This is a genomic window from Lactobacillus hominis DSM 23910 = CRBIP 24.179 (assembly GCF_000296835.1).
Classification (GTDB): Bacteria; Bacillota; Bacilli; order Lactobacillales; family Lactobacillaceae; genus Lactobacillus; species Lactobacillus hominis.
Genome location: NZ_CAKE01000015.1, coordinates 1 through 57671, shown reverse-complemented (window position 1 = coordinate 57671; position 57671 = coordinate 1). Strand labels below are relative to the sequence as shown.

The 57671-nt window shown below is 35.7% G+C and carries 54 protein-coding genes and 4 tRNA genes (1 of these 58 running past the window's edge); 10 read left to right on the top strand and 48 right to left on the bottom strand.

Annotated features, from left to right (window positions below; genetic code table 11):
• The 3 genes from BN55_RS06305 to BN55_RS06295 form a co-directional block, all read right to left on the bottom strand.
• Window positions 1-333: the 5' portion of a PTS sugar transporter subunit IIB gene (locus BN55_RS06305; RefSeq protein WP_008471142.1), read on the bottom strand. Its footprint begins 162 nt before the window's first position; only the first 333 of its 495 coding nucleotides appear in the window; the start codon lies at window positions 331-333; its stop codon lies off the left edge, out of view.
• Between the two features lie 27 nt (window positions 334-360).
• Window positions 361-774, bottom strand: a complete 414-nt coding sequence (locus tag BN55_RS06300; RefSeq protein ID WP_008471141.1) for a PTS sugar transporter subunit IIA — start codon at window positions 772-774, stop codon at window positions 361-363.
• Between the two features lie 161 nt (window positions 775-935).
• A complete protein-coding gene (locus BN55_RS06295) occupies window positions 936-3509 on the bottom strand; it encodes a sigma 54-interacting transcriptional regulator (protein ID WP_008471139.1) in 2574 nt (857 codons plus the stop codon).
• A gap of 166 nt (window positions 3510-3675) precedes the next feature.
• Between BN55_RS06295 and BN55_RS06290 the strand changes: the two genes are divergently transcribed.
• Window positions 3676-4392 carry a Bax inhibitor-1/YccA family protein gene (locus BN55_RS06290; RefSeq protein ID WP_008471137.1) on the top strand — a complete coding sequence of 239 codons (717 nt, stop codon included), beginning with the start codon at window positions 3676-3678 and terminating at the stop codon, window positions 4390-4392.
• A gap of 129 nt (window positions 4393-4521) precedes the next feature.
• Complete coding sequence (locus BN55_RS06285) at window positions 4522-5238, top strand: Bax inhibitor-1/YccA family protein (RefSeq protein WP_008471136.1); 717 nt, start codon at window positions 4522-4524, stop codon at window positions 5236-5238.
• A gap of 59 nt (window positions 5239-5297) precedes the next feature.
• On the opposite strand, the gene BN55_RS06280 is transcribed toward BN55_RS06285, so the two are convergent.
• The 20 genes from BN55_RS06280 to BN55_RS06185 all read right to left on the bottom strand — a co-directional run bounded on the left by BN55_RS06280 (window position 5298) and on the right by BN55_RS06185 (window position 29317).
• Window positions 5298-6206, bottom strand: coding sequence for a diacylglycerol kinase (locus BN55_RS06280; RefSeq protein WP_008471135.1), 909 nt, complete (start codon window positions 6204-6206; stop codon window positions 5298-5300).
• 19 nt (window positions 6207-6225) lie between these two features.
• The gene (gatB, locus tag BN55_RS06275; protein WP_008471134.1) at window positions 6226-7656 is read right to left on the bottom strand and encodes an Asp-tRNA(Asn)/Glu-tRNA(Gln) amidotransferase subunit GatB; all 1431 of its coding nucleotides are present in this window, start codon (window positions 7654-7656) and stop codon (window positions 6226-6228) included.
• A 3-nt stretch (window positions 7657-7659) separates the two neighbouring features.
• Window positions 7660-9102 carry an Asp-tRNA(Asn)/Glu-tRNA(Gln) amidotransferase subunit GatA gene (gatA, locus tag BN55_RS06270; protein ID WP_008471132.1) on the bottom strand — a complete coding sequence of 481 codons (1443 nt, stop codon included), beginning with the start codon at window positions 9100-9102 and terminating at the stop codon, window positions 7660-7662.
• Window positions 9102-9404, bottom strand: coding sequence for an Asp-tRNA(Asn)/Glu-tRNA(Gln) amidotransferase subunit GatC (gatC, locus tag BN55_RS06265; protein WP_008471131.1), 303 nt, complete (start codon window positions 9402-9404; stop codon window positions 9102-9104). Before gatC ends, gatA begins: the two co-directional genes overlap by 1 nt.
• 11 nt (window positions 9405-9415) lie before the next feature.
• Complete coding sequence (locus tag BN55_RS06260) at window positions 9416-10555, bottom strand: CamS family sex pheromone protein (protein WP_008471130.1); 1140 nt, start codon at window positions 10553-10555, stop codon at window positions 9416-9418.
• Between the two features lie 14 nt (window positions 10556-10569).
• Window positions 10570-12576 (bottom strand): NAD-dependent DNA ligase LigA, encoded by a 2007-nt coding sequence (gene ligA, locus BN55_RS06255; RefSeq protein ID WP_008471129.1) that lies wholly within the window; start codon window positions 12574-12576, stop codon window positions 10570-10572.
• A gap of 35 nt (window positions 12577-12611) precedes the next feature.
• Window positions 12612-14858 carry a DNA helicase PcrA gene (gene pcrA, locus BN55_RS06250; RefSeq protein ID WP_008471128.1) on the bottom strand — a complete coding sequence of 749 codons (2247 nt, stop codon included), beginning with the start codon at window positions 14856-14858 and terminating at the stop codon, window positions 12612-12614.
• Between the two features lie 86 nt (window positions 14859-14944).
• Complete coding sequence (locus BN55_RS06245) at window positions 14945-15568, bottom strand: glycoside hydrolase family 73 protein (protein ID WP_008471127.1); 624 nt, start codon at window positions 15566-15568, stop codon at window positions 14945-14947.
• Between the two features lie 3 nt (window positions 15569-15571).
• Window positions 15572-16189 (bottom strand): ECF transporter S component, encoded by a 618-nt coding sequence (locus BN55_RS06240; RefSeq protein WP_008471126.1) that lies wholly within the window; start codon window positions 16187-16189, stop codon window positions 15572-15574.
• A gap of 74 nt (window positions 16190-16263) precedes the next feature.
• Window positions 16264-16349: transfer RNA gene (locus BN55_RS06235), tRNA-Leu, on the bottom strand.
• Between the two features lie 48 nt (window positions 16350-16397).
• Window positions 16398-16862: a SprT family protein gene (locus BN55_RS06230; protein ID WP_008471123.1), complete on the bottom strand. Its 465-nt coding sequence runs from the start codon at window positions 16860-16862 to the stop codon at window positions 16398-16400.
• Between the two features lie 69 nt (window positions 16863-16931).
• The gene (locus BN55_RS06225; protein ID WP_008471122.1) at window positions 16932-19601 is read right to left on the bottom strand and encodes a calcium-translocating P-type ATPase, PMCA-type; all 2670 of its coding nucleotides are present in this window, start codon (window positions 19599-19601) and stop codon (window positions 16932-16934) included.
• Between the two features lie 171 nt (window positions 19602-19772).
• Window positions 19773-20606: an ammonia-dependent NAD(+) synthetase gene (gene nadE / locus BN55_RS06220; RefSeq protein ID WP_008471121.1), complete on the bottom strand. Its 834-nt coding sequence runs from the start codon at window positions 20604-20606 to the stop codon at window positions 19773-19775.
• Between the two features lie 3 nt (window positions 20607-20609).
• Complete coding sequence (locus BN55_RS06215) at window positions 20610-22082, bottom strand: nicotinate phosphoribosyltransferase (protein ID WP_008471120.1); 1473 nt, start codon at window positions 22080-22082, stop codon at window positions 20610-20612.
• Window positions 22083-22193: 111 nt separating this feature from the next.
• The gene (locus BN55_RS06210; protein WP_008471118.1) at window positions 22194-22892 is read right to left on the bottom strand and encodes a glycosyltransferase family 32 protein; all 699 of its coding nucleotides are present in this window, start codon (window positions 22890-22892) and stop codon (window positions 22194-22196) included.
• The gene (locus tag BN55_RS06205) at window positions 22889-24868 is read right to left on the bottom strand and encodes a glycosyltransferase family 2 protein (protein WP_008471117.1); all 1980 of its coding nucleotides are present in this window, start codon (window positions 24866-24868) and stop codon (window positions 22889-22891) included. Before BN55_RS06205 ends, BN55_RS06210 begins: the two co-directional genes overlap by 4 nt.
• Window position 24869: 1 nt before the next feature.
• Window positions 24870-25970, bottom strand: a complete 1101-nt coding sequence (locus BN55_RS06200; protein WP_008471116.1) for a glycosyltransferase — start codon at window positions 25968-25970, stop codon at window positions 24870-24872.
• Between the two features lie 28 nt (window positions 25971-25998).
• A complete protein-coding gene (locus BN55_RS06195) occupies window positions 25999-26727 on the bottom strand; it encodes a WecB/TagA/CpsF family glycosyltransferase (RefSeq protein WP_008471115.1) in 729 nt (242 codons plus the stop codon).
• A 9-nt stretch (window positions 26728-26736) separates the two neighbouring features.
• Window positions 26737-28167: an oligosaccharide flippase family protein gene (locus BN55_RS06190; RefSeq protein ID WP_008471113.1), complete on the bottom strand. Its 1431-nt coding sequence runs from the start codon at window positions 28165-28167 to the stop codon at window positions 26737-26739.
• Between the two features lie 10 nt (window positions 28168-28177).
• On the bottom strand, window positions 28178-29317 hold the full coding sequence (locus tag BN55_RS06185; protein WP_008471112.1) for a CDP-glycerol--glycerophosphate glycerophosphotransferase: 1140 nt from the start codon (window positions 29315-29317) through the stop codon (window positions 28178-28180).
• 121 nt (window positions 29318-29438) lie between these two features.
• Here BN55_RS06185 and tagD point away from each other — a divergent pair, with 121 nt between their 5' ends.
• Window positions 29439-29825 (top strand): glycerol-3-phosphate cytidylyltransferase, encoded by a 387-nt coding sequence (gene tagD, locus BN55_RS06180; protein WP_008471111.1) that lies wholly within the window; start codon window positions 29439-29441, stop codon window positions 29823-29825.
• A 53-nt stretch (window positions 29826-29878) separates the two neighbouring features.
• On the opposite strand, the gene BN55_RS06175 is transcribed toward tagD, so the two are convergent.
• A complete protein-coding gene (locus tag BN55_RS06175) occupies window positions 29879-30580 on the bottom strand; it encodes a GntR family transcriptional regulator (RefSeq protein WP_008471110.1) in 702 nt (233 codons plus the stop codon).
• A gap of 74 nt (window positions 30581-30654) precedes the next feature.
• Window positions 30655-31776 carry a hypothetical protein gene (locus BN55_RS06170; RefSeq protein WP_008471109.1) on the bottom strand — a complete coding sequence of 374 codons (1122 nt, stop codon included), beginning with the start codon at window positions 31774-31776 and terminating at the stop codon, window positions 30655-30657.
• Between the two features lie 86 nt (window positions 31777-31862).
• On the opposite strand from BN55_RS06170, the gene BN55_RS06165 reads away from it, so the two are divergent.
• Window positions 31863-32165, top strand: a complete 303-nt coding sequence (locus BN55_RS06165) for a rhodanese-like domain-containing protein (RefSeq protein WP_008471108.1) — start codon at window positions 31863-31865, stop codon at window positions 32163-32165.
• A gap of 70 nt (window positions 32166-32235) precedes the next feature.
• On the opposite strand, the gene BN55_RS06160 is transcribed toward BN55_RS06165, so the two are convergent.
• From BN55_RS06160 to BN55_RS06140, 5 genes are all read right to left on the bottom strand, one after another.
• Window positions 32236-32307 (bottom strand) — tRNA-Gln (locus BN55_RS06160).
• A 54-nt stretch (window positions 32308-32361) separates the two neighbouring features.
• Window positions 32362-32443, bottom strand: a tRNA-Tyr gene (locus tag BN55_RS06155).
• Window positions 32444-32497: 54 nt separating this feature from the next.
• Window positions 32498-33259 carry a mucin-binding protein gene (locus BN55_RS06150; RefSeq protein ID WP_008471106.1) on the bottom strand — a complete coding sequence of 254 codons (762 nt, stop codon included), beginning with the start codon at window positions 33257-33259 and terminating at the stop codon, window positions 32498-32500.
• Between the two features lie 95 nt (window positions 33260-33354).
• Complete coding sequence (locus tag BN55_RS06145; RefSeq protein WP_008471104.1) at window positions 33355-34263, bottom strand: L-lactate dehydrogenase; 909 nt, start codon at window positions 34261-34263, stop codon at window positions 33355-33357.
• 113 nt (window positions 34264-34376) lie between these two features.
• Window positions 34377-34448 (bottom strand) — tRNA-Gln (locus BN55_RS06140).
• 187 nt (window positions 34449-34635) lie between these two features.
• On the opposite strand from BN55_RS06140, the gene BN55_RS06135 reads away from it, so the two are divergent.
• A complete protein-coding gene (locus tag BN55_RS06135) occupies window positions 34636-35430 on the top strand; it encodes a Cof-type HAD-IIB family hydrolase (protein WP_008471102.1) in 795 nt (264 codons plus the stop codon).
• Window positions 35431-35674: 244 nt separating this feature from the next.
• Window positions 35675-36286 carry an aggregation-promoting factor C-terminal-like domain-containing protein gene (locus tag BN55_RS06130; RefSeq protein ID WP_040469417.1) on the top strand — a complete coding sequence of 204 codons (612 nt, stop codon included), beginning with the start codon at window positions 35675-35677 and terminating at the stop codon, window positions 36284-36286.
• Window positions 36287-36417: 131 nt separating this feature from the next.
• Here BN55_RS06130 and BN55_RS06125 read toward each other — a convergent pair whose 3' ends face one another.
• The 3 genes from BN55_RS06125 to BN55_RS06115 all read right to left on the bottom strand — a co-directional run bounded on the left by BN55_RS06125 (window position 36418) and on the right by BN55_RS06115 (window position 40418).
• Window positions 36418-38448 carry a glycoside hydrolase family 3 protein gene (locus BN55_RS06125; protein ID WP_008471100.1) on the bottom strand — a complete coding sequence of 677 codons (2031 nt, stop codon included), beginning with the start codon at window positions 38446-38448 and terminating at the stop codon, window positions 36418-36420.
• Between the two features lie 275 nt (window positions 38449-38723).
• Window positions 38724-39299, bottom strand: coding sequence for a histidine phosphatase family protein (locus BN55_RS06120; RefSeq protein WP_008471099.1), 576 nt, complete (start codon window positions 39297-39299; stop codon window positions 38724-38726).
• Window positions 39300-39422: 123 nt separating this feature from the next.
• Entirely contained in the window at window positions 39423-40418 is a 996-nt protein-coding gene (locus BN55_RS06115; protein WP_008471098.1) for a tagatose 1,6-diphosphate aldolase, read from the bottom strand.
• 209 nt (window positions 40419-40627) lie between these two features.
• On the opposite strand from BN55_RS06115, the gene BN55_RS06110 reads away from it, so the two are divergent.
• Window positions 40628-42646: a hypothetical protein gene (locus BN55_RS06110; RefSeq protein WP_008471097.1), complete on the top strand. Its 2019-nt coding sequence runs from the start codon at window positions 40628-40630 to the stop codon at window positions 42644-42646.
• A gap of 133 nt (window positions 42647-42779) precedes the next feature.
• Here the strand turns inward: BN55_RS06110 and BN55_RS06105 are convergent, their stop codons facing one another.
• From BN55_RS06105 to BN55_RS06065, 9 genes are all read right to left on the bottom strand, one after another.
• Window positions 42780-43181 (bottom strand): PTS sugar transporter subunit IIA, encoded by a 402-nt coding sequence (locus BN55_RS06105; RefSeq protein ID WP_008471096.1) that lies wholly within the window; start codon window positions 43179-43181, stop codon window positions 42780-42782.
• A gap of 19 nt (window positions 43182-43200) precedes the next feature.
• On the bottom strand, window positions 43201-44019 hold the full coding sequence (locus BN55_RS06100; protein WP_040469415.1) for a PTS system mannose/fructose/sorbose family transporter subunit IID: 819 nt from the start codon (window positions 44017-44019) through the stop codon (window positions 43201-43203).
• Complete coding sequence (locus BN55_RS06095) at window positions 44006-44917, bottom strand: PTS mannose/fructose/sorbose/N-acetylgalactosamine transporter subunit IIC (RefSeq protein ID WP_008471093.1); 912 nt, start codon at window positions 44915-44917, stop codon at window positions 44006-44008. Before BN55_RS06095 ends, BN55_RS06100 begins: the two co-directional genes overlap by 14 nt.
• A gap of 10 nt (window positions 44918-44927) precedes the next feature.
• Window positions 44928-45416, bottom strand: a complete 489-nt coding sequence (locus tag BN55_RS06090; RefSeq protein WP_008471092.1) for a PTS sugar transporter subunit IIB — start codon at window positions 45414-45416, stop codon at window positions 44928-44930.
• A 120-nt stretch (window positions 45417-45536) separates the two neighbouring features.
• Window positions 45537-46691: an N-acetylglucosamine-6-phosphate deacetylase gene (gene nagA / locus BN55_RS06085; protein ID WP_008471091.1), complete on the bottom strand. Its 1155-nt coding sequence runs from the start codon at window positions 46689-46691 to the stop codon at window positions 45537-45539.
• 14 nt (window positions 46692-46705) lie between these two features.
• Window positions 46706-47875 carry an SIS domain-containing protein gene (locus BN55_RS06080; RefSeq protein WP_008471090.1) on the bottom strand — a complete coding sequence of 390 codons (1170 nt, stop codon included), beginning with the start codon at window positions 47873-47875 and terminating at the stop codon, window positions 46706-46708.
• A gap of 25 nt (window positions 47876-47900) precedes the next feature.
• Window positions 47901-48620 carry a GntR family transcriptional regulator gene (locus BN55_RS06075; protein ID WP_008471089.1) on the bottom strand — a complete coding sequence of 240 codons (720 nt, stop codon included), beginning with the start codon at window positions 48618-48620 and terminating at the stop codon, window positions 47901-47903.
• A gap of 217 nt (window positions 48621-48837) precedes the next feature.
• Window positions 48838-49593, bottom strand: coding sequence for an aggregation-promoting factor (gene apf, locus BN55_RS06070; protein WP_008471088.1), 756 nt, complete (start codon window positions 49591-49593; stop codon window positions 48838-48840).
• A 238-nt stretch (window positions 49594-49831) separates the two neighbouring features.
• Window positions 49832-50401, bottom strand: coding sequence for a histidine phosphatase family protein (locus tag BN55_RS06065; RefSeq protein WP_008471087.1), 570 nt, complete (start codon window positions 50399-50401; stop codon window positions 49832-49834).
• 470 nt (window positions 50402-50871) lie between these two features.
• Between BN55_RS06065 and psiE the strand changes: the two genes are divergently transcribed.
• Window positions 50872-51279: a phosphate-starvation-inducible protein PsiE gene (gene psiE, locus BN55_RS06060; RefSeq protein WP_008471083.1), complete on the top strand. Its 408-nt coding sequence runs from the start codon at window positions 50872-50874 to the stop codon at window positions 51277-51279.
• 33 nt (window positions 51280-51312) lie between these two features.
• Here the strand turns inward: psiE and BN55_RS06055 are convergent, their stop codons facing one another.
• Complete coding sequence (locus BN55_RS06055; protein WP_008471082.1) at window positions 51313-52065, bottom strand: putative ABC transporter permease; 753 nt, start codon at window positions 52063-52065, stop codon at window positions 51313-51315.
• A gap of 205 nt (window positions 52066-52270) precedes the next feature.
• Between BN55_RS06055 and BN55_RS06050 the strand changes: the two genes are divergently transcribed.
• On the top strand, window positions 52271-52591 hold the full coding sequence (locus BN55_RS06050) for a type II toxin-antitoxin system Phd/YefM family antitoxin (RefSeq protein ID WP_008471081.1): 321 nt from the start codon (window positions 52271-52273) through the stop codon (window positions 52589-52591).
• A gap of 3 nt (window positions 52592-52594) precedes the next feature.
• Window positions 52595-52903, top strand: coding sequence for a hypothetical protein (locus tag BN55_RS06045; RefSeq protein WP_008471080.1), 309 nt, complete (start codon window positions 52595-52597; stop codon window positions 52901-52903).
• Between the two features lie 63 nt (window positions 52904-52966).
• Here BN55_RS06045 and BN55_RS06040 read toward each other — a convergent pair whose 3' ends face one another.
• The 5 genes from BN55_RS06040 to BN55_RS06020 all read right to left on the bottom strand — a co-directional run bounded on the left by BN55_RS06040 (window position 52967) and on the right by BN55_RS06020 (window position 57564).
• The gene (locus BN55_RS06040) at window positions 52967-53488 is read right to left on the bottom strand and encodes a GNAT family N-acetyltransferase (RefSeq protein WP_008471079.1); all 522 of its coding nucleotides are present in this window, start codon (window positions 53486-53488) and stop codon (window positions 52967-52969) included.
• A gap of 165 nt (window positions 53489-53653) precedes the next feature.
• Window positions 53654-54733, bottom strand: a complete 1080-nt coding sequence (locus tag BN55_RS06035) for a C39 family peptidase (protein ID WP_008471078.1) — start codon at window positions 54731-54733, stop codon at window positions 53654-53656.
• An 18-nt stretch (window positions 54734-54751) separates the two neighbouring features.
• Complete coding sequence (locus tag BN55_RS06030) at window positions 54752-56053, bottom strand: C40 family peptidase (protein ID WP_008471077.1); 1302 nt, start codon at window positions 56051-56053, stop codon at window positions 54752-54754.
• 130 nt (window positions 56054-56183) lie between these two features.
• Window positions 56184-56711 (bottom strand): hypothetical protein, encoded by a 528-nt coding sequence (locus BN55_RS06025; protein WP_008471076.1) that lies wholly within the window; start codon window positions 56709-56711, stop codon window positions 56184-56186.
• Between the two features lie 28 nt (window positions 56712-56739).
• Complete coding sequence (locus BN55_RS06020; protein ID WP_008471075.1) at window positions 56740-57564, bottom strand: hypothetical protein; 825 nt, start codon at window positions 57562-57564, stop codon at window positions 56740-56742.
• Between the last annotated feature and the right edge of the window lie 107 nt (window positions 57565-57671).

Below are 57671 nucleotides of genomic sequence, written 5' to 3'. Positions count from 1 at the left end.
TTTAGTAAAACGTCCAACATTTGCGACGTTAATTCCTTCAATATCTTTAACGTTTTCAGCAATCTTTAGCGCATCTTGAACATTATTAGTTAAGGCAAAAATCCTCATATTTGCGCCTTTAGGATTGTTAAAGACCTTAATTGCATCGTCAACGTTTCTAATTAATAGTTTCTTTCCAGTTGGCGTTGCCATTTTCAATGTCATTTGAACCATTTCATTATTTGCTGCATTATCATTTGCAACTACGATTCCCGGCGTATTTAATTCCTTGGTCCAAACTAATGCCACTTGTCCATGTATTAAACGATCATCTACTCGTAATTGTGCAATCATATTTCTTTCTCCTTTAAATTTGATTATTTATCCAAAGAAATCATCTACGGTTTCTTTTTCTTGTTTTGCTTCAGGCATTTCAAGCAATTCCACCTGACTTTGCTTAATTAATTCTTCTAAGTGCTCACGCGTTAATGGCTCGCTATCCAAAAGAACTGACATAATTATTGCCAGATTCATTTGTGTAACAATAAAGATGCTTTTTTCGTTAGCAACTTTTAAAGTTACTTTTTGGTTTACGCTACCTCCTTTTAAGTCAGTAAAAATTACTGCTGGTCTTTTAGCGCTTTTTATAAATTCTTCAATCTGGGGAGTGTAGTCAGTATCATCAACATAAGCATCAATGACTTTCACTTGTTTTCCCATTCCAGTTAGAATTTCGATAGAGCTTTGAAGGCCACTAGCAAAATGTCCATGACTTGCAATTAAAATATCTGTCATAGTTTTTATCTCCTCTCCTTTTTATCTTTTACACTTATTTATTAGCAAAAAACGTGCCAAGTGTGTTAAGTGCTATCATAACGGCAAAAAAAATAAAGTGTTTAAACTTTAAACACTTTATTTGTATATCATTAAACACTAATTGCTCAATGATTTATTACTTATAGTTTTGCTTCAATAAACTGTCTAAATAGCTCATATAACAAAGAAATCTCATAGTTTGAGATTTTGATATTATATTTCATTTCAACTGGCTGAAAAATACTATGCGAAATATTAAAGAAATCTTTTTCTTGTTCAGTTTTCGGTTCAACTTTAATTTCGGCAGTTTTTTGCACCATAAGTCGTTCAATCATTAAAGCAATATGCATATAAAGATTTAGTTTTACTTTTCCATCTAAATTCAGGCCATAGTAACTCTCATATTTACTGTTAATTTCTTCAACCTGGCGAATAACAACATCCGGATTAAGAAATGATAGTCTTTCTGAAATTCCCTCTTTAGAAAAGAAACGTAGAATTTGCTGACTAAAAGTTTCAATTTCTTGACTCGTCATATAAGGTGCTAACCACTTCTTAAGGTTATTTTCACCACTTGTATCAAGCAGACTATAAAGATTCATATGCTTAAAGCCTACTGGCTCTAAAATATCTAGCGTTGTTAGCACAAACAAGGTTCGATCAAAGTACGACCAATCTTGGCTCTTAATTTTTTCTTTTAAAGACGCATAATCACCCGGAATTACCTTAATTTGACTTGGTAAAAATGGCTGAATAATCTTACTGACAGTTTCCGCAATTCCCAAACCTGAAATACAAGAAATCAAGATATTCGGTGATTGCGAAAAACCTTCATAATATTGCACTTCAATACCATATTCAGATTCCGCATTTTGGGCAATTTGCTTAAATGGCTGATTTTGCTGCATTTTTAAAGCTAAATCTAGTGCCGTCAAAGTCGTTAAATTATTAACTACTAATAAATCACCATCTAAATGCGAACTGATTTCTGAATATAGCTGACTTAATGACCCCATATCAACCATTAAGATAAATCCATTAGTTGTATTAAATGAAGAAATCAATTTTTTAGTTTCTTCAATAATTGGTTCGACACCTGTATCAACTGGCATATCAATTGCATCAAATATATAAGTGCCACATAGTGAATTGACCACTGTCTGAATGCTGGTAGCCGTACTATGGCCGTGCGCCACCATCAGGCCACGCAGCTGAATATTTTCATCCACATGATCGCTCAAAAGCAATGCCAAAATTAAGATCAAAGATTGATCGCTTTTTTCAGTTAATTGCGGCAATTTTTTATAGAAAGTTCGCGCAACATGCAAAGCACGTGGAATAAGGTTCGAAAACTTCTCATTTAATAATTGGATGATTTTTTCATCAATCTCAAAATGATAACTATAAAGCAAGTATAGTACTGGTTCTAAATAACCTGTCTGACCTAAGCCAAACTGCTTTTGCACGACTTTGTTAAATAAACCTTGGTGCTGCAAGTGCAGACCTGATTTTAATACCCATTCTGGAACAAATTGTTTCAGACCTTGAATAGCTAACTTACACTTAATTGCTGCATCATGAGAATAATTTTCTTGTAAGCCTTCTAATTGATTTTCTATATCTTTTAAACTACGCTGTATCAGACTAGATTGATGACGCTCAAGTGGTTTTTGCGGATCCACAAAAATGCTTGAGTAATCTTCAAATCTTGGCAAGTCCGTTAACATCAGATTCGACATTTCTAAGCGAATGACATCACTCATAGCTTGTTCATTATAAGCAGCAGCACACGACACTTGAATTACATTTTTTAAATACCCGATATTACCGGTATGTTTAATTTGTAAAAGTGCTGAAACCACATACTTATCAACTTCAATCTTTTTATTTATCGTTTGCGCTTCTTGATAAAACAAATAGCGTAGCAACTCTAAACGTTCATCAATCGGTCGTTTAATGAAATCTGGCAAGTTAACATGGACGGGAATTCTTCTTAAAAAAGTCGTCAATAACACTTTTTCAGGATCTTCTGTTGTGGCCAAAATTAAGCGCACTTTTGACTTAATTGGCTTAACATTGTCTCCCATGGCATAAAATTCACCCGAATCAATGAAGGAAAACAACTTTTCTTGATTTTCGCTACTTAAGCGGTGAACTTCATCTAAAAATAAATAGCCACCGTTAGCCTGCTTGAGTAGTCCATCTTTACTTTCATCAGCCCCAGTATATGCACCTTTGACATAGCCAAATAACATACTAGAAACAAGCTCTGGGTTATTGGCATAATCAGCGCAGTTAAGAACAATATAAGGTGCATCAGCTTTGATTACTTTTTTATCTTTTGCAAGCTTGGCAATTTTACTGGCTAAATAACTTTTACCCACGCCAGAATGACCAGTAATTAAAATATTCAAGCCATCGGGTGGATATAAAACAGCTGCCGAAATTTGACTAATTACATGACGCATCGAACCACGATAGCCAATGAAGTTTTTAAAAGTATTTCGATTAAGTATAGTAGTTGAATTGCGTTGCCATCTTACTGGGCGTCCAGCAATTTTTTGAACCTCTCCATCGCTAGCTAAATCATTTAAGTAATGGCTAATTACTGAGCGAGAAAGGTTCAAGTCAGATGCAAGTTGACTTGTAGTTAAAGGCTGATCATTTTTTAATTGATTAATATAAGCTAAAACTTGATCACGTGCTTTATCCATAGCCACCTCCGTATAAAAATTAATATTACTATTATATCAAATTTTTGTAACCGTTTTCATCTAAAATAGATAATATATCTATAAATTATGTGATTCATCTTGCTTTTATAAAGAAAGTAAAATACTATATAAATAACAATCTTTATTTTGAAAAGAGGATTATATAATGAATAACTTCTCACAAGAACCTCAACGTACAAGCGTTAATGCCACCACAGGTTTGAACAGTTTTTTGACTAAAATGTATGGCTTCATGACGCTGGCTGTTTTAATTTCAGCATTTGTTGCCTTTATTGCGCCATACACTTACTTAGTGCCAATGCTTCGCTTAGTATCTCAAAATCAAATTATGCTTTATGTATTATTCTTAGGTGTGCCAATTGTCTTAACCTTATTAATCGGCTCTAAGTCAATGCGTTCACCTGGATTAAGTTTATTTTTATTAATGTTGATGGCTGCTGTATATGGCGCTGAATTTTCAATTTTAGCGTTAGTCTTTTCTGGTCAAAATATCACCTATGCCTTTGTGTCAGCTGCAGCAGTATTCATTACCATGGCTTTTTTAGGTACAACTACTAAAAAAGATTTATCTAATTTAGGCTCATACGCATTTGCTGCTTTAATCGGTTTAGTTGTAGCAACTTTAATCAATATGTTTTTAAAGAACCCAATGGTTACCTACGTCTTTTCTTACATTGGCGTAATCATCTTCACTATCTTAACTGCTTGGGACGCACAAAAAATGAAGAACATGTACCTTCAAACTGAAGGCCAAGTTTCTACAACGGGCTTAGCAGTTGTGGGAGCTTTGAATCTCTACCTCGACTTCATCAATATTTTCATTTACTTCATTCAAATTTTTGCTGGAAGTGACAGAGATTAACAATTAAATAATTACATTCTTAATCAAAGAAAGAATCGCAAAAATCGCGGTTCTTTCTTTTTTATTTTGAATTATATTCGTGTTAAGGTAAAGGTGAATAATATACCAACTAATTAGGAGGGCTTTCATATGGACAATTTTTCACCTGAAAACGGTAGACGCTCCATTATTGACGTCTCTGCTCTAAATTCATTTTTAAGTAAAATGTATGGTTACATGGCCTTAGCCGTTTTTGTTTCAGCACTAACTGCTTATCTTACAATGACAGTTTTCGCTAAACCAATGGCGAGCTTTATGATGCAGCACCGCTGGGCAATGTGGCTCTTATTGCTTTTGCCAATCGTTTTAACTTTTGCAATCAGCTTCAATGCTACGCGAAGTCCAGTAACTAGTTTCATCTTGCTCATGATCACAGCAATAATTTATGGCGTTACCTTTGCCTTTATTGCTGGAGCTTATACTGGGCAAGATATTGCCTGTGCATTCTTTGCATCAGCTGCTGTATTTGTAACAATGGCAATTATTGGGACTGTAACCAAGAAAAATCTCAACCGAATAGGATCATATGCTTCGGCTGCTTTAATTGGTTTAATAGTAGCAATGCTAATTAACCTATTTTTGAAAAATCCGATGGTTGACTACATCTTTTCATTTATTGCAGTCATTATCTTTACGATTTTAACTGCCTGGGATGCACAAAGAATGAAAAATATTTTCTTACAATTCGGATCTGAAGTTTCTCCTAACGGCTTGGCCGTGCTTGGTGCATTGCAGCTTTACTTAGACTTTGTTAACTTATTCTTACAGTTTTTAGAAATATTTGGCTTTAGCAATAACGACAACTAAATTTTTAGTGCAAACAAAAAAACGCTTCTTGCATCGTTTGATACAAGAAGCGTTTTATTTCATCCAACATAAAATTCAATATGCTGTTTTAGATTTTCAAAGTCAATTGGAAGATAGCCCCCAACTTCACCATCTAAGTTAACTGGAATCTTATCTCCATCTTTAGTGTCACCTAAAACTTCAACGTTTAAGGTTTTAGTCTTAGTGTAGATAACTTGTGGATCATTGATATGCTTTCCATTTAAAGCCATCGCCATTAAACGAAGCATATCAATTGGATTAGCAGTCTTAACCACAATTAACTGGAATAAACCATCAGATAATTGGGCATCTGGCATGATGCGTTCAAAACCACCAATCGAATTGGTCATCCCTAATAAAAACATTGAGATGTCGCCTTCATAAACTCCATCATCATAAGTTAAACGCATCTTATTACTCGAAATATGCGGAAGCATCTCTGCACCTTTCAAAAGATATGCGCTATAACCTAAGACAGATTTTAATTCTGAAGGCACTCCATAAGTTAATTCAGTTAAAGAGCCACTAGCGGCAATGTTCATAAAGAACTTGTCGCCAGCACGACCAATGTCCATCTTTTGTGTTTTACCTTTTAAGATGACTTTGGCACTATCAACTAAATTGTCACGCGGGATTTTTAATGCCCGAGCAAAGTCATTAGTCGTTCCAGCCGGAATAACTGCCAATTTAGGTCTTTTTTCTAAAGGCGCAATACCATTAACAATTTCACTAATTGTTCCATCGCCACCGGCACCCACGATTAAATCAAAACCTTCTAAACTAGCACGTTTAGCCTCGTTTTGGGCAGACAATGGTTCTGGCGTGGTTCGATAAGCACTGGCTTCAAAGCCAGCTTGCTCTAACACATTTAAAATGTCCGCCACATTCGAGATCATTTGCTCATGGCCAGAAACAGGATTATAAATCAATCTTGCCTTTTTTACCATTGTCTTCACCTTTCAAATATTAACGACTTTGTAATTCTTTGTTCAATAACTCGTTGACTACCTTAGGGTTAGCTTTACCACGAGTTTGCTTCATGATTTGACCAACTAAGAAACCAATTGCACGATCTTTACCATTCTTAAAGTCTTCAACAGATTGTGGGTTGTCATCAACAACCTTAGTAACCATAGGCCCAAGAACAGAAACATCAGATAATTGAACCATACCCTTATCTTCAACGTATTTCTTAGGATCAGTACCATTTTCAATAGATTCTTGGAAGACCTTCTTAGCGATCTTAGTTGAAATGGTACCATCTTTGATCATCTTGATCATTTCTGCTAAATGTTCTGGAGTAAGCTTGATATCTTTAATACCTACTTGTTTTTCATTCAAGTAACCATTAATTTGAGTGTTCAACCAGTTAGCAGCTAATGTTGGATCCGCACCAGCTTGAACTGCTGCATCGTAGTAGTCAGAACTTTCCTTAGTTTGCAAAATAACGTCGGCATCATATTCCTTAATGCCATATTCTTCAACGTAGCGCTTGCGACGCTCAAATGGTGATTCTGGAAGACTTTCTTTAATTTCATCAATCCAGCTTTGTTTAATGTGATATGGTGCAATATCTGGTTCTGGGAAGTAGCGGTAATCTGCGTCGCCTTCCTTAACACGCTCTAACACAGTCTTACCAGTAGCTTCATCGAAACGACGAGTAGAAAGTTGAACTTTACCACCAGAAAGCAAAACTTGTTGTTGACGTTGTTCTTCGTAGGCAAGAGAACGTCTTACGTGGTCAAATGAGTTCAAGTTCTTCATTTCGACCTTGGTACCAAGTTCTTTTTGACCTGCTGGACGTATAGAAATGTTGGTATCAACACGCATTGAACCTTCTTCCATCTTAACGTCAGATGCACCAGTAAATTGAACGATTTGACGTAATTTAGTTAAGTATGCGTAAGCTTCTTCTGGATCTTCCATATCAGGTTCAGAAACAACTTCAAGCAATGGCACGCCTTGACGGTTTAAGTCAACATAAGAATAACCGTTAGCGCCGTGAGTGTTCTTACCAGCATCTTCTTCGATGTGCATTTCGTGAATGCCGATGCGCTTTTTCTTACCACGAACTTCTACTTCAATATATCCATCACGAGCAAGTGGTTGGAAGAATTGAGTGATCTGATAAGCCTTTGGGTTATCAGGGTAATAGTAGTTCTTACGGTCAAAGTGAGTAGTTGGCAAAATATGTGCGTGAGTTGCCAAAGCAACCATAATACCTAAACGGTAAACGTCCTTATTTAACTTAGGTAAAACACCAGGCATAGCCCAGTCAATTACGTTAGTTGCGGTGTTAACTTCTGCCCCATAAGTTACTGGTGATGGAGAGAAAATCTTACTCTTAGTCTTTAATTCGAAGTGGACTTCTAGTCCGATTGTCGATTTAAAATTCATTAATTAATCCTCCATTCCGGCTGGTGTTTTTTCATAAAACTTGTTACTACGTTCAATAAAGTCTGCAGTCTTAAAGATACTGCCTTCGTCAAAGCGCTTAGCCATAATTTGCAAACCAACAGGCATTCCATCAACTAAACCAGCAGGAACACTAGCAGCAGGAATACCAGCTAAGTTAGCAGAAATAGTTAAAATATCGTTGTTGTACATCTTGATTGGGTCAGAAATTTCTTCGCCAATACCAAATGCAGGCGTAGTAGTTGTTGGTCCAACGATAACGTCATTATCTTTGAAGATCTTGTCAAAGTCATCGCAAATCAAGGTTCTAACTTTAGCAGCTTGTCTAAAGAAGCGGTCATATGCACCAGCTGATAAAGCAAATGAACCAAGCATAATACGACGTTTAACTTCTTCGCCAAAGCCTTCGCTTCTAGATTTTACATAAACATCTAATAAGTTCTTAGTGTCTTTTGCACGATAGCCATAACGAATACCATCATATCTTTGTAAGTTAGAAGATGCTTCACTAGAAGCAATGATGTAGTAATCTGGCACAACATATTTAGTATGTGGTAAAGATACTTCGTTAATGATAGCTCCAGCTTGCTTTAAGACTTCGATTTGGTCTTGAACTGCTTGACGGACGCCCTCATCAACAGCATCGCTCATGTATTCTTTTGGAACAGCTACACGAAGGCCTTTAATATCTTGACCAATAAAACTAGTAAAGTCTGGGACTTCTTTTTCAGAAACAGTTGAGTCATGTTCATCTGGACCAGAAATAACGTTTAAAACTTCAGCTGAATCTTTTACGCGTTTGCTCATTACACCAATTTGGTCTAATGAAGAACCAAATGCGATTAATCCCCAACGAGAAACTCTGCCGTAAGTAGGCTTAATACCAAAAATCCCGTTAAATGCGGCTGGTTGTCTAATTGAACCACCAGTATCAGAACCAAGTGCCGCTACAATTTGACCACTAGCAACAGCAGCTGCTGAACCACCAGATGATCCACCAGGAACTTTATCCAAATTCCAAGGGTTATGAGTTGGGCCGTAGTATGAGTGTTCAGTAGATGAACCCATTGCGAATTCATCCATGTTAGTCTTACCAACTAAAGTAGCTTGAGCTCTCTTTAACTTGCTAATAACAGTTGCGTCATACATTGGCATGTAATTGTAAAGCATGTGACTTGCTGCAGTAGTCTTGATGCCGTTAGTAATAATATTATCCTTAATGGCAATTGGAATACCGGCTAATTTATTAGCTTCAAAATCAAGATTTTCAGCAGGTTTTGCATCATCTTTTACAGTAATCCAAGCATTTAACTTTTCATCAGTCTTTTTGATGTTTTCAATTGTATCTTTAGTTAAAGCTTCAGCTGAAACTTCACCGTCTTTTAATTTCTTATTTAAAGAGTCAATGTTTTCATTTAAGTAATTCATTACTCGTTATCATCCTTATCAATAATCACTGGTACCTTAATGAATCCGTCAGCCTTTTCAGGAACATTTTCCATTAATTCAGCTCTGCTTTCCCAATGTTCTGGCTTATCTTCTCTGAAGACAGTGTCACGATCAACCACTTGCACTGTTTCTTCAACACCTTCAGTGTCAACTTCAGCTAATTGATCTGCCATATTGATAATGTCACCCATTTGTTTTGTAAATGAATCTATTACATCATCACTAAATTCAAGTCGCGATAATTTTGCAACGTGGTTTATATTTTCTTTTGTAATCTTCAACGTTTGCCCTCCTATTCACCGCCAAAGACGTGGACATAGTAACTGTCATCTGCGGAATTCTTTGCAACTAAAGCTTGAATATCATTTACCGAATTAATCTTTATTTCAACTGGTGCATGCGATGGCAAATACTTTTTAGCAGATGAAGCCACTAATCTTGAAAAACTCTGTATTTGAGCATATCCGAAAAATTGCGTGGTAATGTTAATATTCATCTGCGTTAATTCTTTACCTTGGTAGCGCACAGTTGCTGTTACCCCACTAATATTAGGAAAGTAACCTTGCACGGCTGCTTTAAAATTACTAAAGGCAGCTGCATCAGTAGAATTAATTGCTTTTTCATTTCCAACAGTTGGCAATACTTGACTGCGATAATTGACTGTTTTCCATTCATTTATTTTACTACTATTTGCGCTTGCAATTCCATATGCAAAGTAATTCCCTCCAACAAGAGAATCTTTATCAGTTTTTCTAAATAAACCGATCATTATAGGAATATTCTTAGTAGCCTTGTGTTTTCTTAAACGATGCACGATATCGTTAGCTGCTTTTTTACCAAATTCATTTTGACGAGCATCAGAAATATCTACGTGTTTTTCAACGCCCTTTTTGCCTTCAGTATAATAATCGACTGAATTTAGCGCTAAACCTAAACTCATACCGCCTAATTTATAGCTTGATCCAGATTTAGACAAATAATCTTGTTCTAAAATCTGATCCAAAATAATTGGAGCATAGGCTTTTTTGCCAGTGCTTTTAACTGGATTCAGTCCTTCTTTATTATCTTTAGATTTTCGATCAAGCCAATCTGTTACAGTTCCTGTAGAAAGCTCTTGTCCTTCTTGAAAGACGTAACGACTAGTTGAAAATTGGTTTTTAGATAAATTAATAAGTCCTGATTCCAAAGCTCTAGTATCAACCGAATTATCGCTAGTATTAGCAGTCATCCCTTCGATCGGGCTAGTTAAATACTTACCATCTTTTAACAAGACATTGTAGCCATTATTGTTAGTACTAGTTGTCTGATAGCTTTTTTGCTTGTTAGTAGAGGTGGTAGGGTTATTGGCTAAATCAGAATTTTTTAAATTACCACAGGCACTTAATGATACAAGCGCTCCTAAAATAGCAGTTATCTTTAAAAATTTTTCCAATTTTTTAAATCCTTCTATTTATTAATTTGGGCAATTGCTTCTTGTTCTGTCAAAGTTGGAACATTTAATTGTTGAGCCTTAGTAAATTTAGACCCAGCATCTTCACCATAAATTACATAATCTGTCTTTTTAGAAACAGACCCAGTCACTTTAGCGCCAAGAGTTTGCAATTTTTTGGTAAATTCGCTTCTTGTAAAATCAGCTAGCTTTCCAGTTAAAACAACTGTCTTATCTTTGAAGAAATTATCACTAACTTCGCTGTCTACTGGCCCTAAATAATCCATATTTACGCCAGCATCTTGCAATTCTTGAACTAACTTTTGAGCTTGTGGCTGTTTAAAGTATTCGACTATCGAATCAGCAATCGTCTCTCCTATTGTATCGATTGTTGTCAATTCTGGCACGGTCAATTCCATAATCTTTCCTAAGTTTTTATATTTTTCAGAAATTAAACGTGCAGCTTTTGCTCCAACGTGATCGATTCCTAGACCAAACAAAAGCAATTCTACCGAATTTTGCTTACTATTATTAATCGAAGTTAATAAATTATTAATTGCCTTATCTTTAAAATGCTCTAACTGACTTAATTGATCGCTAGTTAAATGATATAAATCAGCTACATCTTTTACAAAACCTTTTTCAATAAGCTGCTTAACGATTTTAGGTCCTAATCCCATGATGTTCATCGCTGGACGCGAGGCAAAGTGCGTAATTCTTTCTTCTACTTGCGCCGGACACATTGGGTTAACGCATCTTAAAGCAACTTCGCCTTCAAGATGGACTAATTTTTCACCACAAGACGGACAATTTGTAGGAATTTCATAAGGCTTACTATCTTTAGGTCTTTTAGATAAGACTACCTGCGAAATTTCGGGAATGATATCGCCAGCCTTATGTAACAATACTGTATCGCCAATTCTGACATCTTTTTCTTTAAGTAAATCAGGATTGTGAAGCACGGCACGCGAAACAGTTGTACCAGCCAGTTGAACTGGATCCATGACAGCCGTCGGCGTAACTACTCCAGTACGTCCAACTGTCCAAACAATATCACGGACAATTGTTTCTTGTTCTTCAGGTGGAAACTTATAAGCGATTTCCCAACGTGGCACTTTGACAGTATTGCCCAAATCATGCTGAAGCGATAAATCGTCGACTTTTAAAACAATACCATCAATACCATAAGCTAAGCTATTTCTTTTTTGAGTATATTCATCGATAAATTTAAAAACTTCGTCCAGGTTTTCTAATTTTTGACCAGTAGGATTAGTGTGAAAGCCTAATTTTGCCATCTCATTAATTGCCTGGTGCTGACTCGTAATGTCTTGCGGTGGATTAACCCAAGTATAAATAAAAGTGCTGAGATCGCGTTTTTTGGTGATCTTGGCATCCAATTGACGCAAAGATCCTGCAGCTGCATTACGCGGATTTGCAAAAATTTGCGCACCTTCCGCATCTCTTTGCGCATTTAAACGAGCAAATTCTTCTTTACCCATAAAACATTCGCCACGAACTTCAGTCGTGATTTTTTCAGGTAAAGTTTGTGGAATATCTTTAATAAAACGCGCATTGGCGGTCACATCCTCACCTACTCGTCCATTTCCACGCGTAGATGCTCTGACTAAATTTCCATCTTGATATTCCAAAGAAAGCGAAAGTCCATCGATTTTTAATTCAACATTATAAGCAACAGGGTGTCCGATAGCTTTTTGAATTCTTTTATCGAATTCTTTTAGTTCTTCCTTAGAAAAGACATCCCCCATCGACAGCATCGGAATTGGGTGCTCAACTTTAGAAAAATCGCTTTTGATTTCACCACCTACTCTTTGCGTAATTGAGTCCGCACTCTTTAATTCAGGAAAATCATTTTCCAATTGAACTAGTTCGTTGTAGCTCTTATCATAAACATTATCTTCAACAACTGGCGCATCTTTTGCATAATATGCATCAGCCCATTTATTCAATTGTTTTCTTAATTCTGAAACTCTTTCTTGCGCTTGTTGCAATGATATCTTTGCCATAATTTTTATCCTTTGTAAAAAACAGTTCTTCTTAATTATAGCTTTTTAATTGGTGCAAAGGCAGCTAAAAGGCGTTTTATTCCTTTACCAGAAAAGGCAATATCAAGTTCCATATCTTCGCCTGTACCATTAACTTTGACAACAACGCCCTTACCCCATGCCTTATGTTCAACTTGATCACCAACATTCCAAGACTTTTTGTCAGCGCCAACCGCACCTGATGCTTTTTTAGCAGTATAAACTTGAGCGTGAGCTCTTTCGCTTCGTTTAGCAAAAGGTATGGTTTGCTTAGTGAAGGCATGTGATGAAACGTCAATAATGCTATTATTTGGCGAAATATCTTCGATATCCTTATCATCAATTTCACCTATAAAACGTGAAGCTGGATTATTTTGTGGACGTCCATAAAGCATTCTTGAAAAGGCATTTGTGACATATAATTCTTTTTCAGCACGCGTAATTCCCACGTAAGCTAAACGACGCTCTTCTTCAAGTTCGCTATCGCTTTGAGCCGAGCGAGCTAATGGGAATAAGCCTTCTTCCATCCCTACTAAAAAGACAACTGGGAATTCTAGTCCTTTAGCTGCATGCAAAGTCATTAAAGCTACTTGGTTTTCTTGATCTTCTAAATCATCTTGATCGCTTAATAAAGTAACTTCTGATAGAAAATCGCCCAAAGGAGTTGAATCTTCATCTTCTGGCTCATAATTATCATCAAAACGCTTAGTAACAGTTAAGAATTCATCCAAGTTTTCTAAACGCGTATCAGCTTCAATGGTGTGCTCGCTTCGCAAGGCATCGCTATAGCCAAAATCTTCTAAAATCTTTTCCGTAATACCTGTTACGCTGTGATCTTTCGCATACTTAATTGTATCTTCTAAATTAGCACCAAATTCAGCAAAAGTCTTACCAGCTTTTCCAGTAATTGGAGCTAAAGCCAAATTTTGGAAACCTTCTAAAACAGAAAAATCATTTTCGTTTAAAAAGCTATTGAATTTAGCCATACTCGTTGGACCAATCCCACGTTTTGGCACATTGATAATCCGATTCAAACTCATAGAATCAGCAGGGTTAGCAACGATCTTTAAGTAACTCAAAATATCTTTAATTTCTTTACGGTCGTAGAACTTATGACCACCCACGATTTTATATGGGACGTTAGATTTAACAAAAGCTTCTTCGACGTTACGAGATTGAGCGTTAGTACGATAAAGCACGGCGAAATCTTTATATTTGCGATCACCTTTTTTCATTTCTTCTTGAATTTTAGAAACAATAAAGTGCGCTTCATCATTGCCGCTTTGGGCACGATAGTAATTTACCTTCTGACCTTCGCCACGGTCAGTCCAAAGCTTTTTAGGTTTACGATAAGCATTGTGCTTAATCACAGAGTTAGCCGCATCTAAAATGTGGCCTGTTGAACGATAATTTTGCTCTAGTTTAATAGTGTGAACTTCATCATTATCATAATCTTTTTCAAAGTTCAAAATATTATTCATATTAGCGCCGCGCCAGCCATAAATTGACTGATCGGCATCCCCAACCACGCAAATATTTTTATATTGCGCAGCTAACATATGACAGAGCTCATATTGGGCTTGGTTAGTATCCTGATATTCGTCAACTAAGATATAGCGGAATTTATTTTGATAATAATGCAAAGTTGTCTTATCTTTTTTAAATAAAACTAAAGTCTGCATAATTAAGTCATCAAAATCCATTATTTGATCGCGCTTTAAACGACGTTGATATTCGCGATAAACTTTAGCAGTTACTTTCTCAAATGGGCTTTTAGCTTGCATTTCAAATGCATCTGGATCCATTAAGTCATTTTTAGCATTAGAAATAGTTGCCAAAATTGCCTTTGGATCATACATCTTAGGGTTAATGTTAAATTCTTTTTGGATTCGCTTAACCAAAGTCAATTGTTCAGCTGAATCGGCAATTGAAAAGTTCTTAGAATATTCAATCTTATCTGCATCGCGACGTAAAATACGCACGCATAGTGCGTGAAAAGTCGACATCCAGATACTTTCAGCAACTGGACCTAATAATTTTTGGACACGTTCGCGCATTTCAGTAGCTGCTTTATTGGTAAAAGTAATCGCCAAAATATTCCAAGGAGCTACATTTTTTTCTTCAATAAGATATGCGACTCTTCTAGTTAAAACTGAAGTTTTACCACTTCCAGCTCCTGCTACTACAAGCAGCGGACCCTCAGTACATTGAACAGCTTGCTTTTGCTGCTTATTTAAGCCTTGTAAAATTGATTCTTCACTCATTTTGCTCCCCATCTACTTAAACAAAAAACAGTAAAAATTGACTTATCCATTATATCAAAAAAGTAGCCTATCTTTTAGACAAGCTACTAATTATCGTATTGCGTTAAATTATATTGTTCAATTATCGAAACTACTTTATTAGCATAACCAGGGTCTGTGGCGTAGCCATCTATTTCTAAAGCTTTTGCTTGCGAGCGATAATCTTTGGCTGCTAATACGTGCTGATACTGTTTAGAATTCCAACTCGTCCCATTAACAAATAACATGGTATGAGCATGGATACTCGCTTGATAAGAATCATAGATTTGAAAGCGACCATGAATTGTCTCCCAGTGGCCATTAACAAACTCTTGCGTCGTCATCACTTGGCTAGTATTAGGATCTGTGCCTTTAACGCCAAACAAATTATTATACTTTTTAGCCAGATCGCTTTGCCCATAATTACTTTCTAAACATGCCTGCGCAATTGTAACGCTAGGCAAAATTCCATATGGCTTGTCTTCAGCTTGAGCAATTGGTGCGATTACCTTAACAAAATTTTGCCGACTTTGCATAGCACGCTGTTTTAGTAATTCTTGCTGCTGAATTTGCTGGACATTTATTTGGTGACGGTAATATAAGCCAGCCATCAGCACCACAAAGACTATTGCAAATGCGAAAACCTTCAGTAATAATAAATTTGCCTTATTTTGTCTTGACCTTTTAGGCATACTCTATCGCATCTTCTTACTTAAAAAACGCTTTAATGGAATAACAATAATTGGCGTTACGACAGCTGTAAAAATCGCTTCAACAATTCCATTCATCCCTAAAGCTACTAGTAAAATCCAAATTAACGGAGCTTGAGAACTAGCTTGACCCAAATTATGAAGCAAAGCACTTGGATCATGGGCAAAAAATAAACTGGTTAACCCAATTACTAAAAGTGTATTAATTAAAGAAACTGCTAAACCACTAGCTCCAAAAACAAAAGTTTTTTGCATTTTACTATCGTCTTTAGCTGCTTGGGCAATCATTGCTCCAGCAAAACCAGCAGCTACTCTAGGAACTACAGCAATAAATGGATTTTGAAACAGCATCAAAGATACCATATCGCCAGGTTGCGTATATGCCAAAATTAAGCTCAACAATCCCCATACAAGTCCCATGGTCGTGCCAAAACTCACGCCCAACAAACAGCCCGCAATCGCAATCGTCAGCGGAATAATTGTAATCGATGGTAAGGCAGGCAAAATTCTAATATAACCTAAGTATGGAATAAAGGATTGAATAATTAAAATAGCAACAAAAATAGCTCCGATAGTTATCTTTTGTACTTTCTTACTTGTCATCTCCAGCAAGCTCCTTAACTTCATTTATTTCTCTAGCAAAAAAGGAAGCCGCATTTACGACTTCCTCCAATAAGTGCGGGCGAGAAGACTCGAACTTCCACGATCTAAAAGCGATCACAAGATCCTTAGTCTTGCGCGTCTGCCATTCCGCCACGCCCGCGTACTCAAATAATATACCAGAATTTTGCGAAATAAGCAAACATCTTTTTTATTTTTCCTTATTATTAATAATCATTTTTAATTTACCACCGCACTTACCGCATCTCATACGAGCTGTATTAACTCTTTTAACGCGCGGATATCTTAAATGACATTGGATGCATTCATAAACATAATTGATTTTTCTTTTATTTCTTAAGCCAATATCGGGGGCGTAACGCGATCCACCTACTTTAGCTAATAAAATTTTAAAATCACGATTTTGATGTTTATAGCCTAAGCCTAGTAAGTGCAAGTGATAATGAGTCAATTCATGTTTAATAATACCTATTAAATCATCATAATATTGTGGCAGTAGAAAGTGTCCATTGATATCAATGTGATGATCAGTTAAAAAATATCTTCCACCAGTTGTTCGCATACGGTTATTAATTTTTACACAGTGAACAAATGGCCGATTAAAATATTTTAAAGAAATATTTTCCACTAATTTTTGTAATTCATTTTCATTCATATCAGCATTTTAAACCAAATAAAAAAAGATCCCAAGCAAAATTTTGCTTAGGATCAATATTAAAATTTATTATCTCTTACCCATTGAACGTTGAACTAACTTGACTAATTCAACAATCAAAATCATCAATACGCCAGCGCACAAAACAACTAACCATTGAATTGGATCTAATTCAGTTACATCAAATAACTTAGTCATAAATGGCAATTCAACAAAGGCCATAATTACTGCAGCAATTAAAATTGCACCGTTAAACCACTTGTTTGAAAAGGTGTGCTTTCTAAAGATTGATTGGTGGATATATTTGGAGTTAAAGGCATGGAATAACTGGATCAAACCTAAAGTTAAGAAGGCCATTGTCAAAGCATCCCCGTGTTGCAATTGTGGATTATTAATATGCGGTCCAACATGCAAGCCAAATTGGTAAGCTCCTAATACTAAAACGCCTTCCAAAATTCCTTGATAAATAATCGAACTTGCTACACCGCCACTAAAGAAGTTAGACTTCTTGCCACGTGGCTTACGATCCATAATTCCATCTTCCACAGGTTCTACACCTAAGGCAATAGCTGGCAGAGTATCAGTTACTAAGTTAATCCACAACAATTGCACAGGCTCTAAAATATCCCAGCCTAGCATCGTCATCATAAATACCGTTAAAACTTCACCAACGTTACAACTCATTAAGTATAAGATGGCTTTTTGAATATTGCTAAATACCTTACGACCTTGCTTAACGGCTTCAACGATAGTAGCAAAGTTATCGTCCGCCAAAACCATATCGCTAGCGCCTTTAGAAACTTCAGTACCAGTAATACCCATTCCGATACCAATATCAGCTTGCTTTAAACTTGGAGCGTCGTTAACACCATCACCAGTCATGGCAACAATCTTGTCATTTGCTTGCCATGCTTTAACAATTCTAACTTTATTTTCTGGAGAAACGCGGGCATAAACGCTATAGTCAGAAACGTGTTTAATAAAGTAATCATCTGATAATTTATCTAATTCAGCACCAGTAATGACAGCCTTATTTTTATCAGGACTTTCTTGTAAAATGCCTAAACGACTCGCAATTGCAGCAGCGGTAATTTGGTGGTCCCCAGTAATCATAACTGTTCTAATACCCGCTCTTTTAGCTTCTGCCACAGCAGCTTTTGCTTCTGGTCTTTCTGGATCGATCATCCCTACCAAACCAGCAAAAATTAGATCTTGTTCAACATTATCAGTTGTTGGATCGTCATATGGCTTATTCACGTATTTATAAGCAAGTCCTAACACACGTAAAGCATTTTGTGCCATATCCTTGTTGGCAGCTAAAATATCTTGTTTTTGCTCATCGGTAATCGGACTTACTTGACCATTGATTTCTACTGAAGTAACACGCTTTAATAACTCATCTGGAGCACCTTTAACGGCAACATAATACTTATCTCCAAACTTATTAACAGTCGACATTAACTTACGTACTGAATCAAACGGTACTTCTTGAATACGCTTATCTTTTTGAAGAAGTTCTTGCACATCAATATTTTCATCAAAGGCATATTGAATTAATGCAGTTTCAGTTGGATCTCCTAAAAGACGGCCACCTTCTTCAATTTGCGTATCGTTGGCCAAAATCATTGAAAGCAAAGCCGGATTATCTTCGCTTATTTCTTGATCTTCACTGTGGACAACGCCATTGTAGTAAACTTTTTCCACAGTCATTTGATTTTGCGTTAAAGTACCAGTTTTATCAGAACAAATAATATCTGTTGCACCCAACGTTTCAACTGCAGGTAGCTTTCTGACAATAGCCTTATGCTTAGCCATTGTCTGCGTACCCAAAGCTAAAATAATCGTTACAATTGCTGGCAATCCTTCAGGAATTGCAGCTACCGCTAATGAAACCGCCACTAAAAACATGTTAATCATCAAAGTCGAGTTTCGTTCAGCTGGGTTAGCCTTTAATACTCCGACAATAAAGACAATGGCACAAATTGCCAAAATCATAATTGTCAAGGTCTTACCAAGTTGGTTTAAATTACGCTTTAAAGGAGTATCGGTTTCGTCGGCATTATTAAGCATCGTGGCAATCTTACCAACTTCAGTATTCATTCCAGTTGCTGTGACAATACCTTCGCCACGTCCGTAAGTGACGCTGGTATTGGCATAAGCCATGTTAATCCGATCGCCTAAAGCCACTTCACTGTCAGGCAAGGTTTCACTGCTTTTATCCACAGGAACTGATTCACCAGTCAAGGCTGATTCTTCAATCTTCAAACTTTTAGCAACAGTTAAACGCATATCAGCTGGAATTACATCGCCAGCTTCAAGTAAAACAACATCACCCGGAACAATTTCCGTACTTGGAATTTCTAAGATGACATTATTTCTTCTAACATGCGCACTTGGCGTTGACATTTCCTTCAACGCATCAATAGCTGCTTCAGATTTCGCTTCTTGGAAAGTTCCAAGCAAAGCATTGATCAAAACAACGATCATGATAATTGCAGCATCAGTCCATTCTTGAGCTACAATACCTGAAACAATCGCTGCAATAATCAAAACAATAATCATAAAATCTTTGAATTGATCAAAGAAGCGCGCAACCATGCTACGTTTTTTCTTAGAAGCTAAAGCATTTTCGCCATATTTTTCAAGACGTTTTTTAGCCTCTTCATTACTTAACCCTGTTTTTAAAGATGTCTCAAGATCCTTTTCCACATCAGGGATATTTTCATCGTAATACTTCACAACTTTCCTCCTTACGAAAAAAGACTTATGCCCATCTCTGGTGCATAAGTCTCACTCATTAAGACAAGTCCAGAGAGCTGGAGCTCTCGGTTGTTGGGCTTGCCGCAATCGCTTGCCGTTACTCCCTTATTACGTATACTATTATAGTAAAAAGTATGGATTTTTAGCAAGTTAGTTGTGCTTGTAAAAGTCATCAAAAATTGTTACTGGCAAGTGGCGCTTGTGTTCACTCTTTTTCCACAATTTTTCAATTTGCTCAGCTGCCTTATCGCTAACTTGTCTACCTTCAAGATAGTCGTCGACTTCATTGTAAGTTACGCCAAGTGCTTCTTCATCCGGTAAATCTGGCTTTTCTTCCTCTAAGTCTGCAGTTGGAGCTTTCATGTATAAATGTTCAGGACAGCCCAATTCTTTAAGCATTTGCTTACCTTGCCGCTTATCTAAACGAAACAGTGGCGTAATATCTGCAGCACCATCGCCGTATTTGGTGTAAAAACCGGAAAAGTTTTCCGCCGCATGATCAGTCCCAATTACAGCGCCTGAATTAGCTCCAGCAATGGCATATTGAACAACCATTCTTTGACGCGCTTTAATATTGCCTTTATTAAAATCAGTAATCTTTTGACCTGTTGCTTCAATCACCTTAACAAGCGCATCAACTGGTTCTTTAATATTAACGATTAAATCTTGATCTGGCTTTTGAAATGCAACAGCGTCAGCTGCGTCGTCTGCATCATTTTGCTTGCCATAAGGAAGACGCACTGCGATAAATTGATAAGATGAATCGCCAGTTTCTTGACGCATTTCGTTAATTGCCATTTGAGCCAATTTTCCAGCTAAAGTTGAATCTTGACCACCAGAAATTCCCAAGACATAGGTCTTTAAGAAAGGATTTTCTTTTAAATAATTTTTTAAAAAATCAATTGACTTTCTAATTTCTTCTTTTGGATCAATTTCTGGTTTTACATGTTCATAAGCTACGATTTTTTCTTGTAAAGGTCTCATTTACTAATAGCCTCGCTTCATAATTTTGCTTCTAATATCATTGATCAAGTTCATCTTATGATCATAAAGTCTTTGAGACAAGTCCACTGGATAATCTTGTGGATTTAAGCTACGTTTATACTCATCCCACAAACCATCTAAGTTCTTAGCCGCAAACTCTTTAACTTCTTGAAGGCTTGGTTCGTGGTAAACTTGCTCGCCTTCTAAAAAGATAGTTTGAAGTAGCGGACGCGCAGTAAAATCAGTTACCACTTTATTAATATAAGTATATTGTGGGTGGAACATAAATAATGCTTCAAAGTCGCGTGGATCTTCATCATATTCAGAAACCCAGTCGCCTTCATTTTTCTTTTCAGAATTTGCTTGAATGCGCCATACTTGTTTTTTACCTGGAGTAGACACTTTTTCAGCATTAGAAGAAATCTTTAAAGTGTCGCGCATATTGCCATTTTCATCTTCAATGGCCACTAACTTATAAACTCCACCTAATGCAGGTTGATCAAAAGCTGTAATTAACTTAGTACCAATTCCCCAAACGTCAATCTTTGCATCTTGCATCTTAAGGTTTTGGATAGTCTTTTCATCCAAGTCATTAGAAGCAAAAATCTTAGCATCCCTAAAACCAGCATCATCAAGTTGCTTTCTAACTTTCTTAGAAATATAAGCCATATCACCAGAGTCGATTCTGACGCCTAAGAAATTAATCTTATCACCCATTTCTTTAGCAACCTTGATAGCAGTTGGCACACCGCTTCGTAAAGTATCGTAAGTATCTACTAAAAATACGCAATCTTTATGAGTTTCAGCGTAAGCTTTGAAAGCTTCATATTCGCTATCAAAGGATTCAACTAAAGAGTGAGCATGAGTTCCAGAAATTGGAATACCGAATAATTTTCCTGCTCTGACATTACTTGTGGCATCGAACCCGCCAATGTAGGCTGCACGCGTACCCCAGATAGCAGCATCTGTTTCTTGAGCACGACGCGTACCAAATTCCATTAAGCCGTCATCGCCGACAGCGACCTTAATTCGAGCAGCCTTGGTGGCAATTAAAGTTTGGAAGTTAATAATATTCAAAATTGCGGTTTCTACAAGCTGACATTGAGCTAATGGTCCTTCAATTTGCATAATTGGTTCATGAGCAAAAACTAATTCACCTTCAAGAGCAGAACGCACTGTTAATTGCAATTTCATATTACGAAGATAATCAATAAAATCATCATCGTAATTTTCTTGTTCTTTAAGATATTGCAAATCACTCTCTGAAAAATGGAAATTATTTAAGTACTCAATTACATGACTCAAACCAGCGTTTAATGCATAGCCATTGCCAAATGGTTCTTTTCTAAAGAAAACTTCAAATACAGCATTACGTTCACTTATTCCTTTTTTGAAATAAGTGTACATCATGTTAATTTCATATAAATCCGTATGCAAGATCAAAGAATCATCTTGATCAATATTTGTGTTTAACATTTTCCCTCACTAAATATCTTTCTATATGTTTATGTTTATGTTTGTCTATAATTATAATCAATCAGGCTCAGATAGCAAAAAAGCATTGCTAAAATTAGCAATGCAAATTTTTTATCGAAATACTTTTGCATATAAGCCAGCTTCAAATGGAGTCTTAATTTGAAGCTTTAAGTTAGTAACGATTTTACGCTTTAATGGCTTTGCACCTTCCATCCAAGTACCAGTAAAGACGTGAATTGTCTTAGAATTAGCAGATGGATTGCATAAAACACCATCTGGATAAACGTGGATGCCGTATGGAAGCCATTGTTCTTTATTGTTAGGCTTAGCTCCATATTTTTCTTTTAAAATATCAGATACTGAAACAGTGTTTACACCAGCCATTTGATCTTGAGTATCAAACGCAAAATCACGATCGTTGTAATAATCAAGCATATCTTTGATTAAACGGTGATGTGGTTCTGCACCAAAAACTGCAGTGAATGGATTATCTTTATTTTCAAAACCAACAAAAGCGCGATTTTTCAACAATTCGTGCAAATCGTCCAATACCAAAACATCAGTATCTAAATAGATTCCACCATATTCATAAATTGCTTTAGCTCTAATATAATCAGACACAAAGGCCCATTTTTTGGCTTTATAAGCTTGTTCAACATATTTATTTTCATGGATATCGAAGTTACTTTCGTTCCATTCAATAATTTTGTAATCGCCTAGATGCTTTTTCCAGGTTTTCATACATTTTTGAATTTTCTTAGGTTTCGGATTGCCTCCTACCCAAACATAATGAATAATCTTAGGAATCATTTTTTTACCTCAATTTTTACGTAATCTTTTATAGTGAAGAATTCTAGAATTCTTGCTATTTTTTCTTTATCTTTTTGCGCTACTCGCATTGTACCAGTTCCTCGGCCAATAAGCTTCATTATTTCAAAATAAAACGGTGCAAGTTTATTTTGACTAAGCTGACGGTTAAATAATCGAATGTCAGCACCATCAAAAATTTGCAAATCTTCTGGAATTATAATATCTGCCGTTTTTTTGACGTCATAATTTTGACTAAAGTCAACAATTGCTTTGACGTATGGATTAGACAAATCTGAAACACGTCTGCTGGCAACAGTTGGTGTAATGTTTTTCAGACTTGTACGTCCTTGTTTAAAGAAAACTGGACAAATACTCGACAAAGCGAATTTATTAAATGCTCGATAAAAAATAGATTGGAACTTAAACTGCGGAATATATAATCTGCTCAAAATATGGTGCAGAGTACGTAATTCCCCGGATAAAACATTCACGCTTCCATCAGCTGAATTTAAATAATTACCTTCAAAAACGCGATATTTTAAGCCAATGAAATTACTGTTAGCCATCTTTAAACCGTGATTGGTTCTGGCATCATACCAAGCAGGCAAATTATCCGTTAAGTAGTTTTGTTTAACCTGATTTTCAAAAACTTCTCTACGCCAATAAGTAAAATCTACATATGGATTTCTACCAAAAGCTAAGGCCATCTTGGCAACAGTAGTTTCGCTATTGTAATAAGACTTAGTACGCAAGATCTTGCCTAGCTTATCTTTACCATCTATTTCTTGAATTCCAATAAAAATACCATCGCATCTCTCGCCGCATAAAGCGCTCATTGCACGATAAAAGACATTTGAATCGTACAAAACATCATCTGAGTGCAAGATATAACAAATATCGCCTGTCACGTATTTCAAGCCATGCTTAACTGCATTGAGTTGGTCTTGGTTATCTTGCTTGATGTATTTTACAGGCAAATCATTATAAGCGAGATAATGCTTAACCACATTTTCAGTGTCGTCAGTCGAACCATCATCGACTATAATTACTTCCCAATCACGGTAAGTTTGAATCTTAACTGATTGCAAAGTTTCGACAATAGTATCAGCACCATTATAAGTAGGAATAATAACAGAAATTTTACGCTTAGTTTGAGTTAAGGCAATATTTCCCAGAAAATTTAATAAGCTCAAATAAATCAAAAATGCCAATACCAAAAATGTCACATTGAGCATTGAAGGTTGAGCCAAGATTAATACTACTTGCCCCACTACTAAATAAATAATCGTTCCAAAAACAATATGAGTAGTTAAGTATAATTTTTCTTTATTCCTTAATAAAAAATATGCTGCAAAGATAATTAAAACTAAGCCAATTGCTTCAATTTGCCAGTTTATATTATTTATATGAAAATCAGGTAATTCAGCACTTACCCACACAACAGCTACTAAAGAAGTAATTAAATACGTGAGTAAAATTAACAAGCGAAATTGTTCAGTATGAGTAATTAAGAAACGTTCAAAATATAATACCAAAGCCAAAATTGAGACAAGCAAAATCAAGATTGCCCCACCCTTAGTCATAAAATTAGCCAAGACATTCATATTTAAGAAGATCAAAATTATATTTTTAATATTAAAATGTCGCTCAGTAAAATATAGACTCAGAGTATAAGCAATGAAAGCTAGTTGAAAAATATAATTACCGATATTTACGCTGTACCAATTTAATTGACTGCCAATATTAATCAAAGTCAAAGAAATGGTCAACGCACTAGTCGCTTTTTCTAAAAACCATTGATCAAAATCACGTAAATCATTCCAAAAAATAGCTAATAGTAATACTAAGCCTAATGCGCATTCCCATAAAAATGCAAATTGAATTCGATCATCGTAGCTTGTAGCTATTTGCTCAATCAAAGGTATGAAAAAGATAATCCCAACTAAAATATTTAACTTCCGACTTTTTGTAATCATTTTATTTTTCATCCAATATCGATTCATAATAATTTTTAATTGCCGTTAATTGGTTTTGCATTGAGAAATTATGACTCAAATATTCTTTTTCAAGCTCTGCCATTTGATTCAACTTAGCTTTTGGCATTTGGCTTGCGCTAACTAAATCTTGAGCTAATTTATCTTGATCGCCAATCTTAATAATAAAGCCATGCTGATTATCTGGGATCATCTTATGGATATCTCCCACGCTCGTTGATAAAATCGGCAACAAATTATCGCTCGCTTCTAGTAAAACCAAAGGGAAACTTTCAGAATATGATGTCAAAACTGCTAAATCCATCTTGCGATAAAGTTCAACAATTTCTGGATGACTTAAAAAGCCGTGGAAAGTCACTTGCTCGCTAATTCCTAAATCTCGCGCTAAAGCTTTTAAATTATTTAACTGCGAGCCGTCGCCAACAATATGCAAATGAATATTAGAATTATCAGCCTGCTTTAAAGCCTTTAATAGCATATCTTGAGCTTTAACTTTTTCGGTTCGCCCAACATTTACCACGTTAAAGTAAGGATGATCATATTTAGCAGGAATTTCTTCATTCGGATGGAAAAAAATACCGTTATAAATTACGCAGATCTTGGTCTTTGCGATGCCTACTTTATCCACTAATAAATCTGCAAAATTTTGCGTAATCGCGAAAATACCATCGGCTTGCTTTAAAGCTCTAACGTTTAATCTGGTAAAGACATCCCCAATAAAACCGCGCCCTTCAAAATCTTTCAACGGATCAGAGTGAACCGTAATAATCCACCTAGCTTTGATTTTTTTATGGATTAAATCAAGATACAAATTAGCACGTGCTCCATGACTATGCACAATATCAAAATTATTGTCATTAATAAATTTCGTCAAACGCTTTAAAGACCCTAAGTCATAGCGACTCTTAGTGCCTAAAATAGTGGTCTTGATGCCATTAGCTTTAGCAGCTTTGGCAACAGGACCATCAGCCAAAGTAAGCAATTCAAAATCTTCGCCACTTTTTTTGGCTTGCGTTAATAAATTTACAATGTGAAATAATCCTCCGCCTTTTTCAAGACCAGCATTTACATGTAAAACTTTCATCTAAATTTTTTCTTTCTAAAATAGCTTTTTACTTGCTCTTTTTATTTTTCTCAACTTCAACTATAAATTTAGGCAAAGCTAGCATCCGCTTAAATCTAGTTGGGTTAGTAATCAAACGGTAAAACCACTCTAAATGCGTCTTTTGAAATGCTTCAGGTGCCCGTTTTACCTGACCGGAAAATACGTCAAAACTTCCACCAACGCCCATCATTAAAGCGGGCAAATTATCTTTTCGCATAATAGAAATTAATTGCTCTTGCCTTGGAAAACCAACTGCTGCAAAAACCATATCAGGTTTAGTAGCTTCAATTTTTTGTGCCATGGTTTTTAAATCATCTTTAAAATAGCCATCTTGTGCACCAACTAAAACGATTCCTGGGTAATCTTTAGCAATTTTTTCTTTAACGGCTTTAATTACTTCGGGCTTAGCGCCTACTAAATAAACTCTTAAATGGCGCAAATTTGCGACCTGCATAAACCAAGTGAATAAATCATAGCCGGTAACTCTTTCTTTTAAAGGCGTTTTTTGCATTTTTCCAGCTAAAACCACACCAATTCCATCTGCAGTAATAAAATCAGGAGTTGTTTGGAGTAATTTCATAAATTTAGGATCTTGCTTGGCAAGCATCACAATTTCTGGATTAGCCGTCACAATCATCGTTGATAAATGATTATTCAAGCGACTAATAAACTGGTTTTTAAACTCTTCTAAAGAATAGTTATCAAAGTCTACTCCTAAAACATTAACTTTAGGCATAACATCCTCCTAAGCTTTTTTGAAAAATTTTTTAACTAATAAAATTATGTCTTTATTAAGATCAAATTTAAAGATAAACATTAATCCAGCATATATTGCCATCACAACAATCGACTTAAATGCCATATTTAAGAATGCGGAAGGAATAATGTTGGGAATAACCATGCCGATTCCAAAGGTAATTAAGGCAATCAAGAAATACTTGGGAATATCATGAAAAACATAAGTAAATTCATAATCGTCGCGTACAATCCAGACACGTAATAAACATACTACTAATTCAGTGATCAAAATCGCAATCAAAGCTCCTGTTGCAGCTAAACTACGGTCTAAAAAGTAAGTTAAAACGACTTCGCAGATAGCCCCAATTACCACTGGAATGGCATATTCTTTATCACGCTGGTTGGCTAAAGCAAACTGATTAGCAAAAACTCCTCCTAGCGGAATAATCACAATCGTCAAAGTAAACCAAAACATCAAATTGGTCATCGGAATATATTTATTGCCGAAAAAGAATGGCACAAATTGTTTAGTGTTGACCATCACAACAACCGCAAAAATTAATCCCAACATCACAGTTACTTCAAGCGATTTTTTCAAAACAACTTTTTGCGTTTCTTTTCCTTCTGCTGCCATCTTCGGCATCATAACTAAGGTAATACTAGTAATGACGCCCAAAATCATATTAGAAATTCTTTGCGAGTTATCATAAAAAGAAACCTGCGTTGAATTTTGATACAAACCTAGAATTGGCTTATCCAAAGAAGTATAAACTTGGGTAGCAATTTGAGGAATCAATAAGGTAATAATAGCGATAACTGATTCTTTTAGACGATAGAAATGTTTAACAGGTTTACCCACATATTCACGAATGTTGATCCAAAAAACGAGCGATCCAGCTAATGTCGATAGCGACATGATAAGCAAATATTTCCACAAGTCGCTAGGATTTTTAACCAGCCAAAAGATAAGTACTACAGAACATAATTTAACAATCGTATTTCTCAAAACAACTTTTCCAAATTCAGCAAGCCCTTGGAAAAACCATGAAATATCTAATTGTGCTGAGATCATAAATGGGATCATTAACAAAATATAGTTCCAGTACTTAACCTTTGTAATAGTTACAAATAATACAGTAGCTAAGATCATAATCACACTAGCTAATGCTTGAAAATACCATAAGCCCCAAAAAGCTTCGGTTAATTCTTGTGGCGTACTATGGGCGCGAGTACGCGAAATAGTTCTCATCCCAATATAAGAAATAGATAAGGAACAAAAAACCATCAAAAATTGAATGGTGTTGTTCACATTACTATAAATACCGTAAGTACTTGGTCCTAAATTTCTGGATAAATAAGGCACCGTAATTAGCGGAACGAGAACTAAAAATATCTGATAAACTGCGTTGTAAAGAATATTGAGTAATGTTTTTTTCAAAACTTCTCACCTAACTAGTAACTTTTTCAAAATTTCGTTGACAATTATGCTGCCTATCAATTGTATAAGTTAAATCAAGCCAATACTTACGAGCTTTTGCAAACTCATCTTGATCTTGCTGCAAAATTTTAACCATTTGCTCTTGATCATTAATGCATGCACCTGGCACAACATCTTGATAAGGAGCAAGCAGCAAACCACGGATTTTTTGATATTGCTTCAGATAATTCGTAATAAAGTAAATCGGCTTATTTAAATGCAAGTAGTCAAAATAAATTGATGAAAAATCAGTCATCAAATAATCAGTTGCACCTAAGATCTCATACAAATCAATATCTTTATCCTCTAAATATGAATTATTTAAAAAACAGATATTTGAATATAGGTTTGTCTTACTTGAAACCAACTTCATTTCATATGGATGAAGCTTAATAATTAAGAATTGATGCATTTTCTTCAATTCTTCATTTAACTTTGCGCCATTAAAATCATCAAAAGCAAAAAAGTTACCTGATTTGATTTTCTGCATTACAGTTGCATCATTTAATTCAAAGCGAAATGTTGGCATATAAATGCCGATTTTTGCTTGCGAATCGTTTGCATTAAACAAATCCTTTAATAAGTTTTCTTTAGAAACTTGGTTATCAAATAAAGCATCTATGCGCGGAAAGCCGGTTTCGACGTATTTTTCGCCTTCAATTGCACTGCAAGCGGTCATTAAAGTTTCATACAAAGGACTGCTTGAAACAACGCGGTCGGCTTGTTTTTGCCAAACTTTCATATTCTTAACGTCATTTGCGTAGCTATCATTAGCCGCCATAAAGCCCATCCGCTTTAATGGAATTCCATGCCAAAAACAGGTACAAATTTGACCTTTTTTAATTTTAAAAGGTTGGTGAGTTGTAAATAAATATTTAGCTTGCCCAATCTTTTTCCAAGTAGACCAAGACAAATGGCTGCTTGGCCATGGCTCTACTAGCACTGCTTCAATTTCGGGATGATTTTTTTTGAGGTATTTATAAAATACATATCCATTAGATCCCGATCTACCTCCACCATTTAAGATTACATAAAGATCTGGTCTTGTTTTGGTAAATTTCAAAATGAATTTGATACACGATAAATAAATTGTAAATAAAAAGCTTTTCATAATTTCTCCTAATTATAAATATTCTATCAAACTCCCTAATCTTTAAATAAAAAAATTAAAACTTTTACTATTTCTTCACTTCTCATTTGTTAAAATATAAATATCTATAAGGGAGATAACTATGAAAAAGATAATTACTTACGGAACTTTCGATTTATTACATTATGGTCATGTGCGTTTATTAAAGCGTGCCAAAGAATTAGGAGATTACCTAATCGTCGGCTTATCAACTGATGAATTCAATGAATTTAAAAAGCACAAACAAGCTTATAACGATTATGCAGAAAGAAAATATATCTTAGAAGCAATTCGTTACGTGGATGAAGTTATTCCAGAAGAAGACTGGGATCAAAAAGTCAAAGACGTTCAAAAATACGATATTGATACTTTTGTCATGGGTGATGACTGGAAAGGTCAATTCGACTTTTTAAAGCCATACTGCAACGTGGTTTACTTACCAAGAACACCAGGAATTTCTACTACTAAGATTAAGCAAGACCTTAAATAGCAAAAAAGACGTAGTCTGCAATCATGCAAACTACGTCTTTTATATTCGCTTGATTATTTAGCAAATGTGAATTCAAATCTTTCGGCAACATATGAAGCGCGAACATATTCAAACGGTACCCCATTTGATAATTCAGTTACCTGTCGTCTAGTAACTAATGCTTCGCCCTTATGCACAGACAAAAGTCTAGCATCATTTTCGCTAGCCACACTAGCTCCGATATTTTCAGTTACATTGCCGATTTTATAGCTTCCCTTTTCTTCCAATGTTTTATACAAACTAGTTGAAATTTCATCTTTTGAAAACTTAGAAACTAATTTAAATGGAATGGTTGCCACTTCATAGCAGATTGGAACATTATCAGCTGAACGCACACGTTCCATTCTTAATACTAAATCAGTATCTTCAATCTTCAATTTTTCTTTTTCAGATAATGATGGCTTGGTTACGCGATAAGAAATCAAGCGACTAGAAGGAACTTGTCCATTAGAACGCGTAATATCGGTAAAAGACATGACGCCTGACATTTTTTCTTGAACCTTTTGACTAGCTACATAAGTACCGCTACCCAGTCTTCGTTCCAAAATTCCTTCATCTTCTAAAGTTTTGATTGCTTGACGCAAAGTCATCCGAGAAACGTTAAATTTCAAGGCTAGTTGCCGTTCTGCAGGAATCCTTTGTCCAACAGTATACTTTTTATTTTCAATATCTTTTTTAATTTGATTATGAATTTTAATATACATTGGTTCTTGCATGACATCCGCCTCCATTATAGTTACTGTCTACTATATCCTATTGTATCTTAAATTGGTCTAATTGGTAAATACCATTACTTGTCACTTTTTTTAGCATTCCACTTAATACCCGAAATATCAACGTTAGCAATGTTATTGCATTCAATATCCAAATCATCGCTGCTGCTTGAAAGAACGCTTATTTTCACCTGAGAGTCATCTTGAACTGCCATCACAGTCTCATTAGGATTGAAAACTAAATCTTTTCCACTTAAAGTGGCATTTTTGTTCAAAGCTAAGAAGAACTCAAATTCATTACTACCAGAAAAAGCAGTCCGTGACGCATCGCAAACACTATTATCTTGAAAATCAGCATGGCTAATAACAGCGTCATTGATCAATGTTAACTTAGATTTATCGCAGCAAATAATTCGATCAAGTTGAGAGTTTTGCATGATAGTTCTAGTATTTTTATCGATAAAGATACCGCCAGCAAACTGACAATTTACAATATTTACCCAGGATTCATCTGAAATGTAAAAACCAGCGTCATCTTCTGACAAAATTTGCGAATTAAGCATATTCATCCAAGTCGAGCCATGAATTAAGGCTGTTTTTACAATAGAATTGTTCAAGTCTAATTCGCTATTAGAGCCTGGATAAGTGCTGATACTGCCGTTAATTTGCGAATGCGAAATAATAGCTGTCCCTTTACCTTGCACGCCAATAGCTGAATATTTTTCTGAAGGATAATCAATCAAAGAATCATTCATGGTAATTCTAAAATTAGACTTCTTAAACATTGAAACACTGGCATTCAAGACCTTAGTAGAAAACAGTTCTAGCGTGCAGCGCCCGTTAACAGCAATACCAGCAGTATCGTCTTCGTTTCCACGTAAAACGACATTTCTTAAAGTAAGATACGTATCTGCGTCTTCTTCAACAAAAATAGCATTGTTTTTAGCCTTAGCTTGGATACAAGCATTTTCTACAGTAAAAAAGTTGCAGTCGGGACCTAAAGTGAAAAAGCTCTCAATCACCGTATCTTCAGGACTTGCCCCTGTTCCCTTGATAGTTAAATCAGTCACGTCTAATCCTTGTGGTAATTGATAATAGCCTGGCTCTAGTAACAAGACATCATCTGCTTTTAGTGTCTTGAGAGCTTGCTTCCATTCAATTTCATGTCCACGCGACCCTACTTTAACCAGTCTTGTCATTCAATGATCCTTTCTTCTTAAAAAATTCATAAAATTTTCTCTGATTAAGCAAATTTTGTTGGTTAAATAATTCTTGGAGGTTAACCATGCACAAGATATCAACAAAAACACTTAAAAAAATTTTATTAGATAATCCAAATATCCACTTAATCGACGTTCGTACTCCAATTGAATTTGCTTTTGGACACGTTCCTGAAAGTATTAACTTTCCTGTGGAAGAAATCAATCAATTTAACTTCCCTAAAGATGATAAGTACTACTTCATTTGTCACGCAGGAAGCCGCGCAAAACACGCCTGCAATCAATTGCAAAAACGCGGTTACACTAACATCACCCATGTAACCGATGGGTTCAGTAGTTGGAACGGCGAAGTCGAATCAGGATTTTAATTGAAACTACAAAGAAAAGAGGTCATCAATGATGACCTCTTTTTCTCGGGTTGGGTGTTCTTTCGAACTATTGGGTTAGCTGGATTCGAACCAGCGCATGATGGTACCAAAAACCATTGCCTTACCACTTGGCTATAACCCATTTGATTGAACTTTTACTTGTTGTTCAATGCAACCAGCTGGATAAATCCAGCAATGGAGGCCAGTGGATTCGAACCACCGAACTCAGAGAGAGCGGTTTTACAGACCGCCGCGTTTAGCCACTTCGCTAGGCCTCCGAAACGTTACTTAGATATAATACTTGAATTTAAAAATAAATGCAAGTCAAAAAATTAATTTTTTTCACTAACTAAGTAAGTTTCAAAAAAAGTGGCTACTAGTACTAACATAAAGCCTAAATATGTGATCATTGTCATCTTATTCTCGCCTGTTTCTGGTAAAACTTTGATGCTTTCAGAATTTTCTTTTTTAACAGGGCTTGCAGTTTTTTGATGACTTGGCATTTTAGCTTGTTCATGAACAACTACGGGAAGCAGAACTTGCTTGTTAATAGCTTTATTTGTATTATTTTGTTTTCTACTATTATTAATTGAATTTGCAGCTTCATTTTGAGCTAAGGTGCGATGATAAGTTACCACAGTCACTTGATCTTGAGTGCACGGATCAATTAGTTTAGAGTTCACACTTTTTTGATCAGGAATAAAACCATCGATTTGGGGACTTGTAACTTCTTGAGTAGTTTGTTTATTTGGAACCCATTGACCGCCTAGATTGACAATAGCTCGATTTTGATCATTTTGAATATCTATACGTTTAAAAACAACGCTTGCTTTATAAGTTGGAGCAGCCTCCCTTCCATCTTCATATTGATAATAAATAGTTTGAGTCACTGTTCGAGATTGCACTACATTTTCATAATTTTCTTTTACTGGAATAGTTTCATTAGCAAGTTCGCTAGTTGCGCTTGCTTGGGCGACATTTGGAATTGCAAAAAGCAAACCGCAAGCAACTAGCGATAAAGCAACTGAAATCATTTTTTTATAAGTTGGGTTAGTAACATGGAGATTTTTAAACATAATATGACCGGCTTTCATTCTCTTGCTTTCAGCTACATTTTAACATCATCTATTTCAGAATTTAAAAAAAGAGCCTTGTGAATTAGGCTCTTTGTTGCATTTATTATATAGTTTTATTTCAACTGGGCGATATGCTTTTTAATAATATCTGCTGAATCGTGAAGTTGTTTTTCTTCTTGTTCAGTAAGTTCAAGCTTAATCACTTTCTCAACGCCATCTTGACCAATAATTGCTGGATAGCCAATGTAAGTTTCAACTTCTGGCAAATATACTGAAGTTGGTGCAAATAATCTTGCATTGCTAAATACAGCTTGCACTAATCTAACTGCGCAAGTTGCTACTGCATAAGAAGTATATCCCTTACCAAAAGCAACTTTCATTGAGTTTTTATTAGGTTGCGCACTAAGCTCTTCCAATTTTTCTTCATCAAATAATTCAGTGGCCTTTTTACCATTAACACTAACAGTTGACCAAGCAGTAAATTGAGAAGCACCATGTTCACCTAAAACAAAACCTTGAACGTTACGTGGGTCTTCATCTAATTCTTCTGCGACAATTCTTTGCATTCTAGCGGTATCTAAAAATGTCCCAGTCCCGAAGACCTGCTTTTTAGATAAACCAGTTGTTTCTTGTAAAATAGTAGAAATTGCATCGCATGGGTTAGAAATATTGATCAAAATTCCCTTAAAGCCACTGTCTTTGATCTTTTGACCAACTTCTTTAGCATTAGCTGCATTAATATCAAATTCGCCAAAACGATCACCAGTCTTAACAGTTGCTGCAATATCACCAAAAGATGTCACGATAATATCAGTATCTTTCAATTCATCCCAGTTATTTGCTTCAACATCAACATAGTAATTATTTCTAGCTAAAGTATCTCTTAAGTCATTATATTCAGCTGTGGATTTCTTTTCGTTTTTATCTAACAAAACTAACTCATCCACAATTCCATGGGTAAACAATGTGTAAGCAACTGTAGCACCAACATGTCCCATTCCGATAACTGCAACTTTTCTCATAATTTTACCTCTTTTACGTGAAAATATAAATTACACCTTCAGAATACTATTTTTTTGAGTAAAATTATATACAAAAACAAAAAAAGCTCAGGCACTACACCTGAACTGAACTATTGGGTTAGCTGGATTCGAACCAGCGCATGATGGTACCAAAAACCATTGCCTTACCACTTGGCTATAACCCATTTGATTGAACTTTTACTTGTTGTCCAATGTAACCAGTTGAATTACTCAATCAACATTAATTAATATAGTAAAATTTCTTTTATAAGTCAACTATAAATTTCAATTTTTTTATTTTTACTCGTTTTGCCCATTTTACCTAAATTCTATGTTTATAATTAAGTAACAACTATATGGAGGAAAAGTTCAATGACTGCCAAAATTATTTTTAGCGATATCGATGGGACATTAATTAATTCGGATTTACAAGTTACTCCTAAAACACGCGATGCTATTAGAAAACAAATTATGAGTGGTAACTTATTTGTTCCTGTTTCGGCCAGAATGCCAAAGGCAATTATGACTGCAGCTGGTCAAATTACTAATAGCTGTCCTTTAATTGCTTATAACGGTGCCTTAGTATTAGACGAGATGGGCAAACCGCTTAATTCACAATTTATAAAAGCTCAAACTGCTGCCGAAATTTGTGAATTTGTTGAAAGAAGCAATTCCGATACTGCTTGGAATGTTTACAGCGGCTACAATTGGTTTTCTCCACTAACTCCTAATGCGCGTGTAAAACGCGAGGAAGAGATCGTCCAAGTCAAATCCTTGCCAGTTGCGATTAATCATATTAAAGAGCTCAAAGGCGTCCATAAGGTTCTTTTAATGGGCAAGCCAGAAGTCTTAGACAAGATGAAGCCTATTTTAGAAGAAAAATATTCCGAATTATATCTAGTAAAATCTGCGCCACACCTGCTTGAGATCATGATCAAAGGCGTTAAAAAGGGCGCCGGAGTGAAAATTATGGCTGATGCTTTTGACGTCCCAATGAAAGATACTTGGGCTTTTGGCGACAACTATAATGATGAAGATATGCTGGATGTAGTTGGACATCCTGTTTTAATGGGAAATGCTCCTAAAGATTTACAAGAAAAATTTGCTAATGTTACTTTAGATAATAATCATGATGGAATTGCTAAGGCACTAGAAGATTTGAAATAGATGAACGTTAACTATCCTTTTTAAGGATAGTTTTTTGTTACAAGATGTAATAAAGCCATCTTTTCGCATCATATCAATACATTACATACTATAATTTGACCCTTAAAACGTTATATTTTACAAATACGACGCTTTTTTTCATCTCTTTATAATACTTAAGACTTGGTTTTGTAATGGTTCTGAAATATTGAGCATGTAGTATAAAGACTGTCAGTTAAGAAAAGACTAATTAAAGAACTTACAAATGATTAAATCAAAAGGAGAGTTTATTTTGAATAAATTCAAGTCCGCATTAATTAAATTATCTGCAGGTACTGCAATTGCCTTCACCGGTTTGGTTGCTGTTAACACTGCTAATACTTCTAACCACGTACAAGCTGCAACTGCTTCAAACCAAGTTGTAACTGTTAACTACGTACCTGGTTACGGAATCGCAGTTTGGAACAACTTTCAAAACGGTAAAACAACTGGCCAATACTTAAAGCATGGTTCATCATACAAAGTTATCAAGTCAGCTAAGGATGCTCAAGGCAATACTTGGTACGACTTAGGTTTAAACCAATGGATCATGGCTAAATATACTGTTAATGGTACTGTCCGTGCTCAAAGTGCTGCATCACAATCAGTTAACAGTGCTGAAGCTGCTGCCAAGAACTGGATCGCAATGCGTGAATCTGGTGGTAACTACAACGCTCGTAACGGTCAATACATTGGTAAATATCAATTATCTGCCGCTTACTTAGGCGGTAACTACTCACCAGCCAACCAGGAACGCGTTGCTAACAACTACGTTAAGTCACGTTACGGTTCATGGGTAAATGCTAAGAACTTCTGGATTAGCCACGGCTGGTACTAAAAATTAAATTTGCTTATGACAAAACGATGGATGAAAATCCATCGTTTTTTATTTTTGCCTAAAACAAAAAACCGCCTACTGCATCTCAAAATGCACTAAGCGGTTTTGTTATAAGTTAAGCGTTTAAATCTTTATTTAATTAACATCGAGTAATTTGATGGAATCCATTGCAATTGAGTTCCTAAGCGATAATAAATTTTACCGTTAATAGTCTTCATTCCAAATACTTTATATCTTGAAGCATTTGCAACAAATGTAGATTTAGCATCATCTTGATATCTACCTTTACTGTCAGTCAACTTAACCTTACCTTTACCATCATAAATCACTTTTAGAATACCCTTAAATGGCTTTTCTGAAGTGGAATTTTGATCACTTAAGTACTGTGTTTGAATCCATAAATCTGAATTTGCATCTTTAATTCTTGAATATGAAACACCATTAATAACCTTAGTATCAAAAATATTCACTTTAACACCATCATTAATACGCATTTGTGTAAAAATGGCTTTTTCATTACTTAATGCCCAAACATTAACGCCATAACCTGGTACATAGTTTACAGTCTTTTCAACTGCAGAAACTTGTGAAATGATAGGTTGTTGTTCATCTTGACTAGGATTTACAATGATTTCTGGTTCCTTATTTTTACCCTCGATTGATGTAGTAATAAAAGCATAGTCAGAATCATCTGAAATGATCTTTATTTCTTGCTTATCTTGTTTTACAGGAACATTAATTGTAAATTCTCCCTTACCACCGACAACTGCAGTTGCAATAACTTTATTAGTTTTAGTATCAACTGCGCTCATAATCATTGAACCTTCAGCTGCAGCATCAGCGATTTTACCAGATACGTAAGCTACAGATTTATCTTGATTATAAGTTACTGGATTTAGAACAATTTTTTTAGAACCAGTTGGATCAGTCGGCTTAGAAGGATGATCTGGATTTTCAGGTTGCTTTCCTGGATCCACTTGTTTATTAGGATTTAAACTATCTGCTGTTAATAAACCTAATTTATTCTTCAAATCTAATATTCTCTTAACAGAGGCATTGATTTGACTTTCTTTTATTTTACCTTCTTTAACAGCTTTAACGATGTCTCCAATGCCTGTAGCATAATCGGTAGTCATAATCATATCATTTCCGGCCATGACTGCTAATACATCTACAGGGAGATTGCCGTGAGCTTTGGCAAAATCAGTAATTGCTCCCATTTCCAGTGCATCGGTAACAATCAAGCCATTATAATGGCAATAATCTCTAATCAGATTATTTATTTTTCTTGATAAAGATGCTGGATAAATAGGATCAATCTTATCGTAGATCACATGAGTAACCATTACTGAGTCTGCCCCTGCTTGCATTCCAGCAATAAATGGCAACATATCTTTTGTTTCAATATCTCTTAAAGAGTCTTCACGCGTAGCAAATCCTGTATGTGTATCTGCGGCATCACCATAACCAGGAAAATGTTTCAAAGTCGATGCGACTAAATTATCATGTTGCCATGCTGGTACAACTTGTTTAATGTAATCTGCAGTCGCTTGATAACTGCCACCACCAAAGGTTCGATCATAAATAAATCCACCAGTAGTATTACTATAATCAGCATCAGGTGCATAATTCCAGTTAATTCCCAATTGACGCAAAAGAGTGGCATTCTTTCTTGCATATTCAAGGACAACCTTCATCCCTGAACCAGGATTAACTTTTTCTGCATCTTCATACTGCTTACGAGGAAAAGCAAATTGATCACCATTTTGAGCAATCAAGCCACTATGAGTTAAGCGTGAGACCAATCCGCCTTCTTGATCTACTCCAATAAGTAATGGAGTTTGAGCTGATTTTTGATAGTCTGCCATTTTTTGCTTGAATTGTTCCTGACTTAATCCTTTCATATCGGCATCATAAACAATCAAGCCTCCTAGATTATACTTAGCAACATCTTGTTGTGCTTGTCCAGGAGTTTGCGGTGTTCTTGAAACATACATTTGTCCTACTTTTTGCTCAAGAGAAGCTTTATCAATGTACTCATTAATTTGCTGCTCACTTACTCCTTGAGTTGCTGCATCAACATGATTATGAGCGCTTAGCAAACATCCACTAGCAGATAAAGTAGCAACTATCGCAAAGATAGTCTTTTTTATCTTAATCATACTTCTTCCTTTCTATTTTATAATTACACCTCCGTTTGACTAAATTACTGCATACTCTCTAGTTGCTTACAGCAATAATTATAGCGCTTACATAGCCTGTTTAAAAATAAAGTTTATATGTGTATACTATAACGAATAACTAATTAGTTTCTTTACCATTTGGTCTGCGTCTTCTATTTTCTTTATTCATATAGCTAAGTTTTTAACATAAATTAGACTATACCAATCTAAAAACCGCCTACTGCATCTCAAAATGCACTAAGCGGTTCTTTCTCTTATTCTAAATTACGTGCCGGCCACACTGTTTCTACCAATTCTACTTTACCATCATTTTCTACTAACTTTGCAATCTCGCAATTGCCCAATGAGGTAAAATCCCTGCCTGCATCATGTCGTCTAATATATTGAGCTAAAATATCACCATGTCCGACAATTAAAATAGTTTTCGCATGAATTGCCTTTTTCAAAATAGTCGACATTGCACGTTCCATTCTCTTAACAACGTCACTATCTGGCTCCATACTTGCTACAAAATCACGGCTTTCGCCATAATGCCAAGGCAGAGTATATTGATCTTGCCCTTCATACATCCCGTAATTTTTTTCGCGCAAATCTTTCATCCGCGTGTAATCCATCTGATTATTGGTAACAATCTCTAGCGTATCGCTAGCTCTTTCTTGCGTTGAACAAAAGGCCATGTCAAAATTAATTTTATTTTTCTGAAACCAGTCCCTTGCTTTTTGTGCTTGTCGAATCCCCAACTCAGTTAACGGTGAATCGACTCTTCCTTGAACTTTTTGATGTAAATTAAAAAATGTTTGACCATGGCGGACTAAATAAATAGTTTTCATGACTTTCCCTTTCTTTGTTTACATTAAAACATCATATCATGAAATTCCGCCAAATTAGCCATTAGTTTTGCCTAATAAAAAAGCCGAGAATCGCTCTCAGCTCTTTATTAAAAATATTTCAACTTAGTCTTCGACTTCTAATTTATCTCTCCATGACTTGGCGCCTTTCAAAGCAGCATTCAAGTTTTCGATATTTTGCTTACCCTCACTAGCAAGCCAGTCGCGACCGACTTGCTCGCCTTCAGCAGCAAATGGCTTAATTGCAGGCTTCCAAGTAGCTCTCCCGCAAAGTACACCGTTAAAGTCAGCGCCAGCTTCCTCAGCCATCTTAATTTCAGCAATAAATTCTTCAGAAGTTACACCAGCTGATAAGAAAATATATGGCAATTCAGTAGCAGCTGATTGCTTTTTTAGCAAGTCTTTTGCTTGCTCTTGAGTGTAAATTACGTCGTTATCACCATTGAAGCCTTCAACATACTTGATATTAAATGGCATTTCGACTTTTAAGACACTCACATTGTAGCGTGGGTCAGAAAATTCCTTCATGGTCTTGATAACTTTTTCAGGCTTTACTTTAGCATAATCTTCGCCTTTAGCATCAGCAATGTTTGCATCATAAGTCAACAATTCTAAGAATAATGGCAATTTGTTAGCTTTTGCTTCAGCTCCAACTCTTTCAACGAAAGCACGTTTTTTATCGTTAATTTCGTCGCTTTCATCTGGATCAAAGTAAAGCAAGAATTTAATTGCGTCTGCTCCTTCTTCTTTGATTCTTAAACCAGATTGATTTTCAATCAAATCACACATTCTACCTGGTTCAGCGGTATCATAACCAGTTTTTTCATAAGCTAAAAGCAAACCGCAATCCTTATTTCTTACCTTAGTTGCAGGAAGACCATATTCAGGATCTGTCAAAATAGCAGAAGCGTAAGGTGTCAGTTCTTCAGAAACAGCTTTTTTAAAATCAACAATAGTTGTTTCATCGGCTGGCTTATTTGCGGCATCGGCAAGCATTTTCTTTAATGAACCACGTTGGTCAATTGCCAATGCGCTAATAACACCATCTTTAGTTGATAAATTATCCATATGTTTTGCAACTTGAGCTGAAATCTTTTTCATAAATTTTCTCCTTTAACTACTTTAACCGCACATCTATATTATAAACTTGTACCAACCATTTTTAAAGTAAACGATTACATTTTATACAAAATATTTTATTATGCCCTTTTATATAAGCATTTATCACATATTATGGTTCCTACCAGTACTAATTAATGATAAAATTTAGGTATAGATCTAGAAATTATTATTTATTAAGGAGGGGTTTTATGGCCTTTACATATACGCTTCGTTATTCGTTCGATCCGCAAACAAATGATGAAGAAAAAGAAGCAAAACTGTATGATTTTGTTAAAAAAGCTAAGATCAATGACGTGGCATTTTTTATTAATGGCGAAGAATTAAATCACAGCCACTTAACTAAAGAGCAAACTCATATATGGCTTGATGCTATCAAGCCTATGCAAAAAAAGCTTGCTGAATTAGGAGTTACCACTAGTCTTAATCCATGGACAACGATTATGCACTCAGACCGTGGCTATCATGTAAACCCAGAAATCGGCTTTAGAACATTCGTCGATATCAATGGTGATCAAGCGCAAGACATGGCTTGTCCAGCTGATCCTACTTGGAGAAAATATATTTGCGAAAGATATGGGCAATATGCAAGTATTCATCCCCACAGACTATGGATGGAAGATGATTTTCGTCACTATAATCACACCCCACTAAAATTAATGTGTTTTTGTGATTATCATATGAAGATTTATCAAGAAAAGCTCGGAAAAAAAGAGAGTCGCGCAGACTTTGTTAAAAACATGCTTAAGTCAGGTAAGCCAACTGCTGAACGTAGGATTTATCTGGATCAAGCTCGCAAAGAAATGATTGAAAATGAAAAAATGATTGCCGAAGCAGTCCACAAGGTTAGCCCTAAAACTGATATCGGCCAAATGACTTCATTTCCTGACTGGCACGCAATTGAAGGACGCGATTGGGAGCAGCTATTTGACGCTCAAGGACTTAACCATCCAAGAGTTGCTCGCCCGCACTTGGCCGCCTATAACGAAGTTGCACCTAATATCTATGGCCGCAACTTTGAAGAATATAGTCGCATTACCGCAGCTTATCTAGGCGATGATGCAGAACTTTATCCAGAATTGGAAAATTCAATGTGGAGCCCACAAGTTAAGTCCAATCGCTTTATTGCTTTTCAAATTATCACGTCAGCTTTACTTGGTAGTCGCGGAATCATGCTTAATATCTTCGATATGATGGGCAACGGAATTAATGATCATTGGCATTACGACCAAATGCTTGCCGAAATTAAGCCATTTTTAAACCAATTAAAAGAAAATCGCTTAAAAATGCACCATCTAAAAGGCATCAAAGTTTTAGTCGATCAAGATTCAGCTTATTCAATTCACACAACAAATGGACGCATCCCTGAAGAGATGCTTCCACATGAAAAGAATTGGGCTAGTTTATTAGCAAGTTTTGGCTTTGCAACGACTATCTTACCTGTTAGTTCCGACATGCATTTAAAAAATCAAACTATTGCTATTGCCGGCCAATTATTGCGTAATTTTACTAATGAACAGATCACAGAATTGCTCAAAAACAACACTGTTTTACTAGATGGCGAAAGCATTCAAGTTATCCTGGATCGTCAATTAAGCAGTCTACTTCACATTAATAAAGCCACTTGGCATCCATGCAAAACCGGTTATCAATCATTTGAACAAGCTGACGGCATAACAGTTCAAGGCGTTAAGAATCCTCGCGTTACTATGAATCAACATACAGGCGACTATTTAAAACTTGATTACGATCATGACAGCGATGTTAAGGTCTGGTCTTATGCTTACTCTTCTTTAGATGAAAAACTTGGTAACTTTATGGCAGTAATTGATAAACACATTGTTGTCATGCCAATGAACCAAGATCCAAAACACGGCTGGGAGTCGCAGTTTTCTACTTATAAACAAGGGATTTTCCAACAGATTATGGAATCAATTGCTCCAATTGATTACTTAGATGTTGATATGGCTAATGTAAAGCTAAACGTTCAAGCAGATGGCAAAGTTGCCTGGATTTCTAACTTCTCATTAGATAGCTATGATCAAATTAAATGGCACGTATCTCATTTAACTAGTCAAAAAGCTCGCCTAATTCGCTACCAGAAAAACGGCGTTGGCGTCGAAGATATCGATATCAAATTAGAAGATGGCATTGCTACAATTGATGAAGAATTAAAACCGCTTGAAACAATTCAATTAATCTTTAAATAAAAGGGCAAAAATAGAGAGCTGATTTTTGAAACCAGCTCTTTTCTTTCGCCAAATTTTATTTTGGACAAACAAAAAAATTCCACTGACGTAATTAGACTTACGAAAGTAGAATTTTTATCATTATTCACTTGATTTACTTTTTCATACTTGCAAGCATTTGATTAATATCAACAATACCTGCTTTACCGGCATTTACATAATCTGAATCGTTGCCAACCATTTGGCTGTTCAACCATTCAATTACCATGGCTAAATTCATGCCGGCAATTAAATGAATCTTGTCATTGCCACTCATAATCAAGCGACTCACAGTGTTAGCTGGAGTGCCACCCATCAGGTCCGCAAAAACAGTGATGTCAGGTTCATCAAAATCCTTAATTGTGTCGTTAAACTTCTTTTCAAAGTCTTCTGGACCTTCTTCAGGTAATAATACAACGGTGTGAATATGGTCTTGTGGACCCATAATTAATTCAGCACTCTTTTTTACTTCTTCAGCCATTCTGCCATGACTAATTAAAACTAAATCTTTAGCCATTTTCTTTCCTTTCTCTCAGTTAGGCTTTGGCAATAATGCCCAAACCGCCAAGAACTACACACAATACTAAAACAATTAAGATTGCTTTAGTGGAAGTCATTTTCTTTCTTCCCAATAACCAGTATACAAAACCTACAAGTAATGCTGGCAATAATTTAGGAATAATCATGTCCAAGTTCTTTTGAACATCCATCGTAACTTTACCAATTTGTGGTACCCAGGCAAATTTAATGTTAATCATTGTTGCTACTAATGCACCAACCATGAACACACCTAAAACAGTAGCTGAGTCAGTTAATGCGTTCAAACGATCACGCATATCGGTAACCAAAGTGGTACCTTGTTCGTAAGCAAAGTGTAATTGTTTCCAACGGAACACACAGATTGCTAAGTTAGCAATGATCCAAATAATTACACCAATTGGGTTTCCTTCAGCCGCCATTGAAGCAGCCAAAGCACCAAAGATAGTTGGGATTAATGCGGCAAAGATAGAGTCACCAATTGCGGCAAATGGTCCCATCAAACCAACCTTTAAACTGGCAACAGTTTCACGACTCTTAACACCTTCGTGCTCTTGCATAGCAAGGTCGATACCAGTAATTATAGTGTTGAAGAAGTTTGAAGTGTTAAAGAACTGGGATTCAGTCTTCATCATTTCTTTTAACTCTGGACTCTTATCACCATAAATTTTCCGCAATTGTGGAAGCATAGTGTATAAGTAACCAGTGTTTTGCATTCTTTCATAGTTCCAACCTAGTTGGAAGCCAAAAAGAGATCTTCTATTAATTTGATTAAAGTCTTTTTTAGTTAACTTGTACTGTGGATTAGAGTTCGTCATCAGTGATCTCTCCTTCGTCATTTGCATCTAAACTAGTCTTTTCTGCACTTTGTGCATCAATTTCTGACTTAGCTTTTGACACTGGAATACCCTTGTAGTGTAAGATGGCTAGTGCCAAACCTAAGAGGGCAATTGCAAGCATTGGTAAACCGTTAAATACAGTAGTGAAGCCCTTGCTTGCTGCAGCAAGTCCAGTACCTAACGTTTGGATATTGGTAAACATTGTTGCAAACAAAGTAGTTACAGTGAAACCTAAGATTAAGTAAGCAATGTGTTTTTTAACTGGTAGGTATCTAAGCAAGATTGCGAAACCTACTGCAGGTAATGCAGCACCAGCTACTGTTAAACCAGTTCCTAACCACTTCAAGTCACCGTTTAAGGCGTTGGCAATATTTTGAACTAAACCACGTCCGAATGCTAAAGCTACGAACACTGGAATAGCACGTGATAATGCCCAAGGAATAGCTCCGTACAAGAAGTTTCTTTCAATTGCCTTGTAATTTTGAGTATCGATAAAGTGGTCGATTCTGTGAGCAAAGAAAGTGTTAGTAAATCTTGCTAAAACGTCCAATTGAACCATGATAGCAGCTACTGGAACAGCAATTGAAGAAACAGCTGCTTGCCAACTTAAACCGCTAACACTTACTGAAAAGGCTGTTGCTAAAACAGTACCAGTTGTCGCATCGATCTTAGAAGCACCACCGAAGGTACCAACACCTAAAACCATCAACTGCATTGCAGCACCAATCATCAAACCTTTTCCCATGTCTCCCATAACAATTCCGGCAACTAAACCGGCACCTACAGGAGTGTTTAAAGATGAATAAATTTGCAATTCATCAAGAATTTCATAACCTGCATACAGGGTTAGTAATAATATTTGCCACCAAGCAATCATAATGACCCTCCTACTTTAACTTATCATTTAACAATTTCATAAAGTCGTGAGAATCATCACTTGGAGTAAGTTGTGCTGTGATGTTTACGCCTTTATCTGCAATTTGTTTGAAATCTTCCACGTCTTTTTCTTCTACATTGATCTGTTTGGTGATAGATTTGGTTGTATCAGTTTGAGACATGGTACCAACATTTAAAGTATCTAACTTAAGTCCCATGTTTAATAAAGCTAAAAATTCAGCCGGTTTCTTAGCAACGATGAAAACTCTTTGGTTTCCATAACGGTGCTTGTTTAAATGATCAGCAGCAACTGCAGCTTTCAAAACACTCAGCCTAGTCGTCATTGGTGTTGCCATTCTTAAGCCGCTTTTTTGAATATCATTATCAGCTGCTTGCTCATCAACAACAATAATTCGATCTGCTTGAAGTTTTGGTGTCCACAGATTAGCTACTTGACCATGGACCAATCGTCCATCGATTCGAGCTCCTACTATACTCATAATTTCCCTCCGTATCGTTAAATATGCTCTCATTAAAAGCAATGTAAGCGCTTAACTTATACTTAAATAATAAGGTACCAACCATTGTTTGTCAACTGGTTCTTACCAATTTGCTTGAAATTATTTTTTATATCTAGATACACCGTTTAAGTAAGTTTCTTCAACTGTCATATCATCATCTAATATAACAAAGTCTGCATCATGGTCTGGCTTGATCACACCGCACTTATTAGTCATAGACATACTCTTAGCTGGTACATAACTAGCCATCATAACTGCATCTTCAGGCGTTACAACGTTCCAGTTAACTAAGTTCTTAACAGCGTCTTTCAATAATAAAATACTGCCGGCTAAGCTATCATTAGACTTCAAACGAGCCATGCCATCTTTTACGTAAACTGGCAATTCACCTAGCATGTAGTCGCCGTCTGGCATCAATCCTGCCTGCATACAGTCAGTAATTAAAGCAATATGTTCGGGTCCTCTTGCATTTACCAAAGCTCTAATGGTTGGCTCCAGTACGTGGTGTCCATCGCAGATTAATTCATCAGTAGTTAAACGGCTTGAAAAGGCTGCCCCAACAATATTTGGTGCGTGTTGCGACAATGGGTCCATGCCATTATAAGTATGGCAAAACATAGTTGCCCCTGCTTCAACACAAGCAATGGCATCTTCATAATTAGAAGCTGAGTGCCCTAATGAGATAACAATGCCTTCTTTAACAGCTTGACGAACAAACTCTTTAGAGCCTTTTCGTTCAGGAGCCATGGACATCTTAACTAACATGCCATCTGAAGCTTCTTCGTATTCATGCAATTCCTTGATTGAAGGATCGCGCATATACTTAGGATTTTCAGCACCAGCATGTTTTTCAGTAAAGTAAGGCCCTTCGAAGTGAATACCTTGAATCTTTGCGCCAGTTTCTTGACCTTTGTGAGCCGCAAACATCTTACAAATTTCAAGCAATTGTTCATGACTAGCCGTAATGGTAGTTGGCAGCCAGCTAGTTACACCAGCTTTGAGCAAGCCTTCAGAAATCTTGTTAATTCCTTCCCAGTCGCTCTTCATCACATCTTCGTTCAAAAGGCCGTGAATGTGACTATCAAAATAACCTGGTGCAATTAACTTATCGCCATACTCTTTAATCTCGCCATCTGGCTTTTGGCTTTCTGGGTAGTAAAAACCAAATTGACCGTTATCTTGGACCTCTAAATAGCCTCCAAGCTCAGTCTTATTTTCTAAGAAAAACTTTTTTGCGTGAATATAATATGTCATCTTTAAAACCTTCTTTATTTAGAAAACTTATGAATAGTTACACCTTTAACAACACGGTTAACAGTACCAGTTGGCGATGGTGTATCTGGCGTATTGCCCACCTTAATTGAAGTAAGCAATGCAATTGTCTGACCAAACATAATGTCAGGCAAAGCTAAATATGCATCTGGCAATAATTCATCGCTTTCAAAGGCAAAGAACTTTCCATTATAGTCTTGTCCGCTCTTTTTTGGGCCAACTCCCATAACTAAAGGCACAATGTTATCGTCTCTAATTTCATCTAAAATATCTAAATCATATTGTCTGGTATAAGTATTGTTTGAAACAAAGTCAAAAACAATTGTCTTATCATCTAAGAATGACTTTGGACCGTGACGTAAGCCCATTGATGTATCAAATAATGCAGCAACTTTACCAGCAGTCAATTCCAAAATCTTCAAACGTGCTTCTTGAGCTAAACCACCTAAAGCACCGCTACCGATGTAAGTAATTCTGTCAAAATCAGTATCAACTAATTTTTGAATTTCGCTTTCACGATCAATTACGCTTTGTCCCATTGAAGAGATTTCATCAATGATGTTAGCCTTCTTATCATCTGACAACGTATCAAATACTAATAATGACATCAAGGCCATGCATGAAAAAGAACCAGTCATTGCAAATCCTTGATCCAGAGATTTGGCTGGCATTAATAAAACTAAACCAGTTGGATCGTCTTCTAAGTCTTGTGCCAAGTGTCCTTCTGGCGCACAAGTAATTGCAATTTGGTACAGGTTATTTACTAATTGCTTAGCTAGTTCAACAGTAGCTACTGATTCAGGTGAATTTCCACTACGTGCAAAAGAAAGTAAAACCGTTGGGGTGTCAGCTTCTAAGTAATCTTCTGGAGTTGAAACGATCTTAGTAGTATCAATTGCTTCAAAATCATACTTAGTGCGATCAGCATGTTTTCTTAAATATGGCATTACGGTATTTCCTACATAAGCACTAGTACCAGCGCCGGTAAAGATAACCTTCACTTTGCCAAATTTTTCATTGATCTTATTTAAAAAGTCTTCGATTTCACCTTTTTTATCTTGATAGATCTTTAAAGTTTCTTGCCACAATTGTGGTTGCTGCTCAATTTCACGAGTAGTAATCTGTGCCCCTAATTTAATTAGTTCGTCATCGGTCTTAGTAAACATATTGTTTTCCTTTCGTTTCGAACACTTAAACCAGATTATTATATTGGCGAGTTCTATAGATGAATTTATCGCCTCGAGCTACAGCACGAGTGAATTCGATCGTAATGTTATGATCGTTAATTACTCGACGATAAATTTTTAGTGCTGGTGAGCCAGCTTTAACCTTTAAAATGTCGCTTTCTTCTTTTCCTAAATTAACTGCTTGGATATCCTCAAAAGCCATCACACCAATTTGGTTATATTTGCTTTTAAGTACATCATAAAGCTGTTTATTATTTAAATCCGACATGATCAAATCTGGAAACAGACTTTCTGGTAGAAAAGTCTCGCTATATAATCTGGGTTCATCATCAATTAATCTTACCCTTACCAACTTATAAACTCGTTCATTATCAGCCAAGTGCAGCTGTTCGCTTACTTCTTTAGTTGGGTTAATCAAGTCGAATGTGCGGTTTTGTGTTGATGGCTTGTGACCCTGAATAGCTACTTGGTTTGAAAATGAATACATGTTTCCTAAGTTAGTTTCATTTACTGAAATGGTACTTACAAATGTACCTTTCCCATGTAGTCGATAAACAATTCCTCGTTCTTCTAAATCGCGTAAAGCGAGCCTAATTGTATTGCGACTAACGTGATACTGATCAAGCAATTGGCGCTCACTTGGCAATTTTTCATTTGGACTCATTTCATTTTGAATTTTATTTTCCAAATCTAAAATAATCTTTTTATACAATGGCGTAGCCATTTTAGCACCTCATTCCATTAACTGGTTAGTACCACTAAATATAGGATAGAATAGAAAGCGCTTTCTGTCAACTTTCTAAAATCGATAAATCTCTAAATTAGTGACCTAGATAGGAATATAGCAAACTTTTAAGGCACTGTAAAATATACAAAAATAGCATCCCTGCATAGGGATGCTATAGTTATTATATTCTATTTTATTGTTTGTTGGTTAAATTTTAGTACCAACCATTTGCTTGCCAGAAACTTTGAGCGTTTGCCCAAGAACCGTAACGACTCTTAACGTAGTTGTCAGCAACTCTTTCTTGGTTAGCAGCTGAGTAGTCACCATTTAAGTAACTAGCAGATAATTGATACTTACCAATATATTGGCCATTTCTTGCTGAGTATGAACCACCTGATTCACGAGCAGCAATCCAGGCTTTGGCTGAAGCTTCGGATCCAGTAGCATTAGAAGTGTAGTTACTGTATGAGCGAGCTGGTTGGTAAGATTGAGTGTTTTGAGCACTGTAGTTGTAACTTGATGCATTGTTATTTGCATAAGTGGTAGTTTGGTTTTGAGCTACTGGAGCTTGAGTTGTAGTTGGTGCAACATAATCAAAACGAACGTTTTCATCTACAGTATGTAAACCATTACGAGTCCATTTAGCCATAACCCATTGATCTAATCCTAAGTCATACCACTTGTTACCTTGGGCATCATATTTAGAATCGGTTACCTTCCAAGAAGTAGCATGAGCTAACTTTTGACCAGTAGTATGTGCATTATTATCAGTACCGTTCCAAACTGCGATACCATAACCAGGGACGTAGTTTACAGTAACAACTTTAGGATCGTTAGCAGTAGTTGCAGCATGTACAGTGCTGTTTGAGTTCAAATTGTTTAAAGTAAATAATCCAGCGAATGAAACGCCAGCAGCCATGATTGACTTAACTAGGACAGATTTAAAATTGATGGATTTAAAATTCTTCAAAATTAATTTCTCCTTTGAAATATTATCTTTCGTAAATATAGTTCAATTGATATAAATCTTTTTCTCTTTCAATTGACAGCTTATATACTACACAGATAATATTGCATATCCATAACATAAAGGCGGGTTTAAGGTTAAGAAAACGCGCAGTTTTGTTACATGGCTGTAATAAATACTTATTTTGTTAAATTCATGTAATAATGTAACAAAAATGAGATTATAGCATAATAGTTTTTATCTAATTAACTAGTTCTAAAGCCGGTGTAAAGCTATTTTCGTAAGTTAAAACATTATTTTGAGCTGTCATTTTAACTATTTCGCAGTTGCTATAAGCTGAAAAAACAGGATTTACATGCTTGGTAAATAAACGTAAAGCTGTGCCATGGCCGACAATTAAGATTTTTTCGCCTTCATGAGTTGCATTTAAAATTTCATCCATTGCCTGAATCATGCGGTAAGTAACATGGTCATCTGATTCAAAAGCCGGGTTCTTTCTACTATACCCTCTTCTCCACGGCAGCATATACTCGTCTTGGCCTTCATATTGACCATGATCTTTTTCGCATAAATTCTTCAGCCTAGTATAAGGAAGCTTATTATTCGTGATAATTTCCAACGTATCGCTAGCGCGCTGCTGAGTCGAGCAAAAAGCGGCATCAAAGTGGATAAATTTATGCTGAAAATAATTATGCACTAATTGAGCTTGCTTTCTTCCAAGAGCAGTTAAAGGCGAATCGCAGGCGCCTTGGATCTTGTGGTGAACGTTAAAGAGAGTTTCTCCGTGTCTTACTAAATAAATGGTCTTCATTCTTCTTTTTTCTCCTTATTTTTGTATGCGCTCACATAATACCATTTTTAATAATATTCGTCTACTGGACTGAATTATAAGAAAAATTGCAATAGACCAATTTTAGATTGTGAAAACAAAAGGATACCTTTTGGCATCCTTTTGTTACTTCTTCAATTTATTAATTAATAACGCTAACCAATAACATCCAATTCCAATACATAATGAAATAATTGTGTTGCTATTAAATACAAAATATTTTGGAAAAACCAGACTAATTAACAATGCTATAAATATCATCGCGAAAGGAAAAATCACTATTCTTTTCATTATTTCACATCCCATTAATTTTGTTTTTTCACATTATACTAATAAAACATTTGAATAAAAAGATTTTTTTCTAGTATTAATAAAACACTACTTAATGGTGGCTTTTTCACCTTATCAGCGCGAAAATAAAGTATAGACTAATCACGCAAAAAAGGATAAATATGAAATACTTTAATAAATTCACCAATAAATTCGCTAATGTTTTGAAATTTCTAACTGTAACTGCACTAGGTATTTTGGGCATTTATCTTGTAATCGTCCTGTTTATGGAGCTGTTTTCTTTAGGCAGAATCTTAATTACAACCAATAATATCTTCAAAGTCCATCTGGAAGTATTAGATGAAGTCATTGTATTTTTCTTATTTTTTGAATTTGCAGCAATGATTTTTTCAGCTTTAAAGCATAATGGCGATACCAGCGTAAACTTTTTAATGGGCCTTGGCGTAACTGCTCTGCTGCGTGGATTAATCAGCGCCCATGGCGAACCAATTCAAGTTTTAGTAAATGCCGTGTCAATTTTACTTTTAATCATTGGGATGGTTATTATGAAAAAACATATTAAGATGTAAAAAATCTCTAGTCGTACTGGCTAGAGATTTTTGTTAATTATTCTTATTAATCAAATGCTCTTTAATCTTATTGAATTTATCGCTGTCATTAAACTTCATCTGAGGGAAGCTCTTGAGCAAACGTCTTTGGTTCCAAGATAACTTACGCTCAGGCTCTATATCATTGAGGTGTGCAACTACTGCAGCATGAACTTGCTTATGATCATGTTCCAATTTATCTGGCAATTGTCTGATAAATTGATTGATGCGCTGATCCCACATTTGCGTAGTCGTATGGAATCTTTCAACACTGATGATCGTACAAATAAAGTCGGTTCCCATGACTAACACCACAATTAATGCTAAAAAGCCATGAATTTTAGCTTCCTCCCAATTAATCATCTTTTGCACTAGTGGCTGGACAAATTTAACAAGTAAAACCACACCAAAACCCCATCCTAGAGAAATAATCGGTGCTATTCTTCCTGGAATATTGCCCCACAAGTGCGAATAGTCCCACAACTTCATGTGGAAGACTTTTTCTAAAAAAAGACTGGCAAAATATTCAAAAAGCGTTGCCACAATAATTCCAACTAAAAAGAGCAATAAAATATTATCGCGTACCCGGTAAGTGAAAACTAAAATCGTCGTTACTGCAAAGCCATAAACTGGGCAATACGGACCAAATAAGAATCCACGATAGTCATAATGATGATCTTTAATTGAGCAGTAAACTGTCTCCCAGAGCCAGCCAATTACTGCATAAGTAAAAAAATAAACGATCAGCTGCGTTAATGTATAAGGCATAATATTCGCCTCCCTATACATATTTTCTCATATTGGTAGTTATTTTAGGTTAAAAACATCTTTTATTCGTACGCTATACGGCTCGGATTTTTAGTTATTAATTAATTCTTTATAAATACGCTTTTTAAAAAACTTCAATAAGACTATTATTAGTTTTATAAAAGACTTCACATGCTATACTATTATAATAGAGAGGATGAGTTCAATGTTAAAAACATTAGATGTACCCACTACAAGCATTTCTGATTTAAAAAAAAATCCAGGAACATTATTCAAAGAAGCTGAAGATCAAGGGACTGGAGTATATGTTTTAAATCGTAATACTCCAGCTGGAATCGTAATGTCAGTTAAGGATTACGAAGCAATGGTGAAAAAACTAGATCAACTTGAAGATTTATTAGTAGAAAAAAATGCTGCTTCACGCCTAGCAAATGATTCAGGTGAATATTATAGTGATGAAGAAGTCAGAGGGAAAAATAAGGCTAACGCTTCTGTAGAAATAGATGAAAATGATGGATGGGAGTAATTAATGCCACACAAGACTCCTTATGAAGTAATTTATCTTCCCGAAGCAAAAGAAGAATATGATAATCTTGAAGGTAATCAACTAGTCTTCGTGGACAAAGGAATTTCTCGTTTAAAAGCACTTGGCATGAATGCGGGTCAACCACTACATGGCAAACTTATTAATTGTCGCAAACTTAAGAACAAAAAAATGGGTTTAAGAATTATTTTTACACGTGACAAAGAGAAAATAAAAATAATCAAAATTATTGCTATAGGTGCCAGAAGACGTGAAAAGGTATATCGAGATGCCGAAAACAGATTAAGCAAATAATAAAAATATCTTTAAATAAAAAACTGCGAATCTAGTCGCAGTTTTTTTGTTCATATTTATCTTTTAAAGATTTAATTCGTAAGCTATACGGCTCGGATCTTCAGGATCTTCGTCCACTTGAATAATTCCTCTTTGCACAAAACCATGACTTTCAGCTAAATGCTGCATAATTTTATTCTTTCTTGAAGTATCGATTCTAAAATTAGTAACACCTTGAGCAAACAGCACAGAAATAATATTTGAAAAGAAATAATTTGCGAGACGCATCCCGCGAAATTCATTGGAAATTGCCATGCGATGAATTGTAGCATATTCGTCAACTTCATTATGCCAATTGCCTTCAATATCGCGATAAGTTGGCTCAACTCCTGCGATAACTGCACTATAGCCAGCGATTTTTTTATCAACCATTAACACATAGCCAACTTTTTCAGCAATATCATTTTGAATCGTTGTTTCATTTGGATACTCTGCCTGCCACTGACTTGAGCCACTATTTTTCAAGAAAGTTTTAGCCTGCGCGATGATGAGCATTATTTTGGATAGATCTTGTAGTTGAGCCTGGCGAATATAGATTAGTGACATTGGAGTAGAACCTTTCATAGTTTAGGATTATTCTATATTTTAATCTTTATAATACTAATTTACTAGACTGAGTGCATAAAAAAACGGGCCTAAGGCCCGTAATTTTTTGTATTTCATGCTATCTTAATTAACGAAATTGCATAAGTTTCCACAAATGATTAATAGTTAATAACTCAAAGCGCGTTTTTTATCTCTAGCCCAGTGACTTAATAATGAAGCACGGCTAATAGATTCTTTACGTCCAGTCCATGGATTATTGTAATAATAGACTCCACGCGTATTGTAACCAGTCAATGTAATGGCATGGTTTACAAAGCCATTCATATTAGCCATCCACATCACCACTGCATGTCCGTGCATTAATTTATCGTTAATTCGATCTAAGCTTGCACCAGTAAGATTTTCGCTATGACCTAAATATTTTCTTACTACAGGCGCAATTCCATTAGGAAAAACCCACCAGCCAGTCACGCTATATGGATTCCCAACAAATCCATAATCTCCATTTGATGAACGTGGCGTATCTCTTGCAACTTGGAATTTGTTAACTTTAACCCCTGCACCTTGAAGCATCATCGTAACGGCAGTCATTTCACATCCCGTTGGAAGCTCAGGTCTTTGACTAATTACTGGTACATTTTTTTGAACTGAATAGATTCCACCAAACTTGTCAGTATAAAAAGTTTGCGAACCGCTAACAATTTTACCAGTTTGAATTTTGTCATTTCTATAAAATACATAGCGCTTATGCTGCCCTTCATAGGCTATGCCATTTCGCGTATTTGTTTGAGCAGTTACTGCTGCTTTCTTAGTCGGAGCATTTGAAAAAGTAATATATTTATCAATTACCCATTGATTACCACCCAAGTTATACCATTGAGAGCCATTAGTATCTTTGGCCTGCTTAAATGTTTTCCAGCGTGTACCATTTGCCAAATAATTACCAGTTAGCTTTTTAGTTTCATTATAATTAGACCAAACCGCTACTTTACCCGGTCCTTGATACTTAATTGTGGCAACTGCATTATAGGGACGCTCATTATTTGTTGGATTAGTAACTTGCTGAGTAGTATTATTTTTATTCTCATTAATTACTGGATTTTGACTATCTAAACTTGTATTTTGTGTTTGAACGTCTGCTTGTCCATCTGCTTCAGCAGCTTTTACCTGATTATGATTAATCAAGCATAAACTCACTAATCCTAAACTAGCAAAACAAAAACTTAATAAATTTTTCTTTTTCATTGTTTTATTTTTCACCAATTAAATAAACGGACGCTTTACACCAGCAATAATATTTCTTTGACCATTAATAATTGGTTGAACCATAATTCTTGGTGGCCAACTTTCGATAACTTGGTTATTGCCTAAGTAGATTGCTACGTGCCAAATAGTGCGAGTTCCTGGTTGGTAGTAGAAAATCAAATCTCCACGTTGTCTTTGTGAATATGGAACAGTCTTTAGTCTTCTATCAGCCCATAAATTACGTGAATTCCATTCATTACCTGGATGAGCGTGATTAATTGAAGATGCAGATTGTGGATTAATTCCGCCAGCATATAAAGCTTGCATTGCAAGTCCAGAACAGTCAGTACCATATTGTGGACTGCTTGAAGCACCTACAATATAAGGTTTGCCCAGATATTTATAAGCTTGTCTAATCATTGCCTCAATATGAGCAGATCTACCTTGAGTTTTGCTAGCGCCTAATGGAGCAATGTAACTATCAATATCGTAGAATGAGTTTCTAGTGAAGCCTAGCTTTTGCCAAGTATTTACGTCTACATTTCCAGTTACAGGAAGATGATGACTTGCTTGGAAACGTCTAACTGCATTATAAGTTGCCCAGTTGTAGTTAGCATATCCGCCAAAAGTACCTAGTCTTCTCATAATTAACCAAGTTTTAATACCTTCGTAGCCACGTCCTACAGTATAGCCAACTTTACCAGTAGGCTTAATTTGACTGTATTGCACCTGATAATAACCAGCTGGATTCTGGTAAGCTTTATCAATCACGCTGTATTGAGCTGGCAACCATTGATTTTCACTACCAATACGGTATACAGTTTGGCCATTAATTACTGCTTTACCTAAAGTTTTCCAAGTTGAGTTATTTGCAACATATTGCTTAGTATGTTTACCGTTTTTATCAAGTAAAGAAACGCCACCGCGACCATGATAGACAACAGTAGCAACATGGCCTTTATAACTTTCTTCTCGACCATTAACAGCTGGAGTATTGTTTTCAGCACCTTTTTCATTGAATTGGGTGAATTTTGATGGAATCCATTGCTTTTCTGATCCTAAACGATACATTTCTTGATTATTAATAGTCGCTTTAGTAAATGCTTTCCATTGACTATTTTTTGAAACGTATTGGTTTTGGTAAGCACCATCGCTATTTAATAGATTTACTTTACCTTTACCATCATACTTTACAGTAACAGTACCATTAACTGGCGTTTCCTTTACTGCAGCTTGAGCTGATTTAGAAGTTAGAATTAAGCTTGAGCCAAATAAAGTTGCACCTAACATGCTTGTAATAATTAACTTTTTATTCTTCATGTTTTCCCCTATTTTGAAAATTATTAATAATCGACATTTTTGATATTGTTTGATAATTTTAAGTGCTTATTTAATCATCATTTTCCACTTGGAAATGTAGCGCATCACCACCTTAAACTTTTGAAATTATCTATTGCTGTTCATCAGTACTAAATTCTCGATTTGCAAGCTTGATGCCATCTTTATTGGCTTGATCTTGCGGAACATCAATTTTAAGAATCAGCTTTTTACCGCTATTATCATGTTCAAGCTTCAATCCATCTTTTAGAGAATCCAGTTCTTTTATAGCTTCGTTAGTTTTATCAACGCCTATATCTGCATTAGCTGTTTTATAATCATCGGCGCCGTAATACCATTTAGGATTATCTTCAAAGGATTTAATTGTCTGACTTTTAGCACCGTATTTTTTAAAGACCGCAATTCTCATTTTAGTGGCAATCTGTGCTCGTTCAGGACCTGGAATTACCCAAGATTCGCTATAAGGATTCCAAACCACATGTTGAACATCTGCTAATGGGTCAACCTTACTATTGGCTTGATGAAATCCAAAAACGCAGAGCAATACGACAATTGCACCAGCAATTGAAACTACAACTTTATGCTTTTTCCAGATTTCTTTAGCTTTAACAACAAACTTATTTTTTCTTATCTTATCCATGCTCTTTTTCTATAATTCCTTACTTTTACTAATCGTCATTATATGTATCACTGTTATTTTGGTTATCAACACTATCAGGATTATTTGCTGCAGCTTGAATTACACTATTGGGAACTGCTAACTTTTGCTGGTTAATATTCGTATAAGCCGCAGTTCCTCTATTTGTGCCTGCGCTCCATTCATAATTCATAGCAATTAATCGCTTTTGCTTATTGAAGGTATAAGTTAAAGTTGCAGATGTGAAGTCTTGATCTTCCCATGGACTCCGATAATAATTACGTGTTACATGAATAATGTATTTTTCCATTAATTCTTTTACTTCTTGGGAATTTCCTTGATAGACAACTTTATAGCCATCATTACTTTTAGATACCTTCATTTGACTAATCAGCGCTACTGGAACATTGGTAATTGGATCAAATCTATCCCATCTATAAGTTTGTCCTGTCTGAATCCATTTGTTACCTTCTAAGGTATAAACGTCCTTATCCGTCGTCCATATTTCTGAAGACATTCCACCATTAAATTTATAGTGAACAATTCGCGGGTTTTCTTGAATAACACCAGTGTCATATCCTTTTTCCGTTGTATTATTAATGCGAATATCGAAATTTCCCTCATTAAAATCAGCCACATTATTCATTAACTCTGTCACAGTCGGCATTTTCTCTTCAGTAGACTGTTTTTTATGAACTATAATCAACTTTTTACTATTTTTTTTGCTTTTTTGTTTTTTAATAACTAAAGATCTAGATTTTGAGCTAGATTGATTAGTATGATTTTGGCAACCTGCAAAAAGAAGCAGAATTGTGCTGGCTAGCATTGCTAAACTATACTTATGTCTTTTCTTCACACTTTTCTCCCCAACATAGCTATCAGCATTAACATTTTTACTGAAATTTATTTTTGAAGACGCAAAAAAGCCAAGCTAGAGCATGCCTTAATCAGAAGTCTACTTTA

Excerpts from the sequence above, each read along its gene's own strand:
- BN55_RS06245 (WP_008471127.1), bottom strand. The coding sequence starts at position 15,568 with ATGCCTAAAAGGTCAAGACAAAATAAGGCAAATTTATTATTACTGAAG.
- BN55_RS06120 (WP_008471099.1), bottom strand. The coding sequence starts at position 39,299 with ATGAAAACTATTTATTTAGTCCGCCATGGTCAAACATTTTTTAATTTA.
- nadE (WP_008471121.1), bottom strand. The coding sequence starts at position 20,606 with ATGAGACCTTTACAAGAAAAAATCGTAGCTTATGAACATGTAAAACCA.
- BN55_RS06185 (WP_008471112.1), bottom strand. The coding sequence starts at position 29,317 with ATGAAAAGCTTTTTATTTACAATTTATTTATCGTGTATCAAATTCATT.
- BN55_RS06075 (WP_008471089.1), bottom strand. The coding sequence starts at position 48,620 with ATGGCTACGCCATTGTATAAAAAGATTATTTTAGATTTGGAAAATAAA.
- BN55_RS06045 (WP_008471080.1), top strand. The coding sequence starts at position 52,595 with ATGCCACACAAGACTCCTTATGAAGTAATTTATCTTCCCGAAGCAAAA.
- BN55_RS06230 (WP_008471123.1), bottom strand. The coding sequence starts at position 16,862 with ATGAATGAAAATGAATTACAAAAATTAGTGGAAAATATTTCTTTAAAA.
- BN55_RS06215 (WP_008471120.1), bottom strand. The coding sequence starts at position 22,082 with ATGTTAAACACAAATATTGATCAAGATGATTCTTTGATCTTGCATACG.
- BN55_RS06040 (WP_008471079.1), bottom strand. The coding sequence starts at position 53,488 with ATGTCACTAATCTATATTCGCCAGGCTCAACTACAAGATCTATCCAAA.
- BN55_RS06110 (WP_008471097.1), top strand. The coding sequence starts at position 40,628 with ATGGCCTTTACATATACGCTTCGTTATTCGTTCGATCCGCAAACAAAT.
- BN55_RS06195 (WP_008471115.1), bottom strand. The coding sequence starts at position 26,727 with ATGCCTAAAGTTAATGTTTTAGGAGTAGACTTTGATAACTATTCTTTA.
- BN55_RS06300 (WP_008471141.1), bottom strand. The coding sequence starts at position 774 with ATGACAGATATTTTAATTGCAAGTCATGGACATTTTGCTAGTGGCCTT.
- BN55_RS06290 (WP_008471137.1), top strand. The coding sequence starts at position 3,676 with ATGAATAACTTCTCACAAGAACCTCAACGTACAAGCGTTAATGCCACC.
- BN55_RS06030 (WP_008471077.1), bottom strand. The coding sequence starts at position 56,053 with ATGAAGAATAAAAAGTTAATTATTACAAGCATGTTAGGTGCAACTTTA.
- BN55_RS06080 (WP_008471090.1), bottom strand. The coding sequence starts at position 47,875 with ATGTTTACTAAGACCGATGACGAACTAATTAAATTAGGGGCACAGATT.
- BN55_RS06025 (WP_008471076.1), bottom strand. The coding sequence starts at position 56,711 with ATGGATAAGATAAGAAAAAATAAGTTTGTTGTTAAAGCTAAAGAAATC.
- BN55_RS06090 (WP_008471092.1), bottom strand. The coding sequence starts at position 45,416 with ATGAGTATAGTAGGAGCTCGAATCGATGGACGATTGGTCCATGGTCAA.
- BN55_RS06175 (WP_008471110.1), bottom strand. The coding sequence starts at position 30,580 with ATGCAAGAACCAATGTATATTAAAATTCATAATCAAATTAAAAAAGAT.
- pcrA (WP_008471128.1), bottom strand. The coding sequence starts at position 14,858 with ATGAGTGAAGAATCAATTTTACAAGGCTTAAATAAGCAGCAAAAGCAA.
- BN55_RS06100 (WP_040469415.1), bottom strand. The coding sequence starts at position 44,019 with ATGACGAACTCTAATCCACAGTACAAGTTAACTAAAAAAGACTTTAAT.
- BN55_RS06105 (WP_008471096.1), bottom strand. The coding sequence starts at position 43,181 with ATGGCTAAAGATTTAGTTTTAATTAGTCATGGCAGAATGGCTGAAGAA.
- BN55_RS06050 (WP_008471081.1), top strand. The coding sequence starts at position 52,271 with ATGTTAAAAACATTAGATGTACCCACTACAAGCATTTCTGATTTAAAA.
- BN55_RS06115 (WP_008471098.1), bottom strand. The coding sequence starts at position 40,418 with ATGAAAAAGATTTCAGCTCAAGTTGCAAAACATATGGATAATTTATCA.
- BN55_RS06205 (WP_008471117.1), bottom strand. The coding sequence starts at position 24,868 with ATGATTACAAAAAGTCGGAAGTTAAATATTTTAGTTGGGATTATCTTT.
- BN55_RS06295 (WP_008471139.1), bottom strand. The coding sequence starts at position 3,509 with ATGGATAAAGCACGTGATCAAGTTTTAGCTTATATTAATCAATTAAAA.
- BN55_RS06240 (WP_008471126.1), bottom strand. The coding sequence starts at position 16,189 with ATGACAAGTAAGAAAGTACAAAAGATAACTATCGGAGCTATTTTTGTT.
- BN55_RS06170 (WP_008471109.1), bottom strand. The coding sequence starts at position 31,776 with ATGACAAGACTGGTTAAAGTAGGGTCGCGTGGACATGAAATTGAATGG.
- BN55_RS06165 (WP_008471108.1), top strand. The coding sequence starts at position 31,863 with ATGCACAAGATATCAACAAAAACACTTAAAAAAATTTTATTAGATAAT.
- BN55_RS06035 (WP_008471078.1), bottom strand. The coding sequence starts at position 54,733 with ATGAAAAAGAAAAATTTATTAAGTTTTTGTTTTGCTAGTTTAGGATTA.
- BN55_RS06065 (WP_008471087.1), bottom strand. The coding sequence starts at position 50,401 with ATGAAGACCATTTATTTAGTAAGACACGGAGAAACTCTCTTTAACGTT.
- gatA (WP_008471132.1), bottom strand. The coding sequence starts at position 9,102 with ATGAATTACTTAAATGAAAACATTGACTCTTTAAATAAGAAATTAAAA.
- BN55_RS06145 (WP_008471104.1), bottom strand. The coding sequence starts at position 34,263 with ATGAGAAAAGTTGCAGTTATCGGAATGGGACATGTTGGTGCTACAGTT.
- BN55_RS06095 (WP_008471093.1), bottom strand. The coding sequence starts at position 44,917 with ATGATTGCTTGGTGGCAAATATTATTACTAACCCTGTATGCAGGTTAT.
- BN55_RS06150 (WP_008471106.1), bottom strand. The coding sequence starts at position 33,259 with ATGAAAGCCGGTCATATTATGTTTAAAAATCTCCATGTTACTAACCCA.
- tagD (WP_008471111.1), top strand. The coding sequence starts at position 29,439 with ATGAAAAAGATAATTACTTACGGAACTTTCGATTTATTACATTATGGT.
- gatB (WP_008471134.1), bottom strand. The coding sequence starts at position 7,656 with ATGAATTTTAAATCGACAATCGGACTAGAAGTCCACTTCGAATTAAAG.
- psiE (WP_008471083.1), top strand. The coding sequence starts at position 50,872 with ATGAAATACTTTAATAAATTCACCAATAAATTCGCTAATGTTTTGAAA.
- BN55_RS06210 (WP_008471118.1), bottom strand. The coding sequence starts at position 22,892 with ATGATTCCTAAGATTATTCATTATGTTTGGGTAGGAGGCAATCCGAAA.
- BN55_RS06200 (WP_008471116.1), bottom strand. The coding sequence starts at position 25,970 with ATGAAAGTTTTACATGTAAATGCTGGTCTTGAAAAAGGCGGAGGATTA.
- nagA (WP_008471091.1), bottom strand. The coding sequence starts at position 46,691 with ATGACATATTATATTCACGCAAAAAAGTTTTTCTTAGAAAATAAGACT.
- BN55_RS06285 (WP_008471136.1), top strand. The coding sequence starts at position 4,522 with ATGGACAATTTTTCACCTGAAAACGGTAGACGCTCCATTATTGACGTC.
- BN55_RS06055 (WP_008471082.1), bottom strand. The coding sequence starts at position 52,065 with ATGCCTTATACATTAACGCAGCTGATCGTTTATTTTTTTACTTATGCA.
- BN55_RS06135 (WP_008471102.1), top strand. The coding sequence starts at position 34,636 with ATGACTGCCAAAATTATTTTTAGCGATATCGATGGGACATTAATTAAT.
- BN55_RS06280 (WP_008471135.1), bottom strand. The coding sequence starts at position 6,206 with ATGGTAAAAAAGGCAAGATTGATTTATAATCCTGTTTCTGGCCATGAG.
- BN55_RS06130 (WP_040469417.1), top strand. The coding sequence starts at position 35,675 with ATGATTAAATCAAAAGGAGAGTTTATTTTGAATAAATTCAAGTCCGCA.
- BN55_RS06125 (WP_008471100.1), bottom strand. The coding sequence starts at position 38,448 with ATGATTAAGATAAAAAAGACTATCTTTGCGATAGTTGCTACTTTATCT.
- ligA (WP_008471129.1), bottom strand. The coding sequence starts at position 12,576 with ATGGCAAAGATATCATTGCAACAAGCGCAAGAAAGAGTTTCAGAATTA.